The following is a 57671-nucleotide window of genomic DNA, read 5'->3' as shown; positions in this document are numbered from 1 at the left end:
CGCACAGAACATCAAGCTGGCGCAGGAGAAGCTGCCCGCGACGTTCGTGGTGGACGCGGACGACGACAACATCAAGAAGATGATGCGGGACGTCTTCAACCGGCCGCGCCCGAAGAAGCCGGGCCAGTACCTCGACGAGAAACTGCCCTGCGTCTCCTGCCGCACGTTCTTCGTGATCCGCGCCATCCTGTACGCCTTCCGCGAGCGCATCCCCTACATCGCCCTGTGCGCCGATCCGCAGCAGATCCTCACGATGGAGTCGAACGTCAGGGAAGTGGTGCGCGGCTTCTACAAGTCCTTCGGGCCCGAGCTGGCGAGCGAACTCTTCGACGGCGAGATCGAGGAGATCCTCTTCGCCGAGGACGACGAACTCCCCAAGATCGTGTTTCCGTTCATCGCCATGCGGCACGACTACGACCCCGACCGCATGGTGGCGGAACTGAAGGAGAAGGGCCTGTACGCCTCGTCGCCGATGGAGACGCACTGCACGCTGTTCCCCCTCCTGAACTACTACTCGTTCAAGAACTGGGACTGCATGTTCTACAAGCTCAACGCGTCCAGCTACACGCGCGCGGTGAGCCGCAACAAGGACTACGACCGTTCCACCTTCAGCATCAAGTTCCCGCGCTCCCTGAACCTGCCCGAGGTCGAGGAGAAGCTGAAGAAGGTGGTCCTGGAGATAGCCGCGGGCGAGGGGGACCGCGAGGAGCATCGCGCCGCGCTGGTGGAGCTGTTCAAGCAGATGGACACCACCGACGACGGCGCGCGGTTCATCGCGGAGACGTTCTTGGACATGCGCGCGGTCGCGGCGGACCTCGGTATCAAGGTGGGTTGAGGAGAAGACATGAACGACCAGCGGACAGAGCAGCAGGAATTCGAGGCCCGGGACTCCGACATCGCCGTCATCGGGTTGGCGTGCCGGTTCCCCGGCGCCGACACCCCCGACGCGTTCTGGCAGGTGCTGAGTGAAGGCAGGGAGACCCTCACCTACTTCACCGACGAGGAGCTGCGCGCGGCGGGCGTCGGCGAACACCTGCTGAACGACGACCGGTACGTCAAGGCCGGGCAGGTGCTCGCGGACGCCGACACGTTCGACGCCGGCTTCTTCGGCATCACCCGGGACGAGGCGGAGCTGATCGACCCGCAGCAGCGCCAGTTCCTGCAGTGCGCGCACGAGGCCCTGGAGACAGCGGGCTACGACCCGCGCCGCGACGAACAGCAGATCGGCGTCTACGCCGGAGTGGGCCTCAACACCTACCTGCTGCACAACCTCGGCGAGCGCTACCGCACCGCGTCCTCCGTGGACCGCTACCGCATGATGATCACCAACGACAAGGACTTCGTCGCCACCCGCACCTCCTACAAGCTGAACCTGCGCGGCCCGAGCGTCAGCACCAACACGGCGTGCTCGACCTCGCTGGTGGCCGTCCACCTGGCCTGCCTCAGCCTCCTCTCGGGGGACTGCGCGATGGCCGTCGCGGGCGCCGCCCACATCCAGGCCGACCAGGGCGAGGGCTACCTCCACCACGAGGGCATGATCTTCTCGCCGGACGGCCACTGCAGGGCTTTCGACGCCAAGGCGCAGGGCACCGTCATCGGCAACGGCGTGGGCGCCGTGGTCCTCAAGCGGCTGAGTGACGCGCTGGCCGACGGCGACACCGTGCACGCCGTCATCAAGGGCACCGCGATCAACAACGACGGCTCGGACAAGACCGGTTACACCGCGCCGAGCGTCCAGGGGCAGGCCGCCGTCATCGCCGAGGCCCAGCAGATCGCCGAGGTCGCCCCCGAGTCCATCTCGTACGTGGAGGCCCACGGCACGGCGACCCCGCTCGGCGACCCCGTGGAGATCGCCGCGCTCAACCAGGCCTTCGGCCGCGAGGGCGGCACCCTCGCCCCGCGCTCCTGCGCGATCGGCTCCGTCAAGACCAACGTCGGCCACCTCGACACGGCCGCGGGCATGGCGGGCCTGATCAAGACGGTCCTGATGCTGCGGCACCGCACGCTCGTCCCCAGCCTCCACTTCGAGTCCCCCAACCCGGAGATCGACTTCGCGGCGGGACCCTTCCACGTCGTCACCGAGACCCGGCAGTGGCCCGAGGGCACCACACCGCGCCGAGCGGGCGTGAGTTCCTTCGGCATCGGCGGCACCAACGCCCACGTCATCGTGGAGGAGCCGCCCGCCCTCCCCTCCGCCCCCGACGCCGAGGACGCCGGGCCCCGCCTCCTGGTGCTCTCCGCCAACACCCCGGCCGCCCTCGACACCGTTGCCGCCGAGCTGGCCCGCCGGCTCCGCAAGGACCGCGGCCTCGCCCTGTCCGCCGTGTCCCAGACCCTGGCGCTCGGCCGCCGCGCGCACCCCTACCGGCGCGCACTGGTCGCCACCGACGTACGGGACGCCGCGCTCGCCCTGGCCCTGGGCGACGCCGACCGGATCCTGACCGCCGATCCCACCGACGAGCGGCCCGTCCTGGACCTGGCCCCCGGCGGCGCCGAGCCGGGACACGCCTCGGCCCTCCACGAGGGGACCGCCGCCTTCCGCGAGCACTACGACCGCTGCGCCGCCGAGCTGGGGACATCCGCCGACGAACTGCTGGGCGCGCGGAGCCCGGAGGCGGACTTCGCCGTCCAGTACGCCACGGCGCGGACCCTGGCCGGCTGGGGGATCACCGCCCCCGTGGTCGCCGCCGACCGCACCGCGCTGCCCGATGCGGCGCTGCGCCTCCTCGAAGGGATCGGCGCGCAGCACACCGCCGGCGCCGGGCGGCCCGGCATCGCCCTGCTGCCGCAGGGGCCGGCGCCCGTCGGCGCCGAGTTCCTGCTCGCTCTCGTCGGGCGGCTGTGGACGGCGGGCGAGGACGTCGACTGGGCGGCGTTCCACGAGGGCGAGCGGATACGCCGGGTGCCGCTGCCCACCTACCCCTTCGAGCGCGTACGGCACTGGATCGAGCCGCACGGCGGCGCGGCACCGGCCGCAGAGCCGACCGCGCGGACGCTGCGGGACCGCTTCGCGGGGGCCACGGACACGCAGAAGAGCGCGCTGCTCACCGAGTTCATCCGCCAGGAGATCGCGGCCGTCCTGGGCGCGCCCGACCCGCGGACCGTGGACCTCGACACCAATCTGTTCGACATGGGCCTGGACTCGCTGATCCTGATCGAGGTCATCGCCAAGCTCAGCGAGGAACTGGCCCACCCCGTGCGCTCGTCGGCCTTCGTCGAGTACCCGACGGTGCGCTCCTTCGTCGCCGACCTCAGCGGCGAACTGGGCATCGCCCCGGACACGGCGGCCGCCGCCCCCGCCGCCTCCGAGGGCCGTGTCTCCCGCAGGGCCCAGCGGGCGGCCGCGCGCCGCCAGGGCGGCGCGCGGTAGCCGGTACGGCGACGCGCGGAAGGCGGTGCGGGGCGGCTGGGCCGGCGGGCTCAGCCGCCCCGCACGTCCGCGCCCCGCACCGCCGTGCCCGTCACCGCGCTCCCGGGGTGCGGGCGGTCAGCCGCAGGCGCAGGCGGCGCGGCTGGTACACGGTGGCGAGCGGGACGGGGCGCACGTCGACCCCCGGTTCGCAGGTGACCCGCCACTTGCTCAGGATGGTGGCGAGCGCCAGCGTCGCCTCGGTACGGGCGTAGAGGTCGCCGATGCACTTGCGGGCGCCGGTGCCGAACGCCATGAACGACTGGCGGGCCTGCGGCGTCACCCGCTCGGGCAGCCAGCGGTCGGGGTCGAACTGGCGCTCCTTGGGGAAGGAGGGCGCGTCGAGCGCGACCGCGGCCGGGCTGAAGACCACGGTGCTCTGGGCGGGCAGCCGCAGCCCGGCGACGTCGAGTTCGGTGGTGGTCAGCCGGGTGAAGAGCCAGGCGGGCGGGTACAGCCGCAGGGTCTCGGTGATGATGCGGTCGGTGAGCTGGAGCCGGGCGACGTCGTCGAACTCCGGTGCCCTGCCCGCGAGGACCTCGTCGATCTCCGCGTACAGCTCCCGCTCGATCCGGGGGTACTTCGAGAGCAGGTAGAAGATCCAGGTGAGGGTGGCCGCCACCGTCTCGGTGCCGGCCGCCATCACGGTGATGACCTGGTCGTGGATCTCCCGGTCGCCGAGCCTGCCGCCGTCCTCGTCGCGGGAGTCGAGGAGCGCGGAGAGCAGGTCGTCGTGGTCGACGCCGTCGCGGCGGTAGTCGTCGATGAGTGTCTGGGTGGTGCGGTGCAGGTAGTCCAGGTTGGCACGGTAGCGCCGGTTGCCCGGGCCGGGCAGCTTGCGGACGGCCGCGGGCAGGAACATCTGCCGGAACAGCCCCTTGAGCACGGCGTCGAAGGCGCGCTCCACGCTGTCGGCGAGTTCCTTGCTGACCGGCGTCGAGTACAGGGTGCGGCCCACGGTGCGCAGGGCCATGCCGTACATCTCGGGGAAGGCGTCGACCACCAGGCCGTCGCTCCAGCGTTCCGCGCTCGCCTCGATCTCGGCGTGCATCGCCGACGCGTACCGCTTGAGCTGGGGGCGGGTGAACGCCGACTGCATGAGCCTTCTCTGCCGCCGGTGGTCGGCGTAGGGGCAGGTCACCAGGCCGTTGCCCGCGATGTCACGGGCGCGGTCGTAGAAGATGCCGCCCTTGTCGTACTCGTTGTCGCTGGTCAGGACGTGGCGCAGGAGGGCGGGATGGGTCGGTACGTGGGCCTCGGTGGGGCCCAGGCGTATCTTCACCAGGTCGCCGTGCCTGGCCAGCGAGGACATGAACTGCAGCGGACGGCGCATCATCTGCCAGGCGTGACCGACCAGGGGCACGGCTCCCGGTGCGGTGCCCGCGACGAAGGTCTGCTGCTCGGTCCGGGTGGTCTGCTGGGCCATGGGGTTCTCCTCGGGAGGGTCGGGCTCGGATGGTGGTCTGTCAGCGGACGCTGCCGAGTTCTTCGAGGAACCCCTGGCGGCTCGCGGCCAGCGCGAACTCGGCGTCGTAGCGTCCCGATGAGCGGTGCCAGTCGTAGGAGCCGCGGATGACGGGCCGCACCGCGTCCAGGCGGTAGCGTTCGACGGCCTCGCGCTCGTCCGCGGAGAGGGAGAAGGCGTCGCAGACCTTGGGCAGGATGCTCTCCAGGAGCAGGAACTCCTCCAGGCGTACGCGCACCTCCTCCTGCATGTGGGCGATGCTGCGGCTCTTGGGCCAGCCGTGCTCGCGCATCAGGATGAGGACCATGTTGTTCAGCTCGCCGCGTGCCTCCTCCTTCTCCAGGGAGGCGATGTCGTTGAGCAGCAGGTTGACGTCGACGGCGATCCGCAGCATCGCCGACATCACGGCACTGTCGAAGACCCGGTGCGGCACCTCGAAGTGCCCGGTGGCCTCGGCGAGGTCGACGGTGGGCTGCACGCCGATCGTGTGGCGGCGCATGGCGAGGTAGCTGCTCGCGGAGTCGCAGGGGGTGGCGTCCCGGCGGCCGTGCGCCTCGTCGACGTAGCCCTGGAAGTAGTTGCGCCAGTGCCGGGCGCTGCGGGCACACCACTCCTTCGACATCCCCTGGCAGGTGCGCCGCCAGACGTCGGCGAAGCCGTGCGCGATCAGGGGCGCGGAAGCGGGCAGCGGTCCGTCCAGGGCGGCGGCCACGACATCGGTCAGCCGCTTGGTCTGCACCGGGTCCTCGCCGCGCGGCCCGTCGAAGAGGTCGTCGAAGAGGAAGAACCAGGACATCAGGTCGACGCCCAGGTCGAGGTCGGCGCCACTGGTCGAGGGGTAGAAGCGGGAGGCGAGATCGGCGTAGCCGCCCTTGCGGTGGCGCTCCGCGGCGGCCTCGCTGGTGATCAGGCCGAAGGAGCGGGGCCATTCGATGTGCTCGGCCTCCGCGCGGGCGTAGTCGGGGCTGCGGCGGCCGGGCAGCGGTATGGAGAAGTCGACGTCCTGGGGCATGGGGACTCCCTGGGCTGTGGAACAGGCACGCGGAGGTGCTCGGGGGATGAGGGGGCACCGGGGCGGCGCTGCCCCTGGTGTCGGGTGTGCGTACGGAGTGCGGCGGGGACGGACCGGGGGAGGGGGCGGGCGGAGTTCAGACCTTCCGGTCGACGACGAACCGGCCGAGCGCGACGAGTTCACCCCGCGCTCCGGCGTCGAGGTCGACGCCGCCCAGCGCGTCCTCGGCCAGCGCCATGCGCCGGGCGGCCTCGGCCAGCGCCCAGTCCCGGCCGCCCGCGCCCTCGATCAGGCCGGCCACCCGCCGCAGCTCCTCCTCGTCGGGGTCGCCGGAGGTGGCGAGCCAGGTCGCCAGCTCGTCGCCGAGCGGCCCGTCCTGGTTCAGGGCGTGGCTCACCGGCAGGGACTTCTTGCGGGAACGCAGATCGGAGTGGACCGGCTTGCCGGTGACCGCCGGATCGCCCCAGATGCCGAGCACGTCGTCGACGAGCTGGAAGGCGATGCCGAGATGGTCGCCGTAGAGCGCGAGGGCGTCCACCGCCGCCTCCGGCGCACCGGCCAGTACGGCGCCGATCGCGGCGCTCGCCGACAGCAGCGAGCCGGTCTTCCCGGCGGCCATGTCGAGGCACTCCTCGACCGTGACGTGCCTGCGCTGCTCGAAGCCGAGGTCCTGGACCTGACCGCGGATCAGGTGCCGGGTGGTGCGCGCGAGGAGCCGGGCGGCGGGCGCCGCGGCCGGCGAGCCGCTGTCGAGGAGCACCTCCTGGGCGAGCGCGAGCATGGCGTCACCGGTCAGGATGGCGCTGGAGGGGCCCCACAGCTTCCACACCGTGCGCCGGTGGCGACGCTCCTCGTCGCCGTCCATCAGATCGTCGTGCACGAGGGAGAAGTTGTGCACCAGCTCCACGGCGACGGCGCCGGGCAGGGCGACCTCCGGCGGTGCGCCGACCGCCTCGGCCGACAGGAGCGCGAGCGCCGGCCGTACGGCCTTACCCGGGTCGGCGCTGGTGGGCGCGCCCCCGGCGGTGATCCACCCGAAGTGGTAGGCGGCCTGGTGGCGTGAGCGGCGGTCGAGCCGGTCGACGGCGGCCCGCAGGGCCGGGGTGAGCGTGACCCGGCTGTGGCTGAGAAAGGCGGGAGGGGCGCTCATGCGGCGACCTGCGCGTGCCAGGGGGCCGTCGGGTCGTCGAAGATGCTGACGACCTGGCGCATGACGCGCCGTTCGGCCGGGTCGAACGCCTCCTTGGCGTGGATGGTGCCGAGCTGGTCCCACATGACGATGTCCCCCGGCTGCCAGGTGTGGGCGTAGGTGAACTCGGGTCTGCCCGCGTGCGCGAGGAGCCCGTCGAGCAGCTCGCGGCTGTCGTCGGGCGCGAGATCCACGATCCGCTTGGTGTTCAGGGTGCTGACGTAGACCGACTGGCGGCCGGTGCGCGGATTGCGGGCGATCAGCGGGTGGATGGTCGAGGTGCCGTCCTCGGGCTGGATCTCCTCGGTTCGCTCACCGAGGGACACCTCGCCCTGGAGCTGCTCCTCGATGGTCTCCTCGTACCCGGTGCGCAGGGCGTGGCGTACGCGGTAGGAGTGCAGGCGCCCGCGCTCTTCGAGCGACAGCGACTCGTACAGGGCGTACATGTCGGTGAAGAGGGTCCGTCCGCCACCGGAGGCCGGCACTTCCAGCGCTTCGAGGAAGCCGACCTGGGAGACGCGGGGACGGAAGGAGTAGTCGGTGTGCCAGTCCATCCACGCGGCGTCGCCGACGCCGATCTTGCGGCCGTCCTCCACCAGGTTGGACACGATCAGAATCTCGTTGTGGTCGGGGTGGGCACCGCTGGTCAGGCCGGTCTTCGGGATGTGCCCGAAGTGGCGGCCGAAGGCCAGGAACTCCTCGTCGGAGGGTCTTGGGTGGCCACGGAAGACGAGGACGAGGTGCGCGTCGAGCGCCGCCCGGATCTCCTCGGTCCGGGTCTTGTCCATGTCGCCGGTGACACGGACGCCGTCCACGACGGCGCCGAGTGCGGCGCCGGGTATCGGCGTGACGTCCATGGGCGTTGCCGCCTTTCGCAGAAGGGTCGGGTGGTCAGCGCAGTTCGAGGCCGGCGAGGTCGCCCGCCGCGCGCCAGCGCCTGAGGATGTTGACGAACTCCACCGAGCCGCCGCCGTAGCTGGAGTTGAGCCGGGGCATCGCGCTCGGGTCGCCCTCGTTGTTGTAGAGGCCGGGGGTGCAGTTCTCCAGGAAGTCGAGATCGTTGCTGGCGAGCCGGAGGATCTCCTCGACCCACTCCTTCTCGGCGGCCTCCGACGCCTCCACGACCCGGTGTCCGCGCTCCTCGACGCTCTTGACGATGTACGCGAGGTGCCGGGTCTGCTCGCCCAGCATGTAGGCGATGTTGACGTGCCGGCCCGCCTGGATCTTGGAGAGGATGAAGCAGTTGGGGAAGCCGTTCACCTGGAGTCCGTGCAGGGTGCGCGCCCCGTCCGCCCACTTCTGCGACAGCTTCACGCCGTCGCGGCCGACGATGTCGTACCCGGCGCGCTCGGTGTAGGGGACGGCGAACTCATGCTCATAGCCGGTGGCGAAGATCAGGCAGTCGACCGGGTACTCCCGGCCGTTCGCGACCACCCCGGCCTCGGTGAGCCGTTCCACGCCCCGCCCCTGGGTGTCGACGAGGGTGACGTTGGGCCGGTTGAAGGTGTGGAGGTAGCCGTCGTGGAAGCAGGGCCGCTTGCAGTACACGCGGTAGTACGGCTTGAGGGCGGCGGCGGTCGCGGGGTCGGTGACGACGCTGTCGATGCGGGCCCGCAACTCCTCCATCTTGAGGAAGTCCGCCCGCTCGGCCGCCAGCGCCCGCTCCTTCGGATCGCCCCCCGTGTCGCCGGTCGGCAGGATCGCGGCGGCCAGTTTGGCCGTGGTCTGGGTCCAGCGGTCCTGGACCAGGTCCTCGTCCTGTGGGATGCCGGAGGTCAGGGCGTGGAAGTTCTCCATCCGGTGCTGCTGCCAGCCCGGTTGGAGGCCGTCCGCCCAGTCGGGCGGGGTGGGCCGGTTGCCGCGCACGTCGACGGTGGCGGGGGTGCGCTGGAAGAGGACGAGCCGCTCGGCCCACTCGGCGAGGTGCGGGGCGAGCTGGATGGTCGTCGAGCCGGTGCCGATGACGCCGACCGTCTTGTCCTTCAGCCCGGTCAGGCCGCCGGTGCTGTCCCCGCCGGTGTAGTCGAAGTCCCAGCGGCTGGTGTGGAAGGAGTGCCCGGCGAACGTCTCGAGGCCGGGCACGGCGGGGAGCTTGGGGCGGTGCATCAGGCCGATCGACATGGCCACGTACCGCGCCCGGAACAGATCCCCGCGGTCGGTGCTCACCAGCCACCTCTCGGCGGCCTCGTCCCAGCGCAGTTCGGTGACGGCGGTCTGGAAGAGGGCGTCGCGGTAGAGGTCGTACTGGTGGGCGATCCGCTGGAGGTGGGCGAAGATCTCGGGCCCGGTGGAGTACTTCTCCGTGGGTATCGTGCCGGTCTCTTCGAGCAGCGGCATGTATATGTAGCTCTCGACGTCGCAGCGCACGCCGGGGAAGCGGTTCCAGTACCAGGTGCCGCCGACGTCGCCCGCCTCGTCGATCAGCCGGATGCGGTCGAGGCCGGTCTCCTGGCGCAGGCGGGCGCCGGTCAGCAGGCCGCCGATGCCGGCGCCGACGACGGCGACGTCCACCTCGTCGGTGACGGGCGGGCGCTCCCGCCGCTCGGTGTACGGGTCGCGCGCGTAGCCGCTGAAGTCGCCGCGCGCGAACTGGTAGCTGCGGCCGGTGCTGCGCTTGTCGCGTTCCTGGCGGTACTTCTCGCGCACCGCCTCCAGGTCGATGGTCAGGGTTTCATCGCTTCGGTCGTCGCTCTCGGCGTGTGGCACAGCTCCTCCTCGGGGGAAGGGGGCGGAAGGGAGACATGACGCCATACGTCGTCGAACTGATCACGCAGCCGCAGCGGGGCGTCGGAGTTGCTGAAGAGGTAGAAGCGGTCGGAGCCGAGGGCCTCCCACACGAGTGAGGCGACGTCCTCGGCGCTCACGGAGGTGTCACCGCCCGCGCCGCGCGGCGCGGTCAGGCCCTGGACCATGGGGGTGTCGACCCGTCCCGGGCACAGCACCGACACCCGGATCGGGGTGTCCCGCAGATCGGCGCGCAGGCTGCGGGCGACCGCGAGGTCGGCGTGCTTGGAGGCGGCGTAGGCGGCGCTGCCCGCGCCGACGGCGAAGGCGGACATCGAGGCGGTGTGGATCAGGTGGGCGGGCCTGCCACGCTCGAGGAGCGGCGGGATGAAGGCGCGGGACACCAGGACGTGCGCCCAGTGGTTCGCCTCGAAGACCTGCCGCATCCGCTCCAGCGGCACCTCCCACAGGGGCTGTCCCACGGGGCCGAGGACCCCGGCGTTGTTGCAGACCACGTCGATGTCGCCGAGCACGTCGAACGCGGTGCCCGCGAGGCGTGCGACGGCGTCCGGGTCGGTCAGGTCGGCGCTCACCGCGGTGACCTTCGCGCCGCGCGCCGTGAGTTCGCCGGCCCGCGCGCGCAGCGCGTCACCCGCGACGTCCGCCATGACCACGGCCATGCCGGCCCGGGCGAAACGGGCGCTGAGGGCGAGTCCGATGCCGCTGGCGGCGCCGGTCACCACGGCTGTGTCCGTCCGTAACTGCACTTGGCTGCCTCCACTCCTGTGCGCGGATACGCCGAAGGACGGCGCGCCGCTGCCTGCGAGAGGGTCTGGGTCAGTACGCGTCGTGCACGGGGTGCAGCATCACCTGGGGTCGGGGAGTTTCAGGCTGATCGCGAGGACGATCACCGAACAGCACGCGAGGAGGGCGAGGACGGCCACGGCCGCCGGCATCGTCGACTGCCAGTCGGCCATGGACAGATAGAGGGTTCCGCCCACGGTCGCGCCCAGCGCGGTCGCCATCTGCTGGCTGGTCACCAGCACACCGCTGCCCATCCCGGCCTGGGCCGTGGGTACGTCGGCGAGGATCATCCGGAACAGTGTCGGCCCGGTCAGCGCGGCGCCCACGCCGTAGAGGCCGATCCCGACGAGTACGAGCGCCAGGGAGGGGTGCGGCCAGCCGAACCGGATGACCAGCGCGAGGAGCAGCAGGCCCGCACTCTGGACGCAGGCGCCCAGGGTGACGATGCGGGCGCCCAGGGCCGCCGCGATCTTCGGGGTGAACAGGGTCACCGCGAAGAACGCCACGGCGAACGGCGCCAGGCCGCCGCCGGATTCGAGGCCGTCGAAGCCGAAGTGGCCCTGCGCGACCAGTGCGTAGACGAACAGGAAGGCGCCGAAGCCGGCCGAGAACGGCACCATGGCCGCCAGGCCCCTGCGCATCCCCGGGTGGGACAGGACCGTCGGGGACAGCAGCGGTGAGCCGCCTCGCGCCTCCAGGCCGCGTTCGGCCCGGGCCAGCGCCAGCGCACTCGCCGCGGCGACCAGGAGCAGTGACCACAGCCACAGCGGCCAGCCCAGGTCGGGGCCCGCCACGACCAGGGTGAGGACGCAGACCATGGTGAGGCCGAACAGGGCGGTGCCCTTGGGGTCGAAGCCGGGCTTGGCGTCCGCCTTGGTCGCGGGGACGCGCCGGACGGCGAGCAGCGCGGCCACCCCGATCGGCACGTTGATCGCGAAGACCGCTCGCCAGCCGATGCCCGCGACGTCCAGCGAGACGAGGAGTCCGCCCAGGATCTGTCCGACGACCATGCCGAGGGCGGCGGTCGCGCCGTACATGCCGATGGCGCGGGCGCGCGCCTGACCCTGGGTGGCCGCCTGGATCGTCGCGAGCACCTGCGGTACGAGCATGGCGGCGGCGGCGCCCTGGAGCAGCCGGGCGGCGACGAGGAACTCGATCGTCGGGGCGAGTCCGCAGAGCGCCGAGGTCAGGGTGAAGGCGGCGAGTCCGTAGGCGTACAGGCGGCGCCTGCCGAAGGCGTCGCCGAGCCGGCCGCCGAGCACGAGCCCGAGGGCGTAGGTGAGTCCGTAACCGGACACCACCAGCTCCAGTGCGGCGGGGCCGCCGTGGAGGTCGTCGCTGATCGGGTTCAGCGCCACGTTGACGATGGAGGCGTCCACGATGGACAGGGCGTAGCCGGTGAGCACCACCACGAGGGCGATGCCGGTGAGCCCCGCGGCGTCCGGCTCCGTACGGGCAGAGGGCTCCGGGGCCGCGTCGGACCCCTTGACGGAGGGCAGGCCCTCGCGGTTCGTCATGCGTTGTCTACCCGGGCTTTCGTGGGGGACGGTGGAAGCGCGTGCGGGGGTGAGTCGGTCATTCGGCGGTGGCGGGAGTGCCGGTGATCTTCGAAAGGATGCCCTTGGAGGCGTCCTTGGCGGACTCCGGCCAGGGGGTCATGGAATTGAACCCGCGGTGCGAGGTGGCGGGTTGGATGCGGGTGTCCATCGACATCCGCATGCCGGCCGGGGCCACGGAGACGTTCGGGATGGACTTGTGGCACATGAAGGCGTGGAAGAGGAGCACGTCACCCGGTTCCATGGGCGAGAACAGCAGCTGTTCGTCCGCGTCGAACTCCTCGGCGGGGATGCCGCGCACGGGGTGGCCGAAGCGGCGGAAGTTCTCGGTGACGACGTGCTCGCGGGGGCCCCTCTTGTGGCTGCCGTCGGCGAGGGCGACGCCGCCTATGGCGGGGCTCGTCGGGAGCAGCGGTATCCAGGCGGTGCGGAAGTCCTTGTTGGGGCCTATGTAGAAGCCGTCCTGGTGCAGCGGGGTCAGGAAGCTGGGCTCCGCGGAGCCCGCGGCGGAGGGGTAGTAGCGGATCGTCGTCGACTTGAAGACGAAGACGGGCTCGCCGAAGACCTGCTCCCACAGCTTGACGGTCGTGGGGTGGTTCCACAGCTCGTCGTACTTGACGTACTCGTGCATCGCCACCTCGTCGACCGCCTCGAAGGAGTCGATGGCAAGGGTGTCGAGCGTGGTGTCGGGGGCGGCGTGGCCGAGCGCGATCAGGCCCTGGAGCATCTGCTCGGCGGCGGTCCGCACCAGTGCGCGGTCCAGGGCGCCACGGAGATAGAGATAGCCGTGCTCTTCATAGAAGCGGTCGAGGGCCTCACGGTCGTCGAGAAGAGGCGCGCAGTCGACGTAGTCGCTGAAAGTGTCCGTCATGGTTCCTTGTCCTCGTGATAACTGGCGCGTGGGGAAAGGAGCGTCACACCTCCGGGCGGACCGACGGCTCGAATCGATGGACCAAGAGCCTATATAGCCCGGCGATGCATTTCCAACCCTCAAATTGCCTGAGGGGTCGTCAACTCACTTGCGGGATGCCGTGTTCGTTTCGTTCGACGGTTTCCGCTGGCGGGTGTGCGACGGTTCTGCCGAAACCGCTCAGAAGGTCACCGGGATTTCGTCGAACCCGCCGGTGATCCGGTGCTCCTGCCACCGCAGGGAATCCTCGGGGACCGCGAGCCGCAGGTCCGGCAGCCGTTGGAACAGCCTCGCGAACACGGCGGTCAGCTCGATCCGGGCCAGCGTGCGGCCTATGCAGTGGCGGGCGCCGTGCCCGAACGCCAGGTGCGACTTGGGCCTGTCCCGGTGCAGGTCCAGCACGTCGCCCGCGGGGTAGGCCCGCTCGTCTATGTTGGCCGCGCCGATGGCGAGCTTCACCGCGTCCCCGGCCCGGATCACCGTGTCGCCGACGGTGATGTCGCTGTGCGCGTAGCGGGGTATCAGCGCGTTGGACCCCTTGCCGCCGACGCTCAGGCGCAGAATCTCCTCGACCGCGGCCGGTGCGAGGCCGGGGTCCTCGACGAGCTGCGCGCGCTGGACGGGGTTGCGCAGCAACAGCAGTGTGCCCAGGTCGATGCGTACGATGGTGGTCTCGTAGCCGAACAGCAGCACGGCGCTGCCCAAGTCGACGATCTCCGTGTCGGACAGGGTGCCGCCCTTGGCGGTGATCAGCTCGGAGAGGATGTCGTCGCCCGGTTCGGCGCGCTTGCGCGCCACCAGCTCCATCATGTAGTCGACGACCTTCTTGAAGGTGTTCGCCGAGTGCTGGTCGTCGCTGTGGTCGAAGGTGCCTCTCGCCCACTGGCCGAACCGCTCCCGGTCGGCCAGCGGCACGCCGAGCAGATCGCAGACCACCATGGTCGGCAGCGGGAACGACAGCGCGCGGTGCAGGTCGATCGGCGGGGAAGAGGCGGCCAACTCCTCGAGCAGCTCGTCCACATGGTGCTCGATGCGGGTCTGCATGCGGCGCATGCGCTGCGTGGTGAACAGTGGGACGAGCAGCTCGCGCATCTGCCCGTGCCTGGCCGGTTCGGTGTCGCAGTCGTCCCCCGCCATCAGGGCGACCATGAAGCCTCTGGCCGCGCTCTGGGCCGACTGCTCGCGGTCGGGATTGCTGAGACGGAGCCGGCGGTCGGCGAGCAGGGTGCGCACCTCGTCGTAGCGGGTGACCAGCCAGGCGTCCTCACCGGCCGCCCGCACCTTGGTGATCGGCCCCTCCTGCTGCAGTGCGCGCATTTGGGGCGCGATGCCCATGACGGACGGATTGTCGAACGGTAGCGTCGGGAGTTCCTTCATGCGGGCATGCTCATTTCCCCGAGGGCCTCCCGCATTCTTCTGGAAGCACCCCGGATCGACAGCAAAGGCAATTTCCTGGACAGGCCGACGGCGCCGGCGACGCCGAGTCGCGGAAATGTCGGAGCAAGACGCGCCATTGCGCCATGGAAAGCTGGTGCGGACCGCGTACCCCTCGCGAGGCGCCGACCATCAATGCGTCAACGAGATTATATAAGTGTGCGCTATTTTTCTAGGGTGACCACGTGGCCGCCCGACAGCCCACTGGGCCACCTGGACGTGCGCACGCCCGGCTCAAGACCCCGCCGCGGCGGCGGCTCAAGCCGGGCGGACCGCCGACGGCCCCCCGGCCGTCGGCAGGACCTAGAGCGAGGTGCCGACCTTGAGCGCCAGGTCGATGAGGCGGTTGGAGTAGCCCCACTCGTTGTCGTACCAGCCGACGACCTTGACCTGCGGCCCCATGACCCGGGTGAGACCGGCGTCGTAGATGCAGGAGGCCGGGTCGGTGACGATGTCGGAGCTGACGATGGGCGCCTCGGTGTAGGAGAGCAGCCCCTTGTACGCGCCGGCGGCGGCCTTCGCGTACGCCTCGTTGATCTCCTCGACGGTGGTGCGGCGGCTCGTGGTGACCGTCAGGTCGGTGACGGACCCGGTGGGCACGGGGACGCGCAGCGCGAACGCATCGAGCCGGCCCTGGAGTTCGGGCAGGACCAGACCGATGGCCTTGGCCGCGCCGCTGGACGTCGGCACCACGTTGATCGCCGCCGAGCGGGCGCGGCGCAGGTCCTTGTGCGGGGCGTCCTGGAGGTTCTGGTCCTGGGTGTAGGCGTGGACGGTCGTCATCATCCCGTACTCGATGCCGACGCTCTCGTGCAGCACCTTGGCGAGGACGCCGAGGCAGTTGGTGGTGCAGGAGGCGTTGGAGATGATCGCGTGCCGCTCCGGGTCGTACGCGTCGTCGTTGACGCCGAGGACGAGGGTGACGTCCTCCCCGTCGGCCGGCGCGGCGATGATCACCTTCTTGGCGCCGCCGTCGAGGTGCGCGCGGGCCTTCTCGGCCTTGGTGAAGATGCCGGTGGACTCGATGACGACGTCCACGCCCAGGTCGCCCCAGGGCAGTTGGGCCGGGTCGCGCTCGGCGAGGACCTTGACCGTCTTGTCGCCGGCCCGGATCGCGCCGGGCTCGGCGGTGATCTCCTCCGGGAAGCGGCCGAGGACCGAGTCGTAGGCCAACAGGTGGGCCATGGTCGGTACGTCGCCCAGGTCGTTGACCGCGACGATCTCCACATCCGCACCCCGGGCGGCGACCGCCCGGAAGACGTTCCTCCCGATGCGGCCGAAGCCGTTGATACCTACACGAACAGTCATGCGTTCCTCTCACGACGGTTGGGGGGTTCCACGGTGAAGAGAGGGCAGCCGGGCATGTCGCGGCGCGCCGCGGCGGCGGCCACCCAGAACACCATAAGCAACTTCTGTAAGTTATCAATACATCGCCACTCCGCAAGCTATAGGCTCTCCGCGTGCGTGCCTCCGGGAACGATCTGAATATGACTCAGTTCATCGACGTCGTCGAGGAGTTCAACCGTTTCTACATCCGCCTGCCGCGTCGGCGAAACCACGCGTTCAGCACGCTGTCGGTGCTTGACGCCCTGGCCTGCGCCGACCGCCCGAAACGGCTGACCGAGCTGATCGCGAGCGAACAGCTCAGCCAGCCGGGGCTCACCCAGCTGGTCAAGCGCCTGGAACGCGACGGCCTGGTGGAACGCGGACGTGACCCGCGCGACGGCCGCGCCGTTCTGGTGCGCATCACCCAGAAGGGTCGGGAGGTCGGCGAGTCGCGGCGCGGGGAACGGACCGAGCAGCTGACGCCGCTGATCGCGCTGCTCACTCCGGAGGAGCGCCGCGCGATCGCCGGGGCACTGCCCGCGCTGCGGCGCCTGACGCGGCTGGGGCGGGACGGCGCCGGCGATGCGGTCGGCTCTGCCGGGGCGGAGGGGTGCTGGCGCCGCCCGGCGGGGTGAGCGCCGCGGCGGGCCCGCGAGGGCGGACGCCGTGGGTTTCCGAGCCGTGACTCCCGCGCTGGGTCAGGCCGGGTGACCTGCGCTGATGTCGCTCGCGTCGTACAGCGTGAGCACGGCCCGGCCGTCCCGCTCGTCCACGCTGGCCTTGGTGTGGGCGGCGATAGGGTCGAGCACGAAGGCCACGTGGTCGCCCCCGTCGTACCGGTCGTGGACGCGCCCGGTGAACCAGGCGAGAGCGTCGGTCAGGACGATCGCGCCCTCCGCCCCTTCGGACCACGCCAAGCCGTCGAACTTGTCGGTCTCGGCGCTGCATGCGGAGCCGAAGCGTTCGGCGAGGTCGAGCCGGTTCTTCGGCAGTTGGTGGACGGTGAGCGTGTCCGCCGCCAGGGCCAGACGGTAGGTGTGGTTGGCCTTGGAGAGCCACACGGAGAAGCGGACGGGACTCAGTGAGCACTGGCTCGCGAAGCCGACCAGACAGCCGGCTCGCTGTCCGTCAGCGGCCACCGTGACCACGTACACGGCGGGATCCGCGAGGGCGGTGAAGGCCGCGAGGTCCTTGTCGTTCATGTCCACCTGTTCACCTGTCTACCTGTCCGAGGGTGTGCCACCTACCCGCTGCCGGGCCGTTGCCCACCTTCGCACAGGCGGGTCGCCGCATGTCGGTCAAAACGACCTCTGAGCGCACAACGGACACGGCCGTCGGGGAGTTGGGCTACTCTCCCTCTTCGTGGATCAGCTGACCGCCGAAGACCCGCCCCACATAGGCCCTTACCGCCTCATCGCACGCTTGGGTGCCGGCGGCATGGGCCGGGTCTACCTCGCCCGATCCGAAGGCGGGCGCACGGTCGCGGTCAAGGTCGTGCAGACCGAGTTCGCCCAGCACCCCGAATTCCGCTCGCGGTTCGCACGCGAGGTCACCGCGGCGAAGCGGGTTGGGGGGACCTGGACCGCGGCCGTGCTCGACGCGGACACGGACGCGCAGACACCTTGGGTCGCGACGCAGTACGTCCCCGGGCCCGATCTGCACGCCGTAGTGGCGGAGCAGCACGGTCCGTTGCCCGAACAGTCGGTGCGGGTCCTGGCCAACCGGCTCGCGCGCGCCCTGCGGGCCATCCACGAGGCGGGCCTCGTCCACCGCGACCTCAAGCCGTCCAATGTCCTGGTCACCGTGGACGGGCCCCGGGTCATCGACTTCGGTATCGCACGCGCGATGGACAGCATCAGCGGGGACAGCCTGCAGACCCGCACCGGAATGCTGATCGGCTCGCCCGGCTTCATGTCCCCGGAACAGGTGCGGGGGCTCCACGTCACCCCCGCCTCGGATGTGTTCTGCCTGGGTTCGGTCCTCGCGTACGCCGCCACGGGACGCCAGCCCTTCGGGTCGACCGGCAACGGGCTGCACGCCCAGCTGTTCCGGGTCGCCGAGGAAGAGCCGGACCTGGACGGGCTGCCGCATGGGCTCCTCGGCCTCGTGCGGGACTGCCTGCGGAAGGACCCGGCACAGCGCCCCACGCCGGAGCAGGTGGCCGCCCGCACCACCACGGCAGAGGCCCACGAATGGCTGCCGGGCGCGCTGCTCGCTCAGCTGGGGCGGCACGCCGCGCAGTTGCTGGACTTCGACCCACTGCGCCCGCGCACGGTCCTCGCATCGGACCAGGGCCCCACTCCGCCGCTGCCTGCCAGGCCTGCGCCCTCACCCCGGGCCGCGCAACCGCCCACGGCCTCCCCGCCGGACGCGCTCGCGCCCACGGCCGGGCGGGACCACGACGGTCCGGCGCAGACCCTGAAGCGGCGAGGCCGCCCGGCCGTCGTCGCGGGGGCGGCAGTCACCGTGGCGCTCGTCGTCATCGGCGGATTGTTCGCGCTCCGCCCGTGGCAGAGCGGAACATCGCTGAGTGCTCCGAAAACGTTGCGGGGAAGCTGGGAGGGGGCTCTCGATCTGAAGGACAACCAGGGCGTCCCCATAGAGGGGGTGACCGCACGACTGGTCATCGGCGCGGAGGACACCGCCGAGTACTCCGTGTTGAACGAGGACCGGCTGTGCGTCTGGGACAGCACCATCACCGAATCCAAAAGCGACTCGATCAAGCTCGGCACGAGTCGATTGAAGAGCGCGAGCCCCAAGTCCGAGGCGGGCAAGTGCGAGCACGACACCGAGGACTACGGCTCCTCCGTCCTGGACGGTACGGGGGCGTTCGTGGCCACATGGGACGGGAACTACGAGTGGGAGGACGACACGGGCTACTACGATCACCGCAACGACGGGAAGACCAGCTACGAACCTGACACGTTCGAAAAGGCAACGCCCGCCAAGGGCGCGCTGCCGCAGAAATATCGGGGCTCGTGGAACGGCCGGGGACAGGACGGCACCTACCGCTTCGAAGTCACCATGGGGCGCGGGGCGACGAAACGCGACATCCGTCTTGTGTCCATCAGCGAAATGGGGGAGAAGTGCGTGTACAAGGCGCAGGTGTTCTCCCAGGAGCCGGCCCTGCTGCGCACCGCGCCCGCGGAACTCACCGACAGCAAGCAGCCATCGGGCTGCGCCAAGAGTGCCCCTTCATTGTCCTTCCAGGAGAGCGAGGAAAAGGAAAAGCGAAAGTTGTCGTTCGAGCCCATAGGCGGCGCCACCACCCCCCTCTTCGAACCCCGGCACTGGATGGGAAAGCTGACTTTTGTGTGAAGTCAGCAGGCGCAGGGTCTTGCCCGAGGTGAGCGAGTCGACGCCACCCTCGATGAATCAGGCGAGTGTCCGCCCCCGCCCGCTCCCGGCCGGCCCGGCTCAGGGCCCGATAGACTCGGTCGCCGTACCGCACGGACACGGGGGATGGCATGAGCCAGGCGCTCTACAAGGAACAGTCGTGGAATCCACTGGCGCGGACCGTCGAGCTGACGGAGGAATCCCTGCGTCGAGGTGGCAAGGTCACGCCGCTGAGCGAGCTGAACCTGCCGGCCATGGCGGACGCGTTCCAGCGCGGCCAGTGGCTCGGGGGTGGCGGCTCGGAACGTCCGCTGGACCAGCTGGCCGCCGACAGCGGCCTCGTCCCGGTCACCCGCGTCACCGGTACGGCCGTCCCCGTGAAAGTACGCCAGGCGGCCGAGTTCGCGCGGCAACTCGGATCGTTGGCGGTACAGCACTGCGGCGGGCCCGAGCGCGTGCGTGCCCTGGCGGAGCAGGCGCGGGCGGAGGACGTACCGCTGTGGATGGCCCGACGGTACGCGCATGGGCCCGCCGGCCAGGTGAGCGTGGCGGTGGACCGCCGACTGGTCCGCGTGGACGTCTGGGGGCCGGACGTTCCTCGCGTACGGATACGGGCGCCGCGCGGTTTGCTGAGCAGCACCGCCGACCAGGCGCAAGGGCTGCGGATGAACGTCGGGGACGTATCGGCCGTTCTCGTCCTGCGGAAGAAGCTGCGCAAGGCCAAGAGCCATGTGCGGGCGCGGCTGCCCCAGGGGGTCTGGGAGCTGCGACGGGCGGACTCCACGAGTTCCTGGCTGCTGCGCGACGAGCGGCGGGTCGCATCGATACGGCGACCACCGCGCCGCCCCGACCTGGAACCCGGCACGGTGCTGCTGCCCCTGGCCGCCGTGCACTACGAGAGCACGGACCCCCTCGACACCGTCATGGCCCAGGCCTTCGCGGTGACCTTCGGCCTCGGCGACAACACGGGCACGGCCCGCTTCCGGCTCCGACGCCCGCACACCGGCTCCGGCGAGCCGGTCGCCACCGACGACGCCTGGGACCGTCCCTGGTTCAGCAACCTGGGCAGTGGTGGTGATGACAACGAACCGGGCGGCGGCGACGGCTGGGGTTCCGACGGTGGCGACGGGGGAGACGGCGGGGACGGCGGGGACGGGGGCGGTGACGGAGGCGGGGGAGACTAGGGCCGGTCCGGCGGCTCGGGGCGGGCGGCCCGCCGTCGTTGTAGCTCTCCCCGGAGAAGGCTCTGGGCGGAACAGGCGGGGTTCATCGAAAACGCCTCGACAGCGGGCACGGTGATCGGGGACGCTCTGCGCGATGACCACAATCAACGACACGCCGCCCGCATGGGACGAGCGTACCCAGCTCACCACGTTCCTCGACTACGCACGGGACACCGCCCGCGCCAAGTGCGCCGGGGTCTCCGCGGAGAACGCCCGTAAGGCGCTCCTGCCGGGTTCACCGCTGATGACCATGAGCGGAGTGATCAACCATCTCCGCTGGGTCGAGTACTACTGGTTCCAGGTGATCTTCCTCGGCGAGGAGGACCAAGCTCCTATGACGGACGAGGATCCCGACCGCGAGATGCGTATCGCCGTCGACTTCCCGCTCACGCAGTTGCTCGACGAGTACGCGGAACAGAGCGCCCGCTACCGCGAACTGGTCGCCGCGAACGACCTGGACAGGCGGGCCGAGGGAACCATCCGCAACGGCCTCCACGTCGACCTGCGCTGGATCCTTCTCCACCTCACCGAGGAGACGGCCCGCCACAACGGCCACCTGGACATTCTGCGCGAGATGCTCGACGGCACGACCGGCTAGCAGGGGGCGGAGCCACAGTCGGGCCCGGCCCCCGCCCAGGCGGGGCCCGCCGGCGCCGGCCGGTTGTCGGTGGCGGCTGGGAAGCTGATCGGATGAACGGAGACGAGCAGCTGCTGAACGGCCGCGTCTACGGCGCGGAGCACGACGACCCCTGTCCCGGCCCGCTCCCGCACCGGACCTACGCCGTACTGGTCGGCGGTCCGCTGGACGGCCTCCTGCTGGACATCCACGGCTGGCGGACCGAGGACGTCGACGCCGGCGTCGCCCTGACCACCGAGCTCTCCCGCTGGCCCGGCGGCCGCGCCCTGTACGACCCGCGCCCCGGCGAGCCCCGCCGACCCGGGCCAGGCGTCAGTTGCCGTCTCCACTACTCGGGCGACACACCATGACGCCCGTCGACACGGATGTTCGCGCCGAGCGCGCGCAGGTCCTTCCGCAACCTCTCATGCCAGGCGCTCGCCGCCACACTGCCCTGGTGGCACGGCCGTTGGAAGGTGCCCGCGACGGTGTGCAAGGGGCCGTCAACCACGTGGCGGCCAGGAGGGCGATCCCCCTGTTCCGCTCCTCTTGGCGGAGGGCGGTCCGGCGGCGGAGAATGTGGGACCGGGGGTGGATGGCATGTGGGTGGGCTGTGCGCTTTTTGTCTGGTGCCTGGTGGGGTGGGCGGCCCTGGGCGTCGTATTCGCTCGCAGGCGGCTGCGGCTGCTGCCGGTGGCGGCGTCCCCGGGGCCGGTGGAGCTGCCTCTCTACGGGCTCGCGTTCCTGTGCGGAGGGCGTCGACGGGTGGCACAGGCCGCGCTCGCGGTTCTGTGGCGGGCTGGTCTGATCGGCGTCGAGAACGACCGGATCGTCCTGACCGGGACCGCCGCCACTGCCACGGAGACGTACGACCCTGTCGAGCAGGCCGCCCTCGCGGCTTGCCGACCGGGCCGGTCCGTGCGGCCGAGGAGGGTGGAGAAGCGGACGAAGAGGAGTGTGGCCGTCCGCAGGATCGGTGACGCCCTCGCCCGGAGAGGACTGATCGTTCACCCGGCACGGCGTGCCCGAGTCGAGACCTGGCTCAGCACCCTCATCCTCCTGGCCGAGGGGGCTGCCTTCTTCGCCATGGCCGCACTGGTGGTCTGGGAGTCGGGCCACAACGACCAGGCGGGCATGGCCTCTGCCGTCGCGGCCGGCGCCGTGCTCCCGGCCGTGCTCACCCTGGCCCGGTCCGGCGCACAACCGCTGCCCACCGGACCGACGGACGAGGGGCGGCGGGTCATCTCCGAGCAAGCGACTCCGGCCGGAGGGACTTCTGATCACCAAGGCCCGCAGACTTTGTCCGCCCTCCGCCGTGCGGCAGCTCTGCGCGCAGTGGCCATCCACGGTCCGTCCAGCCCCGGCATGCCGCTCGACCTCGCTCGGGTCCTTCGCCGAGCCGAACCCTCGACCTGGCGACCGGACGACCCGGCCGGACTGGGCGGCCTCTAGACCGCTGAGCCGGCCACAGCTGTAGGTCTGGGGCCAGGGCAGCTGGTCCCACCGGTTCCGGCCGGCTCCTGCCGGGCCGGACCGGTGGTGGCCCAGGGGCTGTGGTCAGGGGCTTGTCAGCATGGGCAGGGTGGCGAGGTGTTCCTCGGGGACGGAGAAGGCTTCGGTGAGGGCCGGCAGGCAGGGAGCGAGCCGGGCGGTGAGGGTGTGCCGGGTCCGGGGCAGTGCGCGGACCTGTTCGGCGCTGAGGGCGCCTTCGGCCAGGAGGAGTCCACTGTGGGTTTGCACCTGGCTGAGCAGGAACAGGACGTACAGGTCGTTCAGCGCCGCCCGGGCGTGGGGGTCGGTCTTGCGGGTGAGGGCTGCGGCGAAGGCGTCGGCGGCCTGGCCGACGGTGTAGGCGTCGGCCAGGCTCAGAGCGGCGGCGGAGGCGTTGTTCCAGCGCGCGAGCGCGTCGCCGGGCTCACCGCGTCGCAGATCGTGCCGGGCGCTCGTGTGCCAGTGGCGCTCGGCGGTGGTGAGGCCCCGGCGCAGGAAGTCGGGGTCCTCCAGGCTCTCATGGCCGGTTGCCTTCGGGGGCCGGGGAGCGAGAGTGTGCCCAAAGATCATCTCGGCTGCGGCCTTGCACCAGATCGCGAGGTTGTCTCCCTCCGCGGTGATCGCTCCGTCCGCGTTGGCGGAGTACTCCGCCAGCCCGTTCACCGGGAACAGGGCGCGGGCGCCGCAACGCTCCCGGCTCTCGATCATGATCTCCCGGGCCTGCCAGGTGATCCACCCTTTGGCCAGGGCCACGAGCCGCTCGCTGTCGGCCTGTTCCCCGGGTTCGTGGGTGATCCAGCGTGCGGTGACCGTGCGGTGGAGGAAGGTCATCGCGTAGGCGGTGGCCACCCGTTCCAGCAGGCGGGAGTGGTGACTGCGGTGCGCGGCCAGCGGAACACGCCGGCCCGCCACCGGGCCGGAGATGTGGCGGGTGTGGGCGTAGCGGACGGCGATCGCCAGTGCCGCCCGGCTACCGCCGACCGCGCTGGCGCTCATGCACAGCTTTCCGACCGTCACCCGGGCGATCGCGTGCAGGAACCGTTTGCGCGCGCTGCCCACGGTGCTGGTGAAGCTGCCGTCCGCCAACAGCCGTCCGTGCTCGCCCTGGAGAAGCGCGGAACGCGGCAGGCGTACCTGGTCGAAGCTGGTGGTGCAGTGGTCCACCGGACTGCCGACGCGTTCGGGCAGTACGGTCACGGTGATACCCGGCAGTGTTCCATGATCGTCGCTCAGCGGGACGAGGAACAGGAAGACGCCTCGATCCTTGCCGTCGGCCAACAGCCGGGCCGCCACCACCGCGCTCTTGGGCCCCCCGGCCCCGCTGGTGTTGGGCATGTACTTCTGCGCCCCCTCGTTCGGGGTGTTCAGCACGAACTCCTCGCGCTGACGGTCGTAGCGGGCCCAGGTCTCCAGCGCGGCCGCGTCGTTGCCATGGGCGCGTTCGGTGCACAGGAAAGTGCCGGTGCGGACCAGGCCGGTGAAGGCGCTGAGGTCACGCGGCGGTGAAAGGCGGTCGTCGAGCAGGCTTCCGAGGAAGAGGTTGTAGTGGATGCCGGCCACCGTCGCCGTCGCGCCGTCCACCACCGCGGTCCACTCGTGCAGAGCGGCCAGTGCCCGCGGATCCTGCACCAGGGCCTCGGGGCGAAGCAGTTCGTCGTTGAGCGCCCGCAGCCGCTCGTAGGAGAGCTGCCACCGCTCTTCGGTGCCGGCATCGGCGCGGTGACGGAACAGGTCGGCCGAGATGGCCTTGCGCCATATCTCGTGGACGTCGACACCCTCGGCAAAGAGAACGTCGCTGAGTCGTGCACTGTCGAGGTCCGGGTGGGAGTCGGCCGCAGAATGAGTGTGAGTCGTCATGTCCGGACCAACGACCCGGGCCGGTGAACGGACACCGCTTCGGACACAAGAAATGATCAAAAGCGAGGGCGGCAAGGGGCCGGGCGCCGGGCAGGCCCCCCGGAAGAGGGCCTGCCCGGCGCCCGGTGTGCACGGAGCCGCCGTCAGCGGGGCGTTACTCGAGCAGCTCCGCGTACGAACCCATGGCGAGCGCGATGTCCGCCTGGGCCCAGAACCGGTGGTACGTGAACGTCGGCGCCGCCCCGCCGGCCAAGTACGCCTCGACCTTGGACCAGTTGGGGTCGTCCTTGTAGAAGGAGCGCAGCGAGGAGAAGGTCGACGAAGAGTCGATCTTGTCACCGTTGGGCATCGTGCCCGTCCAGCCGCTCGGCACGTAGACCGGGTCATCGAACCGGCTGTAGTCGGCCCGGGTCTCGGGCACGGCGATGCCAAGGGCGTCCTGGTTGTGCTCCCACATGCCGTCGAGCAGCGCCTTCGCGGTCGTCTTCGCCCGTGTGTCACCGGACTTGGCGGCGTAGTACGTCAGGGTTTTCGCGTACGCCGCGGCGACACCGACGTCGTCGGTGTAGTCGGCGACAGTGACGTGCAGGTCCCTGTTGGCGCCGGGACTCGAGGCGTTCCAGGTGTCGGGCTTGCCCGACCACTGGAGCGTGGAGGGGATCCGGAACGTGCCGTCGGGGTTGATGGTCGTCTTGGACAGGGCCCAGTCGACCCACTTGTCCAGGACCGCCTTGGCGTCGGCGTCACCCGATTCCTTGTAGTACTCGGCGACCCGCTCCATCGACCACGCCTGGAAGCCGAACCACTGGTTCGACGGTGGGTCGTGGTAGACCGGCGCCTCGTCGTAGTACATGCCGTAGAACGTGGGCGTGCCCGACGGCGGGGTGCTGTAGCTGCCGCCCCAGCTGTTCGTCGCGCCACCCGCGATGGCGCCCTCGTCCGACTGCAGCCAGCGGTAGAACTCGAGCTGCCGGTCCAGCGACTTGGCCCAGTCCGCCTGCCCCGTCGCCGACTTGGGTTTCAGATCGGCGGTGGAGGACAGCGCGTACGCGGCGAGCGGGTTCTGGTAGCCGCCGTGCGTGTGGCTCGACCCGATGCGCCAGGACCAGCCCGCCGAGGTGTCCGTCGCACCGCCCCAGGCGTAGTACCAGGACATCAGGTAGTGCGAGGCGTCCTTGCCGGTGCCGGCCGGGCAGGTGGTGGGCCCGACACAGTTTCCAATCTTCTTGAAGTACTTGTCGTACATCGAGTACCGCAGGTAGTCGCCCATCTTGGCGGCCTTGCCGACGGTCGCCGAGACGTCGGAGGCCTTGCCCTGCTGCTTGGCCCACACGTTGGCCCAGTAGGCGGCCTGCACCGCGCGGGCGTCGGCATCCGGGGCGTTGGTGAACTTCCACTGCCTGGCGTAGGAGGCGTCCCCGGTGAACAGGTCCAAGTACCCGTTCTTGCCACCGTACTTGAAGGCGTCACAGGTCGGCTGCGGCACCGTCTCCCACACCGACTCCTGCGCGCCGCGCTGGAAGGTGTTGATGTAGGAGGGGCCGGTGGCAGTCGGGCCCGCCTCGCACTTACCGGGTTCGTTGCCGTAGCCGTAGACGTTGTCGACGTCCTGCAGCCAGTGCATGCCGTAGATGTCGTCCGTACCGTAGGCGCTCTTGAGCTCTGCCGCGATCGGGTCGCTGCCGGCGGAGACCGACGGGTCGAGCTTCGCCGGGTACTGGGACGGCAGGTCGTGTTCCGGCGCGTACGTCGCGGGCTTCGAGGCGTTGTACGAGGAGTTCGTCGGCTGGTCGGCGTGGGTGGGGATCATGTACTTCTCCATGAGGCCCCACGCCCCGTTGAACTTCGACCAGTCGCCGCTGACCTTGCCGTACATCGCCTGGAGCCACAGGAGGTAGCTGTAGGCCTCCGACGTCGTCTCGTGGCCGTGGTCCGGGGCCTCGACGATCAGCGTCTCGACCGAGTGGTAGGGGATGCCCTCCGGTGAGAAGTAGCCGTTCGCCGGGTTGGTGATCTTCCCGTAGAGATCGAGGAAGCGGGCATCGTACGTCTTGGACGCGGCGAGCTGCGTGACGGTGACCGTGGCCTTGGTGTGGCCCGGGGCCGTCACGCCGAAGGTGGCCGCGCCCGTGCCGGAGGCGTCGGCCGTGACGGTCACTTTCTGCGCCGTGTTCCAGTTCGACGGCGTGAAGGTCAGGCTCGCGCCCGAGGACACGGACAGTCCGGAGTTGCCTCCCGTGCGGGCCGTCGTGACCGTGACGTCGGCTGTCGGCTGCGTCGACAGCTTGACGTTGAAGGTGCCGGACTTGCCCTGCTGGACGCCGAGTTGTGAAGGAGTGGCGACCAGGGCGGGGCCGGCCGCGACGGTGATGCCGACCGGTGTCGACTCGCCGGAGGCGCCCTGGCTGTCGTACGCCTTCGCGTACAGGGAGTGCGTCCCGGCCTTCAGGTTGTCCGTTCTGAGTTCGTACGGTGCGGTGGTGTCCGTGCCGAGCAGGGTCGTGTCGTCGTAGAACTCGACCTTGTCGACGCTTGCTCCGTCGGCCGCCGCGGCAGTGGCGGCGAGCGGGACGGCGTCGCCGGCCGAGTAGACGGCGCCGGCCTTCGGGCTGGTGAGCACCGTGATCGGCGGTTGATGAGCGCCCGCACACGTGACGCCGTTGACCGCGAAATCGGTGGGCACCGCATTCGTGCCGCTGTAGGTGAATTGCGCGCCTGCCGTGGCAGCGGCACCGGGCGCGATCTTCGCGTTGTACGAAAGGCTTTTCGCGGTGATCGCTTTACCGGACTGCGACCAGGTCGCATTCCAGCCGCTGGTCAGTTTCTGGTTGCCGCTGTGGGTGTAGGTGAGGGTCCAGCCGTCGATCGCCGTGGTGCCGCGATTGGTGATCGTCAGATCGGCGGTGAAGCCGGAACCCCAGTCGTTGGTCTTGTAGTCGACGCTGCATCCGACCGCCGCCGCGTCGGCGGTGGCGGGAAGAGCGGCGAGGGTGGCGAACGGTAGTGCCAGGGTGGCCGCGACGGCGGTCCACAACCGCCGGGCCCGTCTTTGTGGCATGCCCTGGTTCCTCCTTGGGTTCCGGAGAGTGAGGGGTGGCGTGGTGCTGGGGGATACAACCTGTGAACCAGTGGGAGCGCTCCCAAGGATGGGGACGCGGGAATTAAGGGTCAAGAGGCTTGAAGAGTCGAATTGATTCGACAGCGGGAATTCCCGATCCCCCTATTGCTCAACAACAGTTGGTTCTCTACAGTCCACCAGCAACCAGTGGGAGCGGTTCCATCAGTCGACGCGCCGGCCATGTGCCGGTCGCGCCCGAGCTGCGAGGAGTCGCTCATGCGCCACCCCCCGCGTCACGCGTTACACGCAACTCTGCTCGCGTGCGTCGTCTCGACGGCCACGCTCGTCCCCATGACCGACGCCGCGTCCGCGGCCGCCCCCGCGTGCTCGGTGGAGTACTCGATCACCAGCCAGTGGGACAGCGGCTTCCAGGCCGCCGTGAAGGTCACCAACAACGCTGCGGCCAAGGACGGGTGGAGCCTTTCCTTCGCCTTCGCCGACGGGCAGAAGGTCACTCAGGGATGGTCCGCGAAGTGGTCCCAGTCCCAGGCGACCGTGACCGCCACCAACGAGTCCTGGAACGGTGCGCTTCCCTCCGGCGCAAGCGTCTCGGTCGGGTTCATAGGGTCGCGGTCGGGTGCCAACACCGCCCCGACAGTCTTCAAGCTGAACGGCACGACCTGCGACATCGACGGCACGGACCCCACCGACCCGGGCGGCGAGGGGAAGGCCCCCGCCCTGAAGGTCTCCGGGAACAAACTCGTCGACACCTCCGGTGCCACCCGGCGGATCCTCGGTGTGAACCGCTCCGGCGCCGAGTTCATGTGCGTACAGGGCTACGGAATCTTCGACGGCCCGGTCGACGACGCATCCGTCGCGGCCATCGCCGACTGGAAGGCCAACGCCGTCCGGATCCCGCTCAACGAGGAGTGCTGGCTCGGCCTCGACAACATCAAACCCGAATACGGCGGCGACAACTACCGCGCCGCCATCAAGGAGTTGGTCACCAAGGTCAAGGCCCACGGCATGACGCCCATCCTGGAGATGCACTGGTCCTACGGCCGGTACACCGGGAACTCGGCCGGCTGCGCCGACGTCCACGCCACCTGCCAGAAGCCGATGCCGGACGCCCGATACGCTCCCGACTTCTGGGCGTCGGTCGCGAGCACCTACAAGGACGATCCGACGGTCGTCTTCGATCTCTTCAACGAACCCTATCCGGACCGAGCCACTTCCAACACAGCTCAGGCGTGGGCCTGTTGGAAGGACGGCGGCACCTGCCCCGGCATCGACTACGAAGTCGCCGGCATGCAGGACCTCGTCGACTCCGTCCGCGCCACGGGCGCCAAGAACGTGATCCTCGCGGGCGGCCTCGCCTACTCCAACGACCTCGGCCAATGGCTCGCCCACCGGCCATCCGACCCGGCCGGCAATCTCGCCGCGGCCTGGCACGTCTACAACTTCAACACCTGCTCCACCGAGAGCTGCTGGGACTCCACGCTGGGGCCCGTCGCCGCCCAAGTGCCGCTGGTGGCGGGGGAGATCGGCGAGAACACCTGCTCGCACGGGTTCATCGACCGCGTCATGAAGTGGTTCGACGACCGCGAGCAGTCCTACCTCGGCTGGACGTGGAACACCTGGGACTGTTCCTCCGGCCCGTCCCTGATCAGCTCCTACGACGGCACACCGACAGCCTTCGGGACCGGCCTGCGCGATCACCTGCGCACCGTGAACGGATGACCGCCTCACACCGCACAACCACCTCACACCGCACGACTCTCCTCATCTCGGAAGGGACACCGCACACCATGAGCCGCATCACATCGAGAGCCGGCACCGCCGCGCTCACCGTACTCGCCCTCACCGGCGCCGCCGGCGCGGGCACCGCCGTCGCGCAGCCCGACGCCGTGTCGGCGGCGCCGGCCTGCAGCGTCGACTACAAGGTGCAGAACCAGTGGGACAGCGGCTTCACCACCGCCGTCACCGTCACCAACAACGGCGCCGCGGTCAACGGCTGGAACCTCACCTGGTCCTACGCGGGCAACCAGAAGGTCACCAACGGCTGGAACGCCGACATCAGCCAGGCCGGGGCCGCCGTCACCGCCAAGAACGCCTCCTACAACGGCTCCCTGTCCACCGGCGCCTCCGCCTCCTTCGGCTTCAACGCCTCCTACAGCGGCAGCAACGCCCTGCCCACCACCTTCAAGCTGAACGGCGTCACCTGCAACACGGACACCGATCCCACGGATCCCACGGATCCCACCGATCCCCCCGGACCCGGGGGCCGCGTCGACAACCCGTACGCCGGAGCGAAGGTGTACGTGAACCCGGAGTGGGCCGCGCACGCCAAGGCCGAACCCGGCGGCGCCCGCATCGCGAACCAGCCCACCGGTGTCTGGCTCGACCGCATCGCGGCCATCAACGGTGTCGGCGGCGGCATGGGCCTGCGCGACCACCTCGACGCGGCGCTCGCCCAGAAGGGCAGCGGCGAAGAAGTCGTCCAGCTCGTCGTCTACAACCTGCCGGGCCGCGACTGCTCCGCCCTGTCCTCCAACGGCGAACTGGGCCCCACAGAGATCGACAAGTACAAGAGGGACTTCATCGACCCCATCGTCACGATCCTCGCCGACCCCAAGTACAAGGATCTGCGCATCGTCACCTCGATCGAGATCGACTCGCTGCCCAACCTGGTCACCAACGTCTCCGGCCGCCCCACGGCCACGCCCAACTGCGACGTGATGAAGACCAACGGCAACTACCAGAAGGGCGTCGGCTACGCCCTCGACAAGCTCGGTGACATCGGCAACGTCTACAACTACATCGACGCGGGCCACCACGGCTGGCTCGGCTGGGACGACAACTTCGGCCCCTCCGCCGAGCTGTTCAAGGCGACCGCCTCCGCCAACGGCGCGAAGCTGTCCGACGTCCACGGCTTCATCGTGAACACGGCCAACTACAGCGCACTCAAGGAGGACCACTTCGCCATCGGCGACACGGTCGCGGGCAAGTCGGTGCGCGAGTCCAAGTGGGTCGACTGGAACCGCTACACCGATGAGCTGTCGTACGCCCAGGCCATGCGCACCAAGCTGGTGTCGCTCGGCTTCGACCAGAACCTCGGCATGCTGATCGACACGTCCCGCAACGGCTGGGGCGGCACGGCACGGCCCACTGGCCCCGGGGCCACCACGAGCGTCGACACGTACGTGGACGGCGGGCGCTACGACCGCCGCATCCACCTCGGCAACTGGTGCAACCAGTCCGGCGCCGGCCTCGGCGAACGGCCGCAGGCCAACCCGGCCACCGGCATCGACGCCTACGTGTGGATGAAGCCCCCGGGCGAGTCCGACGGCTCGAGCAAGGCCATCGACAACGACGAGGGCAAGGGTTTCGACCGCATGTGCGACCCCACGTACACCGGTAACCCGCGCAACAACTACCACATGTCCGGAGCGCTGCCCAACGCACCAGTGGCCGGCCACTGGTTCTCCGCCCAGTTCCAGGAGCTCATGAAGAACGCCTACCCCGCGCTGTAGGCACCCTGGAATCCGCCGGGGCCTGGGAGGGAACGCTCCCCAGGCCCCGGCGGCCCGCCGCGGGCCCACGAAGCGGGTACCAGGTAGACAAAGAACAAGCTCAGCGGACACCCCCGCCAACATGCCCCGCGTCCGGAGGACCCGCCGCATGGGGACGGGACGAGACTGTCCCCATGGATCTTCTCTCACTGCGCTGCTTCCAAGCCGTGGCCCGCCATCAGCACATCAGCCGCGCCGCACAGGAACTGCGCGTCGCCCAGCCGTCGGTGAGCCGCACGATCAGTCGGCTGGAATCGGACCTCGGGGTCCTGCTGTTCGATCGACAGGGCCGCCGGATACGGCTCAACGAGCACGGCGCGGCGTTCCTGCGGCGGGTCGACCGGGCCATGGCCGAACTGGACGACGCGCGGCGCGAGATGGCGGATGCCGCCGGCGCCGGCCCGGGACGGGTCGCCATCGCCGCGGAGACGTTGATGCAACTGGCTGAGGTGCTGGCCGCCTTCCGGGCGCACAGCCCCGGCGTGAAGGTGCGCCTGCTCCAGGCCTCGGCGCAGTCGATGCGGCGCCATCTTGCCGCTGCGGAGGTGGACTTCGCCCTCGCGTCGCAGCCGCTGGCCGGTCCGGGCCTGGACGCGGTGACGCTGCTGCGGGAGGAGGTGTTCCTCGCCGTGCCGTACGGTCACCGCCTGGCGGATCGGGAGCACGTCACGGTGTCCGAGCTGGCCGAGGAGGAGTTCGTCAGTACACGCGCCGGCCATTGGCAACGCGTGCTCCTGGAGGCCCTGTTCGCCCGTGAGGGCCTGCAACCACGGGTGATATGTGAGGGCGACGAAGCCGCGGCCACGCCGCGGCTCATCGGGACCGGCCTCGGCATCGGCCTGATGCCCGCCGTCGCACGACGTGCGATGGGCGAACACGAGCTCGTGGCCTGGGCGCGCCTCGACACCCCGGACGCCCACCGCACCCTCAGCCTCGTGTGGCGTCGGGACGCCTACCTCTCGCCGGTGGCCAAGACGTTCCGTCGACTGGCCGTCGACCACTTCATGCCTCACTCGTCATGAACACATGACACAACTGGTCGTGGAAGGCATGAACGGAAGTCTCTAGCGTCGGGTTCACCCACCGGACCCTGATCCCCTCGAACGGGAGCGCTGAAATGTCACGGCATCACGGAGCACCGACCCCCTTCACCAGTTACGTCGAGGCCGTCCTCGACACCTTGTCCACCGCCCCGCAGCGCACCGTCCTCACGAACGCAGAGGGGCGCACGACCAATGGCGGCGACTTCCGCGACCAGGTGTACAGGCTGGCGGCGGAACTGCGACAGCGCGGAGCGGTCGTCGGCACCACGGTCGCCCTGCTCACCGGCAACACCGTGGAAGCCCTGATCGCCCGCTACGCGGCCAACCTCGCCGGCGCGCGAGTGGTCTGCCTGTACGACGGCATGAGCGCACCGACCATGGCGAGCATCGTGACCAGCGCCGACTGCCACATGCTCCTGGCGGACACGCGACAGCGGCATCTCGCGGAGGAACTGCGGCAGGAGCCGCTGCCATCGGCGCAAGGATTCCCCATGCTGTTCCTGGGGCCGAGCACGGACGGCGAGGACGTCCTGGCCCAGGCCCTCCGGCACCCGGCGAGACCACTGCCGTCGCCGGTGGGTCCGGACGACGACTGGCGCATCGGCTACACCGGAGGCACCACCGGAGTGCCCAAGGGCATCCGCATGACGCACGGCCCCCACCGCAGCGGGATCGAGGCCCGGCTCACGGACGCCGGTGACCCGCCGCGCTTCCTGGCCTGCACCCCCCTGGCCCATCTGGCGGGGCTCCTGGTCGACGGCACCCTCCGTCAGGGCGGATCGGTGGTACTGCGCCACGGTTTCGAGCCCGCCGACGTACTGGCCACCATCGAGCGCGAACGCATCACCCACACCTGGCTGTTGCCACCGCTGCTGTACCAACTCCTCGACCACCCGGCACTGAGCGCCACCGACCTGTCGAGCCTGGGGCGCATCACCTACGGTGGCACCGCTGCCTCCCCGGCCCGGTTGCGCCAGGCGGCAGCGGCTCTGGGCCCCGTGCTGTACGGCTGGTACGGGCAGGCCGAGGCCCAGCTCATCACCGAAACGGGCCCCGACGAACAGGAGATGACCGGAGCTGACGGACACCTGACCGTCGGCAGAGCCCTGCCGGGCGTACACATCGATGTCCGCGACGCCGACGGCGTCTCACTCCCCACCGGGAGCCGCGGTGAGGTACTCGTCCGCTCCCCCTACGCGATGCAGGGCTACTGGAAACAGCCCGAACTCACCGCCCAGGTGCTGCGCGACGGCTGGGTGCACACCGGTGACGTCGGCTATCTGGACGACAAGGGCTATCTCTACATCGTGGACCGGCTCAAGGAGATGATCGTGGTCGTCGGCGGCCACGTCTACCCCGCCGAGTTGGAGGAGTTGCTGCTGAGCCACCCCGCCGTCGCCCAGTGCACGGTCTTCGGCGACCGGGACGACGAAGCAGTTGAGCACGTCCACGCCGCCGTGGTGCCCGCTGCCGGACACGAGCCCGACCTGGCGGAGATCCGCGAGTTCGTCACCACCCGCAAAGGTCGGCTCTACGCCCCCGAAACACTCCACGTGCTGCCCGCCCTCCCTCTGACCGCGGTGGGCAAACCCGACCGCCAGCGTCTGCGTGCGCAACTGAAAACCCGTCCTTGAACCCCGGCGGAGGGAACAGGCGATGCAACAGAAGGCCGCACTGGAGGAGCCTGTCGTGGTTGTGCTCGGAAAGCTTCCGGTGACGGGGGGAGCCGACCGCGGCGAGAACCGTTTCGCGAAACGCAATGCCACCCACCTGCGGCTCGACACGACCAAGCAGTCCTTGCCCCCGATGGTGCATCCCGAGATCACCATCGTCTGGACCGACTCGGCCGACGCGGGCAAGGTTGCGGGTGGCCGGATCAGATCCGAAGCTGTGGCGGCATGACGACGAGGTGAAGACGTCACTGTCATTGAGATCCGTCATCCTGGTCACGTACGGAATGATCGGAAGGGGAAAGACATGAAGTGGACTCCTCGCCGGGCGGCAGGCCTGCTGACCGTGGGAAGCGTGGCCATGGCACTCCTCGTCGGCCCGACCGCCGCCGAGGCGACCGAACTCACCCCCCAGTGCACCGGCGGCTGCGCCCAGTCCACCCCGGACGGCTTCCAGGTGTCTTCCACCCCAGAGATCCTGAGCACCGACGGCAACTGGGAACCCCACTAGGCTCACCCGTCACGTCACCACCCGAGGCGCCCTGCCGAACTCTCTCTGCCGAACTCTCTCTGGTAGGGCGCCTCTGCCCTTAAGTGGGAAGGTCCCCGCTCCGGTCACTGGCTGCGAGTCGACGCCTGCCGCGATACCCCGGTACCCCAGGGCTCGGTGACTCGCTGCTCCCGTTCGCGACTGAAAACATCGACGCGGTTACGTACAGCGGGCAGACCTGGTGGTGCGGGCGTCGGCCAAGGTGCCGGTGATACTGCCGGAGGTCGACCGCCGCCCCGAAGCCGCGCACGACCTGGTCCCGGTGACGTTCGTGTTCGCGGACACCACCGAGGTACAGGAGGGCGACCGCCGCTACTGGGGACCGCACCGGTACGACCCCCTCCACCTGAGCGGCAGGTCAGCGGCTCAGCGTCCTTTGGTGCGCTGAGTCGCTAACCTGCACGTATGCGCAATTCCTCGTAGACGTGCAGGTCAGAGGCTTGCGATCGTCATGCAGGCTGCTCGACTTGTGGGGACGGGGGTCAGGAAGGCTTGACCGCCGAGACCGGGGTGACGGTCACCTTGTCGTCGCACTCGGCCCACACCCCGTCGTTCAGGGCGACCTGGTGCTTCCCGGAGAGCGGCAGCCCGATGACCATCGTCGGATACGCCTTCGGGGCCTTGCCCGACTTGCAGTAGCCGTCGCCCTCGCCCTGGACCTGGACGAAGGTCAGCTTCACCCACGCCTTGCCGTGCGGCCGGACCTTCACGGTGGTCGCCCTGCCGGTGGGGGTGACCTTGAGCGGGGTGTTGTGGGAGGGGGAGCCGTTGCCGGCGCCCGCGACCGTCGGGTGGCCCTTCAGGACGCACGTCTTCCCGGAGAGGTTGGTGAACCGCACGACCGCCGCGCCGGTCCCGGTCCCGACGGGCGGGTGGGCGGCCTGCCAGGCGCTGACCTGGAGAGCGGAGGCCCGGCAGGCGGGCGGCGGGGTGGAGGTGGTGGTGCTCGCTGCCATGGCGGTGCCGGGCAGGATGCCGGTGACCGCCGCCGCGACGGCGGTGACCGCCGTCGTCGCCAGAGCCGCCCTGCGAATGCCGTTGCTGTGACGCATGCTGTCGTCCCCCTGAGTCGTCTCGTCCGCGGGTTTCGGTCGTTGATTGTTGACCCGCGGTACGAGTGGTACGTGAGTGCAGATAGGGCAGGAGAGCGGCAGGGTTCCGAGCGGCGATCACCTGTGACAGAACGGTGACGACAGGCTGCACCCGTGCAGATGGCCCTCAGGGGAAGACAGAAGCACCTCCAGCGCGCTACAGCTTTTACGCTCGTTGAGCTCTGCCTGGTCGTAAAGGTCGGCGTCGACATCGCCCGCGACGCCTCCGGCCGCCGCTGACGCCATCTGGCCCGCTGACACCACGCTCGACCCGAGCTTTCTCCCACCGACGTTCCCAGGGGGAGCGCCGAGGCTGGGACCGTTACCGCGTCCGGACGTTGTAGGTCAGGTGCGTCACCTTTGGGGAGGACTCCGTACGGACCGCCTCCAGGGCCACGCGACCCGCGTCCACGCCGTCGAACAGGCGGATTCCGGAGCCGAACAGCACCGGTGACAGCGCGATCGAGAACTCGTCTACCAGGCCCGCGTTCACGTACTCCAGGATCGTCGCGCCGCCGCCCGCGATGCGGACGTCGCGGTCGCCGGCGGCCTCGCGGGCCTGGTCGAGCGCGGCCTCGATGCCATCGTTGACGAAGTGGAAGGTGGTCCCGCCCGACCGCTTCCAGGGGTCACGCTTCTCATGCGTCACGACGAAGACCGAGGTGTGGAACGGCGCCTCTTCCGGCCACATCTGCTCGCCGGCGTCGAACATGCGCTTGCCCATCACGCTCGCGCCGGTGCGCTCGAATGTCTCCCGCACGATGTCGTTGTCGCGCCCCTCCTCTTTCGCAGACAGGAACATTTGTCATGAGCACTCTCAGACTCGCCGGAAAGTCATCCGTCGCCGTCGCACTGGCCTGCGCAGCCACGCTGATGATGCCAGCCACTCCGGCCGCCGCCTCGGACTGGGACCGCAACTGCTACAGCATCTCGGCCCCCTACAAGGGCATCAGCGAGATCATCGGCAAGGCCGGCAAGACCCGCAGCGGCTGTACGGATGCCACCATCTCCCTGCAGCGTCACCGCTGGTACGGCTGGGAGGAAGTGGACTGGACCCCGCTTGAGAGCGGCACCAAGATGGCGTGGTGGACCTGCACGGGTTCTGGCACGTACACCTACAAGACCGTCGTTGGCGTCGACTCCAACCTCGCCACCTACGAAAGCGCTGAACGCCGGCTGACCTGCTAAGAAGCCATTTCATTTGGCCATTCAGCGGTGGCATATGAGGGCGGCTGCGATGGCGGTGAGTGCGCCTGATTCTAAAGCTCTGGCCGCCATCGGCTCGGTACCCTCGCCATGACCAGGGAGACGATCGTGACTGTCGAGTCCATCGCGAACCCGCGGGCCGCTCCAACAGACCGTAGCTGAGCTGAGCTTCGAGGCGGGGGCGGCAGACGGCCACCGACCCGGAGCGCGCGGAGCACCTGATGGCTGCCACCGCCGCCATGGAGGAAACCTTGCAGCGCACCGCCTCCGCCCGGCCGTAGCCACTGCTTTAGTAGCCGCGCGCGGTGACCGAGAAGAGCAGCGTCGCGCCTTCTGGGCCTTCCTAGTGGGCCGGGACGACGGCGGCCTGGCGGGCGGCACCGCTGTGGACCCACCTCCCCCGGGTGAAGCGGACCTGATCGGCCGCCCAGTTGCCCGCCCGCTGTCTCGGGCGCAGTCGACCGAGCAGATAGTCGGCCGTGAGCGCGGCGGCTGCAATATCGATGCCGCCTACGTCCATCGCATCCCGATCGCGGGCACTGCTCTACCCGTTCTAGGGACAGCGTCGAAGCCCCGGTATGGGCGGCGGCAGCGTCTCCTACACCTACAACCCCGCCACCCCCACCTGCGGCGGCTTCGAGGGCCAGCGGTGTGCGGCCGAGACGAAGATGTCGTCGACGAAGACGGTCAAGACGTCCTTCGCCTACGACGCCAAGGGCAACCTCACCAAGGTCACACCCCCCAAGCCGCTGGGCGAGACCACCTACACCTACGACAGCCTCGGGCGCACGGAGACCCTCACCGATGGCCGGGGCATCAAGAAGGTCTTCGTCTACGACAACCTCGACCGGGTCAAGACCGTCTCGACCACCAACGACACGGTCCGCTACTACTACGACGGCGACGGCAACCTCGCCCAGCGCACCGACTCCACCGGCACCATCAAGTACGCCTTCGACCCGCTCCAGCGCGAGACCGTCCGCACCTCCAGGACGGCTCCCAGACCCTGCTCGCCTACACCCCCGCGGGCAACGTCGACTTCTACCAGGACCCGGCCGGCAAGGTCGACTACACCTGGAACGAGGTCAACAAGCTCAAGGAGTTCAAAGACCCGCAGGGCCGGGTGACGACGTACAAGTACAACCGCAACGATGTACGCACCGAGACCGCCTACCCGGGCGGCACCGTGCAGGCCGTCGACGTCGACAACTCCAGCAGCCCGGAGAAGATCACGGCGAAGTCCTGCAAGGGCACCCTGGTCGACCTGGCCGACATCTACGGCTACGGCGCCGACGCCAAGACCGACGGCGACAAGATCCGCACCAAGACCGACACCGTCGCCGGCAGGAAGACCAAGCGCACCGTACGGGCGGCCCCGTTCCGCCGCCAGGGCCCACGACACGCTCCCGGCGCCGCCGGCCTCGTGACGCAGCAGGGCCCGGCCGTCCCGCCGGATCACCGTGATCCGGCGGGACGGCGCTCGGCGGCGGTGACGACATCAGTGAGCGCGTGGAAGCAGATCTGATGCCTCGACCGCGTGGTGAACGTAGGGGTGGTGAGGCCGATCTGCAGGGACCGGGCGTAGCGCAGCGCGGTGGCCTGACGGCTGTCGGCCTCACGGACGGCCAGGACCACGAGCTCGACCGGGGACCCGCCGATCGCACGGCAGTGGCTGGCGAAATGTCTTTCCTGGGGCGTGACCGAGGTGGCTGAACTTCAGGCCTGAGTGCCGGTGGCCCAACACCGTGAGTGATCACGTTGTGGCAGCGCTTCTCGGGGGTGGCCAATTTCTGGTTGGTACAGACCAAGTGCTCAGGGTGTCTCATCGGCAAGCTTGTGCCCCGGAATAGCAAGGATCAGTCGACGCGTTCGCCACGCACCTCTCGGGCAAGGTTGCCGGTCGTCTTAAGAGCTGAGCTTGGCGCGTTCAGCATGGACCCCTCATTTGACCGGTTACCGTGCGTAGCGCACATCAGACTTCGCGTGAGAAGGTGCAAGTTCGTCAAATGCTGCTATTTCGGCTGCCAGTATCCATGCAGGTGGTAGGAATTGTGTTCTAGTTCACATTGACGCCGGGAGCCTTGGGGCGTTGACTCGCACGGTCTGTGCAGGACCTGTGACTCTGGGGTGGGGACTATGAGGTGGGAGCGGGGGCACCGGGATGCCGGTGCACGAAGACGAACACGCGCTGTGATCGGCGCTGCGACAGGAGCTCTGCTGCTGTCGCTGCTGCCACCAGCGACTCACGCGGCGGCTGACGATGCGCCCGCAAAGGCCCCGGCGACTGGGCTGAACGAACAGTCCGCCTCCGAGCGGGCGGTGGCGTCGGGGGAGCCGGTGGAGGTGACCTCGGAGCGCTCTGAGTACACGACGACGCTGGCGAACCCCGATGGCACGTTCGTCATCACCCAGGCCACCGAGCCTCAGCGTGCCCGAACCGCGGAGGGAGGTTGGCGGGGCATCGACGTAACGCTGGAGAAGCGGTCCGATGGCCGGATCGGTCCGAAGGCGGCTGTGGTGGACTTGTCCTTCTCCGGTGGTGGCAGTGGTGCACAGATGCTGCGGCTGGGCCATGAGGGACAGGGCCTGCGGTTGGGCTGGCCCACCGCTTTGCCCGCACCCTCACTTGACGGTGCGACCGCCACGTACGCGGACGTGCCGATCAAAGGTGTGGATCTGCAGCTGACGGCGACGGCCGAGGGCTACCGCGAGGTGCTGGCCGTCAAGACCGCTGAGGCCGCGGGTAGTCCCGAACTGGAGAAGATCAGACTCACCGCCCAGGGGGAGGGACTAAGCCTGACCCCCGGCGAGGGCGGCGGCCTGCGCGCCGTGGATGGCGATGGCAACGCCGTTTTCCGAGGCCCGGCCGGCCAGATGTGGGACTCCGCTGGCGGCACTGTCCAGCCCCCGCCGGTGCAATTGCGGTCGGCCAAGAAGACTGCGGCTGCCCGGTCGGAACAGGTTCCTGCTCCGCAGCCCGAACAAGAGACCACGCAGAGTCCGGTCCAGCCCGGCGAGGGCGATGCCAGCGCTGAGCTTCCCGTCACAGTCGGCGCCGGCGCGCTCTCCGTCACCCCGGACCTGGATCTGCTGCGCGGCAAGGAGACGGTTTACCCGGTCTACATCGACCCCGCGGTGGGGCTGGGCAAGTCGGAGTGGACGAAGCTGTCCTCGGACGGTGACAAGTTCTGGAAGTTCAGCGAGCCCAAGGGAGTGGGCCGCTGCGGCATCGCGGACGGCTACTACTGCAGCACCAGCGGCTACACGGACCGCATGTACTTCGAGTTTGGCGCTTCCAAACTGTCCGGCAAGCAGGTCCTGGATGCCACGTTCCGTGCCTATGAGACGTGGTCGTTCAACTGCACCCCGCACTGGGTCGACCTGGAGCGTACCGACAACATCTCCGAGGGCACCCGCTGGCCCGGCCCCAGACAACTGAACCAGATGGGTGACCGCTACGTCTCCGCGGGCCGCGGAGATCTGTGCAGCCCTGATCAGCCGAATTCCTGGGTCGAGTTCAACGACAACCCGGACGAGAAGGACGAGGACCTCACCTCTACCGTGCGGGCGCTCGCGGACGGCAAATTCCCGCGACTGACGCTGATGCTGCGCGCCAAGGACGAGGGTGAGCCGCGGGCGTGGAAGCGGTTCGACTCCAATGCCGAACTCAAGGTCTGGTACGTCCACAAGCCCGGTGTGCCCACCTCGGTCGGAGCTATCCCGGGCACGGGCACCAAGGCGTACTGCCGGCCCTCCTCGTCGCCGCTGACGGTGACGACGGAGACGCCAACCGTTCAGGCCCGGGTGCAGACCAAGGTCGAGCAGCACCAGGGCGAGGAAGAGGGCTACCTGCAGGCCGAATTCGTCATGCAGCGCTCCAGCACCGACACGACCTCCGGCAGTTGGTCGCAGGTATGGACCGATTATAAGCCGGACTCAGGCTGGCACCCGGACGGCACACTGGAGAAGACGACCACATCCAAGCGCGCAGACGGCGGTCTGTACCGCTTTAAGACCAGAACCCAGTCGCACTGGAACTACAACGGCAGAGACGGCGACCTGTTCTCGCCGTACTCGTCCTGGTGCTACCTGCGCATCGACTCCACCGCCCCCAAGCCACCGACCATCGTCACCGGCACTCCCTACACCGAGTGCACGACCAACGACTGCGCGCCGCACGGCGGACCGGGCCAGCCGGGCAGCTTCACCTTCAAGCCGAACACGGCCGACAAGGACGTGAAGGCCTACCGTTGGCGGCTGCTGACCTCGGACGCCGATGCCACGAAGACGGTCAATGCGGCCTCGACCAACGCCTCGGTGACGGTCAAGGACGTCAAACCCGGGCTGCCGGGCGCCCAGACTCTCGTGGTGGAAGCCAGTGACCTGAAGCTGGACAGGGACGGGAGGGTGCGCTGGGGCCCGCCGACCGAATTCGCTTTCAAGACCGGCCTTGCCGCCGGGGCGACCGGCCGCTGGCGCTTCGACGACGGCACCCCAGGTTCCACCCTCATGACCGCCAAGGACACCGGCGAGAGCGGCACCCGCCACGATGTGGTCCTGCGTGACGAGCCGGGCACCGGCTGGTCAACCATGGGCCGACGTGGCGCAGGCGACTACGCGCTGCGCCTGAACGACAACATCAGCGCTCCTGACCAGCAGGTCGGCTACGCCTCGACCGATGGGGTACCGGTCAACTCGCAGGACTCCTTCACCGTGTCGGCCTGGGCCTACCTCACCGACAACTCCGCCAACCGCACCGTGTTGGCAGCCCCGGGAGAGCACGGCTCGGCCTTCACCCTCTACTACTCGGCCACGCACAAGAGGTGGGTGTTCAACCGCACCGACCAGGACAAAAATGGGCCCGCTTACATCCGTTCCGTTGCCGATACGGCCAACCCGCCGCTGAGGGTGTGGACCCACCTGGCCGCGGTGTTCGATACCCAGGACGACGGTGACAAGAGCAACGACACCATCCAGCTCTACGTCAACGGCCGGCCCCAGGGCGCCCCGGTCGTGCTGGCGAAGGAGACGGCGACCTACGAGCCATGGACAGCGGACCGCAATTTGATGATCGGCCGTTCAAAGGTCGGCGGCAGCTATGGCGAGTACTTCCTGGGCCGTGTGGACGAGATCGCGACCTGGCAGCAGCCGCTGACGCCCGAGGAGATCCGCGAGGAGAACCGGGCGGAGAAGGGGGAAGTGCCGACCAACGAGCTGGTCGCTCACTGGGATGCCACCATTTCCTCCGGCACCCAGGTCGCCGAGAGCCCGGAAGACCCCGATGACCCGGCCAGCACCTCCTTCCCCTACCGCCGCGGCGGTCTGGCCCTGTCGGGCTCGGGGGCCAGTTTGAGCGGCGAGGACGCCACGGCTCTGGTGCTGAACGGCACCTCCGGATACGCCTCAGGCGATGGCCCGGTGGTCGATGAGACCGGTTCGTTCACGGTTTCCGCGCGGGTGCGGTTGAAGAAGGCGCTGCTGGCGGCCAAACCGGTCGGCTACCGTGGCCTGATCGCTGGACAGTCCACCCCGGCGGGCAAGGAGTCGTCGTGGGCGCTGTGGGTGGAGAAAACGGCTGCCGACGTCTACCAGTGGAAGTTCGGCCGCACCGCTGTTGATGCGAACGGCAAGGTGGTGGACTCCGCGCTCGCTCCGGCCCAGGAGCCGATCGGCGCACAGGAGTGGGACACCTGGGTGGATGTATCCGGCGTCTTCAACGCCGGACAGGACTTCACCGACGACCAAGGCGAGCAGCAGTTCGGCGTCGCCCAGCTGTACGTCGGCCCGTTCGTCCAGCAAGGCGAGGACGACCCGGGACTCGGCACACCGCAGCAAGGCGGCGTGACCCTCTCGGCGGGCCGCGGCTCAGCCAAGGGCGTCACGGGTCACTACCTGCCGGGCGACCTGGCGAAGCTTCGCGTATGGACCGGGGCGATGACGCCGGGACAGGTGAGCAGCCAGATCACTGAGTTCTCACCCTAGGCACTCGCCCGGCTTTCTCCCCCTGTCTTCTTGCTGACTTTCCTTCGACGGCGTGCGGCCACCGGACCACGGGTGGCCGCACGCAAGGAGATGCGTGATGAACCTTCCTGCCTTCGGCCTGCCCTGGACGCGCGACCCCCACAGACTCTCCGCGCGCCCCCGGACCCCGGCTGCGCTCCGGACGCGCCGGATCGCGGCGGTGACCGGCTTCGCGCTCCTGCCGGGCCTGCTGAGCCCGGTCGCGTCCGCCGACGGCACCGACCCGCTGGGCAAGCCCAAGCTGGACGCACCACGCGCATCCAAGGTCACACCGTTCACCGCGAAGGTGAACAAGAAGACGGCCAAGGCAGTGGCGAATGCCGCTGCGGCAGACAAAGCCGCAGCCGACCGTGCCCACGCCGAACAACGCCGCACCGTCACCTGGCCCAAGAGCGGCAAAGCCACCCTGACGCTGTCCAGAAAAGGGAAGGCGACAGCGAGACCAGGGACCCTGCCGCTCACCCTCACCACACCACACCAAGCCAAGAATAGAAAACGGATACCTAGCCTCGACCGGGTCCAGGTCCGTGTCCTGGACCAGCAGGAGACCAAGAAGCTCGGTATCAAGGGCATCGCACTCGCCGCCACAGGCCCCAAAAACGGCGGCGCGGCCCAACTCGGGCTGAGCTATAAGGCCTTCGCCTCCGCCTACGGCGGTGACTGGGCCGGCCGCCTGCAGCTACTGCGTCTGCCGGCCTGCGCCCTCAACGCCCCTGCCAAGACGGCCTGCCGCACCCGCACTCCACTGAAATTCACCAACCACCGCAAGGAGGAGCAGCTCACCGCACCGCTCACCTTCCCCACCGCAGCCAAGAGCGGCACAGCCGAAAGCCGAACCATGGTGCTGGCCCTGGCGGCAGGCACTAAGTCCGGTTCCGGTGACTACAAGGCCACCCCACTGGCCTCCTCCTCTACCTGGGAGGCCGGCGGCTCCTCGGGAACCTTCACCTGGTCCTACCCGCTGCGCACCCCGCCCGCCGCGGCGGGCCCTAAGCCTGACCTGTCGATCTCCTACGACTCCGGCAGCGTGGACGGCCGTACCGCCAACACCAACAATCAGGGCACCGCGATCGGCGAGGGTTTTGACCTCACCTCCTCCTACATCGAGCGCAAGTACGGCTCTTGCGACGATGACGGCCAGGACAAGAAGTACGACCTGTGCTGGAAGTACGACAACGCCTCTCTGGTCCTGAACGGCCAGGCCACCGAGCTGGTCAAGGACGACACAAGCGGCACGTGGCGCCTGAAGAACGACGACGCGTCCACGGTCACCCGCCACACCGGCGCCGACAACGGTGACGACGACGGTGAGTACTGGACCGTCACTACCGGGGAGGGCACCACCTACACCTTCGGCCTGAACAAGCTGGAAGGCGCAGGCGCCGATGAGCGCACCGAATCGGTGTGGACCGTGCCGGTGTTCGGTGACGACGAGGACGAGCCTGGCTACAAGGACGGCTCATCCTTCTCCGGCCGGGACAAGAAGCAGGCCTGGCGGTGGAATCTCGACCTGGTCCAGGACACCCACGCCAATGCCATGACGTACTGGTACCGGGCCGAACACAATAACTACGACAAACTCGGCGACGACACCATCGGTACCGATTACACCCGGGGCGGCTACCTCAAGGAAATGCGCTACGGCCAGCGCGCGGGCGCCCTGTTCTCCGGCAAGCCAGCCGCCTCCAACAAGGTCACCTTCACCTATGCCGAGCGCTGTGATGCTTCAGGGACCGGCTGCGACGAGCTGACAAAGGACACACGCAACAACTGGCCCGATGTGCCCTTCGATACCGTCTGCAAGGACGGCGACAAGTGCACAGGTAACGTCGGCCCTGCCTTCTTCACCCGCAAACGCATGACGGGCATCACCACCTATGCCTGGGACGTAGCCGCTGCCACCCCCGGCTTCGCTGCCGTCGATTCATGGTCACTCCAACAGAGATACCTCGACCCCGGTGACACTGGTGACTCGCATGATCAGGCGCTGTGGCTGGAGGAAATCAAGCACACCGGCAAGCGCGGCACCGACCTCAACCTGGATCCGGTCAGCTTCAGCCATGTGTCCTTGCCCAACCGGGTCGACGGATCAACTGACGACATCATTTCGCTCGACAAACCCCGCCTGTACACCATCACCTCTGAGGCCGGCGCACAGACGATCGTCTCCTACGCCACAGCGGACTGCGTGGCCGGGCAGGCCAAGCCCAAGGTGGACGAGAACACCCGGCGCTGTTACCCGGTGTACTGGTCGCCCAACGGCGAGAAGACACCGATGCTGGACTGGTTCCACAAGTACCCGGTCACCGCAGTCTCCACCACCGACCCACGGGGTGGCTCGGAAGCCGTCCAGCACACGTATCAATACTCCGGGGGTGGCGCCTGGCACTACAACGACGACCCCATGACCCCCGCCAAGGAACGCACCTGGTCGATCTGGCGCGGCTTCGGCAAGGTCACCCACCTCACCGGTGACAAGGACAGCGCTCAGCTCAAAGAGGTCAGCGTCTACCTGCGCGGCATGAACGGCGACCGTGTCCTCGGCACGGACAACAAGACGCCCGACCCGGACAAACGCAAGAGCGTCAAGATGACCGGCATCAAGGCCGCGGACATCACCGACTCCGACCAGTACGCCGGCTTCACCCGCGAAAGCGTCACCTACAACGGCGACACCGAGGTGTCCGGCACCATCAACGACCCCTGGTCGAAGCAGACGGCCACCCAGCACAAGTCGTATGCGGACACCGAGGCCTACTACGTCCGCACCGCTGCCAGCCAGGCCCGCACCAACATCACCAGCACTGCGACGCCCCGCGACCGCATCCGCACCACCAAGACCACCTACGACGACTTCGGCATGGCCGAAACCGTCGAGGACAACGGCGACGACGCCATCCCGGGCGACGAGACCTGCACCCGCACCTGGTACGCGCGCAACAACGACAAAGACGTCAGCATCAACTCCCTGGTCGCCCGCACCCGCACCGTCGCCAAGACGTGCGCAGTCACCGGCCCGGACCTGGACCTGCCGGCCGACTCCGGCAAACCCGGTGACGTGATCGCCGACACGGCCACCGTGTATGACAATCCACAGGCCACCACCTGGTCGCCCTCCCAGGTACCGACGAAGGGCGAGGCCACCTGGACCGGGCGCGCCAAGGCCTACACCACCAACAACAATCCCATCTGGCAGAAGACGGCGACTACGAGCTACGACGCCCTGGGCCGCCCGCTGGTGATCAAGGACACCAACGACCTGACCACAGCAACCACCACCTACACCCCGACCGCTGCCGGCCCACTGACCTCCAGCACCGTCACGAACTCCAAGCAGCACAAGGTCACCACCACCCTCGATTTCGCGACCGGTGCGCCGGTGAAGGTCACCGACCCGAACGAGAAGGTCACCGAGACCGAGTACGACAGCCTGGGCCGGGTCACCAAGGTCTGGCTGCCCAACCGCTCCAGGACGCTGAACAAGACACCCAACTACGTCTACGACTACAAGGTCACCAGCAAGGACCTCTCCTGGGTGTCCACCGGCACACTCCAGGGTGACGGCTCCGGCTACAACACCACCTACGAGTTCTACGACTCCTTGCTGCGCACCCGTCAGACTCAGACCCCGACCCCAGTCGGCGGCCGGCTCGTCTCGCTGACGCTCTACGACGACCGCGGACTGGCCGTCAGCGCGCAAGGTGACATCTGGGACAACACCTCCCCGCCGTCCGCCTCTGTCGCACAGACCGAGGGCAGCCAGGCCCCCGTCCAGACCGACACGACCTACGACGGAGCAGGCCGCGCCACCAAGGCAGTCACCAAGAACTACGGCGTCACCCGCTGGACCACCCACAGCACCTACACCGGCGACACGGTGACCACCAGCGCCCCCACCGGCGGCCAGGCCACCGCGGAAGTCACCAACGCCCTGGGCCAGCTGACACAGCGCCGCGAATACGGTGGCCCGCAGCCCACCGGTACCGACTTCACCACCACCGACTACACCTATACCTCCGCAGGCGAGCAGAAGACCGTCACAGGCCCTGACGAGGCCAAGTGGTCTTACAACTATGACCTGTTCGGCCGCCTGGTCGCTGCCGACGACCCGGACAAGGGCACGACCCGCACCACCTACGACTCCCTCGACAGGCCCGTCACCACCACGGACGAGGAAGACAACAAGCTCCTCACCGAGTACGACGACCTGAACCGCAAGACGGGTCTGTGGCAGACCGACAAGACCGATGCCAACAAGCTCGCCGCCTGGACCTTCGACACCCTCGCCAAGGGACAGCAGGACACGGCCGTCCGCTATGACGGCGGCACGAGCGGCAAGGTGTACACACAGAAGGTCACCCAGTACGACAGTCTCTACCAGGCCATGGGCAACCAGCTGACACTGCCCGACGACGACCCGCTCGTAAAGGCGGGTGTACCCAAGTCGTTCGCCTTCACTACCGGTTACCGCCTGGACGGCACCATCAGCCAGGCCTCCCAGCCCGCGGTCGCAGGCCTGGCAGCGGAAACGGTCAGCTACACCTACAACGCCACCGGCCACCAGACCAAATCGGTGGGCACCAACGGCTACCTCCTGAACGCCGTGCACTCCCCACAAGGCGACCTGCGCCAGCAGACATTGGGCACGAGTGATGCCAGTTCAGCCAAGAAGGCTTACCTGAACTATGACTACGAACCGGGCACCCGCCGTCTGACCCGCTCCTACGTCACCGACGACGTCCACGGCTTCATGCCGCAGGAGCTGAAGTACGCCCAGGACGACGCCGGCAACGTCACCTCCATCTTCGACGCCACCATCCAGGGCGGCACCGCCAAGCCCGACCACCAGTGCTTCACCTACGACGGCCACCGCCGCCTCACGGAGGCCTGGACCCCCAAAACCGCCGACTGCGCCACCACGGGCCGCACCACCTCCAACATCGACGGCGCAGCCCCGTACTGGACCAGCTACACCTACAACGAGTCCGGCCAGCGCAAAAAGGAAACCCAGCACGCCGGCACGGGTGACAAGACCACCGACTACACCTACCGCACCGACCTGAACCAGCCCCACCCGCTGGTCAAGACCGAAACAGTCGGCAAGACCCAGACTTACACCTACGACAAGACCGGCAACACCACCTCCCGCCCCGACGGCAGCGCCCAGCAGACCCTCACCTGGAACACCGAGGGCAAACTCGCCCGGACGACAGAGGGCCCGGCGCAGACGGACTACTTGTACGACGCAGACGGCGAACTCCTCATCCGCCGCGCCAAGGGTGACGGCGACACGGTTCTCTACCTCGGCGCAACCGAGGTCCGCCTCACGGCAAAGGGCACCGCCAAGACCCTCTCCGGCAGCCGCTACTACACGGCCAACGGCCAGACCATCGCCGTTCGCACGGCCACAGCCGGCACATCAGGAACGAAGCTCAACTTCCTGGCCGCCGACCACCACGGAACAGCCAGCCTCGCTCTGGACGCCACCACCTACGCCACCACCTACGCCACCACCAAGCGCTACACCACGCCCTTCGGCGCCCCCCGTGGCGAGAAGACCACCAACTGGCCCGACGACAAGGCATTCCTGGGTAAGCCGGCAGACACTGCGACCGGCCTGACCCACGTGGGCGCCCGCGAATATGACCCGAGCACCGGGCAGTTCCTCAGCGTCGACCCGCTCCTCCAAACCGAGGTCCACCAGACCCTCAACGGCTACAGCTACGGAGCGCAAAATCCGCTGAGCAACGCTGATCCCAGCGGCCTCGGCTTGAAGTGTGGCGGAAGCGATCCGGCCTGCCCCAAGCATGGGAACGACGGCCACGAAGCTAATGGCGGAAGCGGCTATGGCGGTGGCGGCGGTGGGGGTGGCGGTCGCGGTGGTACTGCGCCCACCACTTCCTCCGGACACACTAGTGGCAACGGGCGAAGCCTGAACCTGGGGCAATGCTTTCCTACGCTGGGATGCGGGACCATGGATGCCTACCGCCCTGGTCCTGCAGACTCCAAAGCAGGAGGTGAATTCTTCCTCGGGCTGATCAGTCCCCTCGTGCATACGTCCGAATATATTGGTGCAATCGTCGACCGTGAATGTCGCGACGTAGACAACTGTACATACGGTGAAGATTATGATAAATGGGTCGCCGGTAAGGGTTACGACATTGAAAGCGACTCGTATCTAGTACCCAGTGCGCTAGCTGCGTTCTTTGGGTCCAGAGTGGGTAGTGCGAGTAAGCCAAGCGCAAGACGCTTTCGTGGATTCCCCAAAACCGGAAAACCCATTTCTGGGCGTCTTCCTGACCGGGGTCAAACCTCACTCTATGCTCTTGTGCAACCTCGTACAGGTAAGCTCCTTAAGTGGGGCATATCGAAGGATCCTGTCGGTAGATACAAGAACAGTGAGTATGAGAATGGTACTCGTATGCAAATAGTTAAAAATTACGACTCCTGGAAGGATGCATATGATGCCGAGTGGTATATGACCTCGCGGCATCCCGGGCCGCTGAATCTGGAGCCTCATAGAGGGTCGGTTAAGTCGGAGCAGTCATGGCAGAAGGATCTGCAGTACGTGACTGGCGGCAGATTTTTTGCCGATCGCGACGGCGGGTAAAATTAGAAATGGCGGGTAAGGTGAGACCTGTTATGTCTATTGGGAGAAGCGATGTTGGCTAATGAGGCCTCATATTTCGTCCAGTCTGAGGACGGGGTGACCTTCGATGGAATGTCTGAGGATCTGCTATTTGACATGATTGCCGATCTTCATATTCCGGATAATTCATTCATTACGGTGCAGTCTCGCGATCCGCATAATGACTGGTATGTGGTGATTGCTTTGATAGAAGAAGGCGGGCTAGAGGTGGAATATCGACATCCGGGTAGGGAAGAGCATCGAGTGGTTCAGGGGCTGGCGCCTTCCCGCGTTGCATTGGACGTGACCGTGTGGGTTTCGGCCACTGTGGGAAACTGAGCCCCCGAGCTCACCTGCGTGAAGGTCCGATTCGCGCGTGAAAGTGGCCGAAGATCCCAGGGGCAGGGGCAGGGGCAGGGGCAGGGGCAGGGGCAGGGGCAGGGGCAGGGGCAGGGGCAGGTGAGGATGTCGTGGGGTGTCGATACGGCACGACCGGCAGGCGACGCCGCTTCGCCCGCCACCGCGCCAGCCGCCTGCCACAAGGCCTGCGCGAGGGCGGCCTCCCGGCCGGTGCTGATCTTGGGGTCGTCCACGGTTAACGCGGGCAGCGCGTGCGCCAGCACCGCCGGCTGAATCCCGCACAGTTCGGCGAGCACAGCCCGTCCGGCCTCGTTGAGGACGACCTCGGCGCCGGCCTGCACGCCGCCGGCGTCGTTGCCGGCGGCGGAGTTGCGGCACGCCCACAGCCGCAGCACCCGGGAGCCGGCAGGCCGTAGCGGTCCGCGGCCCGGCTGATCAGCGACGAGGTCAGTTCCCTGGCTAGCGGCACGGTCCGTAAGGCTCCTGCTGCCACAGCTCTCCCCGATGCCCTTTCTGCTCGACATGGATGAGAACCTGCACGTCGTCGCCGTGACATCCGTGCCGGGCGGCTACGTGGTCACCCAGCCCCCTGGGGATACGCGACGGAGAGGACGGGCGTGCTGACCCGATTGTCCGCCAACACCCTCTGCTACGGCTCTACGCCAATCCCAAGAGCGGCAACCAGGGCAGCATCACCCGCAACGGAATCATCGAGGGCTCAGACCTGCCCCCGGCGGAGGACTCGACGAGAACGACACCTTCGCGCAAGTGCTGGCCTCCTACCTCTACCGGCACAACGCCGTCGCCTATGCCTGCGCCTCCACAGGCCTGCGCTCGACCGACAGGCGCACCGTGACCGGACCGCCCGATGCGTAGGTCGAACTGCCCCGCCGCGACTACTGGGCCACTGACTCGAAAGAAGAGCTGACATGACTGTGGTGGAACTGCCGCGCCTCGGCCGCCGCTCTGAGCCCGCGCGGCTCTTTCCCGACCAGGCCGAGGCGGTCGAGCGGCTGGCACGGCACCTGCGGCGCGCCGGAACGCGGGCGCTGTTCGTGTCGGCGACGGGCACCGGCAAGACGCTGGTGTCGATCCGCATCGCAGACGAACTCGACGCGCGGCTGGGGCTGTTCGTGATCCCCACCCTGGACCTGGCGGCGCAGACGAAGCTGGCCTGGCGCCGCGACGGTCACCTGGAGCACATGGTGATCATCTCCTTCCTGGACACCGCGGGCCGCGACTGGGGGAGGGGAGGATGACATCCCCGCTTTGACGGTGATCTGCACCTACGACTCCCTGAACAAGATCCAGGAAACCCAGCGCACGGGGTACGCGGTGCCGCCGTTCGACCTCGCGGTCATGGACGAGGCACACCGGATCGCGGGGCGGGCCGACAAGAAGTGGGCAAACGTCAACGACGCCCAGCGCATCCTCGCCGACCGACGCCTCTACACGACCGCCACCCCTCGCATCTTCGCCGCCCCCGAACTGGCCGAGTCCGCCGACCACCCGCCCCCGCCGCCGTGCCGAACCAGGAGCTGAAGGTGGACGTGTTCGCCAATTCCCAAGACAACGAGCCCATCGAGCGAAGGTCGAAGGGGCGACGCGTGCTGCTGCGGACCTGGTGCCGTCACAGCTGAGGAACCAGAATTGCTACGTCCGAGGGCGAACGCGACGTTCTCGGACTGGCTCTCGTATAGCAGGCCGGCCTTCCCCACGGTGTCGACCAGGCCCTCGTGCCGGGCGTAGTGAGGGGCGTCGGTCAGCCCGGCCTCCAGGCAGCCCAGTCGGCGCAGGAAGCGTTCCATGTCGACCGGCCCGCCCTCACAATGTGGCTGGCTCGATGGCCGATCGGCCGAGGCGCACGTGGCAGCGCTCGACCCGGGTTCGAGAACAGTCTCTGACCTTGTCGTCTAACAACCGGTGTCGAACGCGGCTCGAACTTGGTCGGCGTTTTCGTAGTTCGGCGGACGTGTAGGTGGCCTTCGTCTGATCCTTTGCTCCGTCACAGAGTGGATCAGCGCGAAGGCCGTGGTCGTGAGTTTGGTGCATCAGGGCGTCCTGCGGGATGCGTTCGCGGAAATGTCACACTTCCGGTCGGAGCTGTACGCGTGTCTGACTGCGCGGGGCGACGGTTGTTCGAGTTGTGCGACGCGCTGCTGTGCACGGAGGGGCCGGTGCGGACGCTGGTCGATCTGGCTCTCGCGCCTGAACACCGCCGTGGGCACGGGGCTCTGTACGGCGGACTCAACCAGGGCCGGATCGACGTCGCCCGGTTGCGCCGGGCCCTGGCCGGGGTGCCGTTGCCGAGGGCGGCTGACGGCCGGCTCGTGCTGGCTGTGGATGTCTCGCCGTGGTTGCGGCCGGACGCCAACACATGTGCTGACCGGGCCTTTTGCCACACCTTCGGCCGGGGTGAGGGCAAGCATCAGATGGTGCCCGGATGGCCGTACTCGGTGGTGGCCGCGCTGGAGAGCGGTCGCACGTCCTGGACGGCGGTGCTGGACGCGGTCCGCCTGGAGCCCGGCGCCGACGTCGCCGCGGTCACCACGGTGCAGATCCGCGAGGTCGTCGAGCGGCTCGTTGCCGCCGGCCAGTGGCGGCCGGGTAACCCGGAGGTCCTGGTCGTGCTCGACGCCGGATACGACGCCCCGCGCATCGCCCACCTGCTGGGCGACCTGCCCGTCGAGATCCTCGGCCGGCTCCGTTCAGACCGGGTGATGCGGCGTCTGACGCCTTCCCGCAAGGAGTTCCACCTGGCCAACCCAAAGGGCGGCCGGCCACCCAAGCGCGGCGGCGAGTTCGTCTTCGGAGACTCCACGACCTGGGGCGTCGAGCAGGCCGTGACGGTCACGGACACCCGGCTCTACGGGAAGGCGACCGCGCAGGCGTGGGACCGGCTGCACCCGCGGCTGACCCGCCGGGCCGCATGGCTCGACCACGACGGGCCGCTGCCCGTCATCGAGGGCACGGTCATCCGCCTGGTCGTTCAGACGCTGCCCAGCGGCGGGGTCAACAAGCCGGTCTGGCTGTGGTGGTCGGGCACCGGCGCCGCCGAAGCGGATGTTGACCGCTGCTGGCAGTCCTTCCTCCGCCGTTTCGACATCGAGCACACATTTCGCCTGTTCAAGCAGACCCTCCGGTGGACCAAGCCCCGGCTCCGCAGCTCGGAAGCGGCCGACCGGTGGACCTGACTGGTGATCGCCGCCTATACCCAGCTCCGGCTCGCCCGACCGCTCGCCGCCGACCTCCGCAGGCCCTGGGAGAGGCCGCCAGAGGCGAACAGGCTGACGCCCGCTCGCGTCCGCAAAGGGTTCAGAAACCTGCACGCGAAGACCGGGTCTCCGGCAGGTGCACCGAAACCTTCCCGGCCGGGGCCAGGCAGGCCGCCGGGCTCGAAGAACCGCCGCCCGGCCGCCCGGCACGACGTGGGCAGAGTTTTCGCTACCGGCGAGGCATGCAGTCGTCCCGCTCACCACAAAGTCGGTACGAAACCGCGTCGAACTGGATAAATGACAAGCTTAGTGGTGCTTGTTGGTGTCGTTTGGGGCGTGAGGTGAGGGCTGCCGGAGAGCGATGACATTCGCTTCCGGCCTGGGGCCGCTTCCCGCCCGGCGGGCGCCGAAGAAGAAAAGTCCAGCCGCTGCTCCCGCCTGGCGGGACGTGCTGTTGATCGGCTCTTCTGGCAGGTCAGGGCCGTGTGGCGTGGTCTGCATAACAGTTGATATCAGGGTGATCCGGGCCGGTCAGATGTACCGCTACTACCTGCGCGAGACCGTCGTCGGCGACGGCCGCCGCCCGGCCTGCACGCCGCTGCGCGCCGTGCAGGAGCAGACCGGTGTCCCGGCCGGGCGCTGGATGGGCCGCGGCCTTGCCGCGCTCGGACTCGCGCCGGTGAGGAGGTCACCGAGGCGCAGCTGCGGAACCTGTTCGGCGAGCGGGGCCGCCATCCGTACGCGGACCGGATCGAGGCCGACCGGCTCGCCGCGGGCGACTCCCCGAAGAAGGCGTATCGGGCCGGCGCTCTCGGACGCCGGGTGACGGTGACCGGGGTCGACTTCGTGTTCCGGCCACAGCCGACGATCTACCTCCTGTGGGCGTTCGGGGATGAGGAGACGCGGCGGGTGATCGAGGCCGCGCACGAGCGGGCGATCGTACGGGTGCTGGAGTGGATCGAGGACGAGGTGGCGGTGATCCGGTACGGCAAGGACGGCATCTACCGGGTGAGGCCGCCCGGCGGTCTGGTTGCCGCCCGCTTCCGCCACTACGAGGCGAGGTCGGGTCGGCCCTTGCTCCATGACCATCTGCTGCTGTCGGTGAAGGGGCAGCGCCTGGACGGGAAGTGGGGCTCGATCCACACCACGGCCCTGCATGAGAACACGGTCGCGGCCTCCGCGCTCTACAACGAGCTGGTCGCCTCCGAGGTCTGCGAGGCGCTGGGGCTGGCGACCGAGCCGCGCACCGTCACCCCGGGACGCCGCCCCGTGATGGAGATCGCCGGGGTGCCGCACGAGCTGATCCGCTGGACCTCCCGGCGCAGCGACCAGATCGCCGCCTGCCTGACCGAGCTGGAGCACGAGTACGTCACCGCCGTCGACGACGACGGCGAGCCGCTGTTCCTGCCCGTGGTCTCCGAGCGGGCCCGCGCCAAGCTGAATGCCATCGCTGCCCGCAAGACCCACCCGCCCAAGCAGTGGGCCCGGCCGCTCGCGCAGCTGCGCGCGTGGTGGAAGGCGAGCGCGAACCTCACCTCCGGTGTCGCCGCCGCCGTCATCACCTCCCTCCTCGAGTACGCCCGCGCCGCAGCCGCCGCGATCCGGGCCCGGGTCGCCGCCGTGGTCGACGTCGCCCTGGCGGCCGTCGACGTCACCGCGACCGTGTTCGTGATGAACGACGGCGCCCGATTCCACCGCCGCCACCTCCTCGCCGAAGCCCGCCGCCACCTCGCCCTCGTCCTGCGCGGCCGCCGCCGCGATCCCGGCCTGGACGACCAGGTCGTGGCCGCCACCATCTCCGCTCACTGCCTGGACATCAGCGAGCCGAAGACCGTACGCGGCCTGGAGGCCGGCTATCGCCTCTACACCGCCCGGTGGGCCCTGTCCGACCTCCTCGCCCGGCGCCGATCTCCGACCGCCGCGCCCGACCCGGACCGGCACCCCCCGGCCGACCCGGGCGAGCCGGCTGCGCCCCGGCCGCCGGGCCAGGACGTGGACGTGGACGTGGGGGAGTGGGAGATCCCCCGCATCCCGCTCCAGTACGACCGGGCCGTCCTCGCCGGTGCGGTAGTGCGGGAGAAGTTGCACACCACCACGGCCGCCGCCGTGCGGGGCCGGGCGTACGACGTCGTCGCCCACCAGCAGGCGGCGATGCCCGAGCAGCTGCTCGCGCCCGAGCCGGCCGACCCCGAGCACGACGACCAGGAGCAGAAGCCAGGCCGCCGCGAGGCGCTGGACATGACGGCGCTGCGGGCCCTGCGGGAATCGCGCACGGACGTCGAAGCCCTTGATGTCACCGCCGAACGCCTGCGCCACCTCCAGGACGCGTTCAGCGAGGCGGCCGACCGGGCCCACTCCACGATGAATCGCTACACGCGCCGCGACGACACCGAGACGCCGCACCCGGTGCGCCGGGACGATCAGCAGGCGCACCACCCGCAGGATCCGGGACCGCACCGCGGCCGGGAGGCCGGCCACTGAGTGGACCCGATGGTGCGCACCCGGTGTGGTGGTGCGCACCGACGCTGCCCGGCTCCACTCCACTGAGTGGAGTCCATCATCCGGGAGTGGACGCCACCGTGCTCGTCATCCACTTCACCGAGTGGAGCCCACCGGGTGGGAGCGGAAGCCATCGACGGGAGTGGGGCCGCGCATCCACCCGGTGCGTTTCTCCTTGACCTCGGCTCAGGTCAAGGAGAAACGCACCGCCTTCACCCGGGCCCACTCCACCCAGGCCCACTCCACCGCACCGCGTCGTCGGTGCGCACCACTCCCGCGCGCCGGCCGCACCGGTGCGCACCGCCTACCGAGTGGAGGCCCACCGGACGGACGGTGGTGCGCACCGGATGGGCTCGGTGCGCACTAGATGGGCGTACCACCGCTTGAGAAGATCCTCGATCTCGATGGTCGCCTCGGATGTCCTTCAGTAAGGGGCCGTGGCTCGTCGGCGGTAGAGATCGAAGGCGTGATCCACCATGTCGAGCGTGAACCGGGTGATGACGAGCAGGGCTTGGACGGACCCGGTGAGCCTGACCCAGCCAACCTGCCCATCGGTGGCTGTGACCACTCGGTCCAGGACGGCGAGCGTGCCGGACAGGTCCCCGTGTGCGAGGGAGCTGCACGCACTCCAGTAGAGCTCGGCCTGTTCGCCGCCGAGCGAAGTGCGTGAGCCGGCGTCGTTGACGATGGCTCCGTAGCCGGGCAGTCTCAGCTTGCCCTTCGACAGCTGGTCTTCGGGGAACCCTGCGGCGCCTAGAAGCAGCAGGATTCGCTGCCGCGTTGGCTCGCCGTCCAATGGCGCTCCCATCAGTTCACCTTTGGCTTCGTTGCTCTTCGTATCGGCGAGCTGCATCACCAACCGGCGCCAGACCCTCTCGCTACGGCGAGGGGCGCCGAGGAGCCATACAGCTCTGGCTGTGTTCTCCAAGGCAGCACGCAAGAGGGCGAAGGGGGCATGAGTATGGATCGTCAGTTCCCTCACGCGGCCACTCCCAGGGCCCTTCACCAGGGTCACCAGGGCCTGAAGATGGTCGACGGCAACGACGAGGGCCAGGTGGGCGCTGTGCGAGAGCTGGTACGGATCCGTCTGCTTGTCGTCGCCAGCCAGCGGACTACGCGGTTGCACATGCCATCCGCTCCAGTTTGTGCTGGTTCGCTCGCCAAGCGAAGGCACCCTTTCGAAGTGCCGCAGCAGGGCCCTCAGAAGGGCTTGCTCATCAGGTGTCACCGGCATGGAGAAAGGCTAGGGTTCGACCCCTTTACCCGTCAGGGCATATGCGAAAGCGCTCCCGCACTTCGGGTCCGATGACCTCGGGCTTCCCTCCCCCAACGCTGCCTGTCACCGTCGAGCCTGAACCGTTCCCGTCCGCAGGGCGTCCATACGGGCACCCTGACCCGTGGAGCCGCTGCACCATGAGCACATCCGAACCGCCGCCTTGGCCGCACTGCGCACGCGGTGCAGACCCTGAGCCCGCGCTGCGGACCGCCACCCGGGTCTTCCCGGACCCGGTCGCCATGATCACTTGTGTCCGCAGTCCTCGTTCCGGTACAAGTGATCGTGCGGGCAACTCCAGGGCGCCCACGACCGCATCAGTGGCTTCTCGCTGGGCTGCCTCGCGCGGGTCAGTGTGGCTTGTGGTCGGCATTGTTTGAGCCTTCTCCTGGATGCCGTCCGGTCGATGAATGGAAACCCATAGTCTTGCAGTCGATTCTCAGGTGGTGAACTCTGAGTCCAGAGTCTATCTCCCCTACGAGAATGAAGCACGCTAGTGCAGCTCACTTCCAGCTTCGCCGGGTACCTGCTGCTCCCTGTCGGTTCTTCAAGACTCGGTCATCCCTCTTGTCTTTCTGTTGGGGTGGGGGGTGTGGTTGGGGGTAGGGGGTTGGTATGGCACCGAAGATGGAATACCTCATGTCCCTGCGGGCCGTACGCCAGCTGCGCCGGACTCGCCTCTTCTATTCGGGAGGTGTCCTGTTGTGGGCGGCTACCGCTTTGTGGACGGGTTGGACTCATCCCGGGAGCCGTCAGATGTGGGTCTCGCTGCTCTTCCTGGTGGTTTTCACTGGCCTGCTCGCTGCTACTTCTGTGTGGCTGCACCGTCTCCAGGCGGCCTCTGGGCGCAAGCCGGCGCATCATTCCGCACCCCGGCGGGCGACCGCTTGACCGCACCTCCCTATGGCTAGCCCTGGCCCGCATCAGCGGGCCAGGGACTGGAGGCGTAGCCGGAAGGTCCGTGCCGGGGGAGCGCAGCGGACCCGGGCATAGCCGCCTGGAGCGCAGCGGAAGGCGGGCCGCGGGATGAAGTCCCGCGAGCTCCGGGAGCGCAGCGAACGGAGCCTCAACCCGATTGCGCAGCAATCAGGTTGAGGTGGGACGCGCAGCGTCCCACAGTGTTCCCGCGGAGC

41 protein-coding genes and 1 pseudogene (1 of these 42 running past the window's edge) are annotated in these 57671 nt (G+C 68.8%); 25 read left to right on the top strand and 17 right to left on the bottom strand.

The genetic code is table 11. The features are described from left to right. On the top strand, window positions 1–835 hold the 3' portion of the coding sequence (locus ABZ385_RS16045) for an OzmP (protein ID WP_230904478.1). 314 nt of this gene lie to the left of the window's left edge; only the last 835 of its 1149 coding nucleotides appear in the window; the start codon falls outside the window, past its left edge; the stop codon is at window positions 833–835. A 9-nt stretch (window positions 836–844) separates the two neighbouring features. After that, window positions 845–3370 (top strand): beta-ketoacyl synthase N-terminal-like domain-containing protein, encoded by a 2526-nt coding sequence (locus ABZ385_RS16040; protein WP_358911805.1) that lies wholly within the window; start codon window positions 845–847, stop codon window positions 3368–3370. Window positions 3371–3461: 91 nt separating this feature from the next. Here the strand turns inward: ABZ385_RS16040 and ptlI are convergent, their stop codons facing one another. From ptlI to gap, 10 genes are all read right to left on the bottom strand, one after another. Further along, window positions 3462–4835 carry a pentalenene oxygenase gene (ptlI, locus tag ABZ385_RS16035; RefSeq protein WP_358911803.1) on the bottom strand — a complete coding sequence of 458 codons (1374 nt, stop codon included), beginning with the start codon at window positions 4833–4835 and terminating at the stop codon, window positions 3462–3464. A gap of 40 nt (window positions 4836–4875) precedes the next feature. Continuing rightward, window positions 4876–5886: a pentalenene synthase gene (ptlA, locus tag ABZ385_RS16030; protein WP_358697223.1), complete on the bottom strand. Its 1011-nt coding sequence runs from the start codon at window positions 5884–5886 to the stop codon at window positions 4876–4878. A gap of 136 nt (window positions 5887–6022) precedes the next feature. Continuing rightward, a complete protein-coding gene (locus ABZ385_RS16025; RefSeq protein ID WP_358588875.1) occupies window positions 6023–7036 on the bottom strand; it encodes a polyprenyl synthetase family protein in 1014 nt (337 codons plus the stop codon). Then, window positions 7033–7932: a neopentalenolactone/pentalenolactone F synthase gene (gene ptlD / locus ABZ385_RS16020; RefSeq protein WP_358911801.1), complete on the bottom strand. Its 900-nt coding sequence runs from the start codon at window positions 7930–7932 to the stop codon at window positions 7033–7035. The genes ABZ385_RS16025 and ptlD overlap by 4 nt, the downstream gene beginning before the upstream one ends. A gap of 34 nt (window positions 7933–7966) precedes the next feature. Continuing rightward, window positions 7967–9721 carry a neopentalenolactone/pentalenolactone D synthase gene (ptlE, locus tag ABZ385_RS16015; RefSeq protein WP_358911944.1) on the bottom strand — a complete coding sequence of 585 codons (1755 nt, stop codon included), beginning with the start codon at window positions 9719–9721 and terminating at the stop codon, window positions 7967–7969. Window positions 9722–9738: 17 nt separating this feature from the next. Then, window positions 9739–10539, bottom strand: a complete 801-nt coding sequence (gene ptlF / locus ABZ385_RS16010; RefSeq protein ID WP_358911800.1) for a 1-deoxy-11-beta-hydroxypentalenate dehydrogenase — start codon at window positions 10537–10539, stop codon at window positions 9739–9741. Window positions 10540–10665: 126 nt separating this feature from the next. Continuing rightward, entirely contained in the window at window positions 10666–12120 is a 1455-nt protein-coding gene (locus tag ABZ385_RS16005) for an MFS transporter (RefSeq protein WP_358911798.1), read from the bottom strand. A gap of 58 nt (window positions 12121–12178) precedes the next feature. Further along, complete coding sequence (ptlH, locus tag ABZ385_RS16000) at window positions 12179–13030, bottom strand: 1-deoxypentalenic acid 11-beta-hydroxylase (protein ID WP_358911796.1); 852 nt, start codon at window positions 13028–13030, stop codon at window positions 12179–12181. Between the two features lie 219 nt (window positions 13031–13249). After that, window positions 13250–14446, bottom strand: coding sequence for a pentalenolactone synthase (penM, locus tag ABZ385_RS15995; protein ID WP_358588887.1), 1197 nt, complete (start codon window positions 14444–14446; stop codon window positions 13250–13252). Between the two features lie 360 nt (window positions 14447–14806). Next, complete coding sequence (gap, locus tag ABZ385_RS15990) at window positions 14807–15811, bottom strand: type I glyceraldehyde-3-phosphate dehydrogenase (RefSeq protein WP_358588889.1); 1005 nt, start codon at window positions 15809–15811, stop codon at window positions 14807–14809. A 179-nt stretch (window positions 15812–15990) separates the two neighbouring features. Here gap and ABZ385_RS15985 point away from each other — a divergent pair, with 179 nt between their 5' ends. Then, on the top strand, window positions 15991–16464 hold the full coding sequence (locus ABZ385_RS15985; protein ID WP_358911795.1) for a MarR family transcriptional regulator: 474 nt from the start codon (window positions 15991–15993) through the stop codon (window positions 16462–16464). A 63-nt stretch (window positions 16465–16527) separates the two neighbouring features. On the opposite strand, the gene ABZ385_RS15980 is transcribed toward ABZ385_RS15985, so the two are convergent. Beyond that, a complete protein-coding gene (locus ABZ385_RS15980) occupies window positions 16528–17031 on the bottom strand; it encodes a flavin reductase family protein (RefSeq protein WP_358911793.1) in 504 nt (167 codons plus the stop codon). 160 nt (window positions 17032–17191) lie between these two features. Here ABZ385_RS15980 and ABZ385_RS15975 point away from each other — a divergent pair, with 160 nt between their 5' ends. From ABZ385_RS15975 to ABZ385_RS15955, 5 genes are all read left to right on the top strand, one after another. Then, window positions 17192–19147: a protein kinase gene (locus tag ABZ385_RS15975; RefSeq protein ID WP_358911791.1), complete on the top strand. Its 1956-nt coding sequence runs from the start codon at window positions 17192–17194 to the stop codon at window positions 19145–19147. Window positions 19148–19296: 149 nt separating this feature from the next. After that, window positions 19297–20349: a hypothetical protein gene (locus tag ABZ385_RS15970; protein WP_358911789.1), complete on the top strand. Its 1053-nt coding sequence runs from the start codon at window positions 19297–19299 to the stop codon at window positions 20347–20349. Window positions 20350–20482: 133 nt separating this feature from the next. Next, window positions 20483–20986 (top strand): DinB family protein, encoded by a 504-nt coding sequence (locus tag ABZ385_RS15965; protein ID WP_358911787.1) that lies wholly within the window; start codon window positions 20483–20485, stop codon window positions 20984–20986. 92 nt (window positions 20987–21078) lie between these two features. Then, window positions 21079–21375, top strand: a complete 297-nt coding sequence (locus ABZ385_RS15960) for a hypothetical protein (RefSeq protein ID WP_358586458.1) — start codon at window positions 21079–21081, stop codon at window positions 21373–21375. A 229-nt stretch (window positions 21376–21604) separates the two neighbouring features. Next, on the top strand, window positions 21605–22456 hold the full coding sequence (locus ABZ385_RS15955; RefSeq protein ID WP_358911785.1) for a TIGR04222 domain-containing membrane protein: 852 nt from the start codon (window positions 21605–21607) through the stop codon (window positions 22454–22456). Window positions 22457–22561: 105 nt separating this feature from the next. On the opposite strand, the gene ABZ385_RS15950 is transcribed toward ABZ385_RS15955, so the two are convergent. Both ABZ385_RS15950 and ABZ385_RS15945 read right to left on the bottom strand, forming a co-directional pair. Further along, window positions 22562–24352 (bottom strand): acyl-CoA dehydrogenase, encoded by a 1791-nt coding sequence (locus tag ABZ385_RS15950; protein WP_358911783.1) that lies wholly within the window; start codon window positions 24350–24352, stop codon window positions 22562–22564. Window positions 24353–24506: 154 nt separating this feature from the next. Next, window positions 24507–27410 carry a glycoside hydrolase family 48 protein gene (locus tag ABZ385_RS15945; protein ID WP_358911781.1) on the bottom strand — a complete coding sequence of 968 codons (2904 nt, stop codon included), beginning with the start codon at window positions 27408–27410 and terminating at the stop codon, window positions 24507–24509. Between the two features lie 351 nt (window positions 27411–27761). Between ABZ385_RS15945 and ABZ385_RS15940 the strand changes: the two genes are divergently transcribed. The 7 genes from ABZ385_RS15940 (at window position 27762) to ABZ385_RS15910 (ending at window position 34633) form a co-directional block, all read left to right on the top strand. Further along, window positions 27762–29150 (top strand): cellulose binding domain-containing protein, encoded by a 1389-nt coding sequence (locus ABZ385_RS15940; protein WP_358911779.1) that lies wholly within the window; start codon window positions 27762–27764, stop codon window positions 29148–29150. Window positions 29151–29218: 68 nt separating this feature from the next. Continuing rightward, window positions 29219–30943 (top strand): glycoside hydrolase family 6 protein, encoded by a 1725-nt coding sequence (locus ABZ385_RS15935; protein WP_358911777.1) that lies wholly within the window; start codon window positions 29219–29221, stop codon window positions 30941–30943. A gap of 173 nt (window positions 30944–31116) precedes the next feature. Then, window positions 31117–32004, top strand: a complete 888-nt coding sequence (locus tag ABZ385_RS15930; RefSeq protein ID WP_358911775.1) for a LysR family transcriptional regulator — start codon at window positions 31117–31119, stop codon at window positions 32002–32004. A 95-nt stretch (window positions 32005–32099) separates the two neighbouring features. Beyond that, window positions 32100–33659 (top strand): AMP-binding protein, encoded by a 1560-nt coding sequence (locus ABZ385_RS15925; protein WP_358911773.1) that lies wholly within the window; start codon window positions 32100–32102, stop codon window positions 33657–33659. 22 nt (window positions 33660–33681) lie between these two features. Continuing rightward, complete coding sequence (locus ABZ385_RS15920) at window positions 33682–33927, top strand: hypothetical protein (RefSeq protein ID WP_358911771.1); 246 nt, start codon at window positions 33682–33684, stop codon at window positions 33925–33927. Window positions 33928–34002: 75 nt separating this feature from the next. After that, complete coding sequence (locus ABZ385_RS15915) at window positions 34003–34206, top strand: hypothetical protein (RefSeq protein WP_358911769.1); 204 nt, start codon at window positions 34003–34005, stop codon at window positions 34204–34206. Window positions 34207–34453: 247 nt separating this feature from the next. Beyond that, entirely contained in the window at window positions 34454–34633 is a 180-nt protein-coding gene (locus tag ABZ385_RS15910) for a hypothetical protein (RefSeq protein ID WP_358911767.1), read from the top strand. 94 nt (window positions 34634–34727) lie between these two features. Here the strand turns inward: ABZ385_RS15910 and ABZ385_RS15905 are convergent, their stop codons facing one another. Both ABZ385_RS15905 and ABZ385_RS15900 read right to left on the bottom strand, forming a co-directional pair. Continuing rightward, on the bottom strand, window positions 34728–35297 hold the full coding sequence (locus tag ABZ385_RS15905; protein WP_358911765.1) for a DUF4232 domain-containing protein: 570 nt from the start codon (window positions 35295–35297) through the stop codon (window positions 34728–34730). Between the two features lie 361 nt (window positions 35298–35658). Then, the gene (locus ABZ385_RS15900) at window positions 35659–36138 is read right to left on the bottom strand and encodes a dihydrofolate reductase family protein (protein WP_358911764.1); all 480 of its coding nucleotides are present in this window, start codon (window positions 36136–36138) and stop codon (window positions 35659–35661) included. A gap of 5 nt (window positions 36139–36143) precedes the next feature. Here ABZ385_RS15900 and ABZ385_RS15895 point away from each other — a divergent pair, with 5 nt between their 5' ends. Further along, a complete protein-coding gene (locus tag ABZ385_RS15895; RefSeq protein WP_358911762.1) occupies window positions 36144–36524 on the top strand; it encodes a hypothetical protein in 381 nt (126 codons plus the stop codon). A gap of 361 nt (window positions 36525–36885) precedes the next feature. Here the strand turns inward: ABZ385_RS15895 and ABZ385_RS15890 are convergent, their stop codons facing one another. Continuing rightward, window positions 36886–37062, bottom strand: coding sequence for a hypothetical protein (locus tag ABZ385_RS15890; protein ID WP_358911760.1), 177 nt, complete (start codon window positions 37060–37062; stop codon window positions 36886–36888). A 58-nt stretch (window positions 37063–37120) separates the two neighbouring features. Here ABZ385_RS15890 and ABZ385_RS15885 point away from each other — a divergent pair, with 58 nt between their 5' ends. From ABZ385_RS15885 to mobF, 9 genes and pseudogenes are all read left to right on the top strand, one after another. Then, a complete protein-coding gene (locus tag ABZ385_RS15885) occupies window positions 37121–37669 on the top strand; it encodes an RHS repeat domain-containing protein (protein ID WP_358911758.1) in 549 nt (182 codons plus the stop codon). After that, the gene (locus tag ABZ385_RS15880) at window positions 37666–38067 is read left to right on the top strand and encodes a hypothetical protein (protein WP_358911756.1); all 402 of its coding nucleotides are present in this window, start codon (window positions 37666–37668) and stop codon (window positions 38065–38067) included. The genes ABZ385_RS15885 and ABZ385_RS15880 overlap by 4 nt, the downstream gene beginning before the upstream one ends. Before the next feature lie 665 nt (window positions 38068–38732). Next, the gene (locus ABZ385_RS15875) at window positions 38733–42524 is read left to right on the top strand and encodes a LamG-like jellyroll fold domain-containing protein (protein ID WP_358911754.1); all 3792 of its coding nucleotides are present in this window, start codon (window positions 38733–38735) and stop codon (window positions 42522–42524) included. Between the two features lie 97 nt (window positions 42525–42621). Next, window positions 42622–49173, top strand: coding sequence for an RHS repeat-associated core domain-containing protein (locus tag ABZ385_RS15870; protein WP_358911752.1), 6552 nt, complete (start codon window positions 42622–42624; stop codon window positions 49171–49173). 111 nt (window positions 49174–49284) lie between these two features. Then, window positions 49285–49530, top strand: a complete 246-nt coding sequence (locus ABZ385_RS15865; RefSeq protein ID WP_358911750.1) for a hypothetical protein — start codon at window positions 49285–49287, stop codon at window positions 49528–49530. A gap of 950 nt (window positions 49531–50480) precedes the next feature. Then, entirely contained in the window at window positions 50481–50810 is a 330-nt protein-coding gene (locus ABZ385_RS15860; RefSeq protein ID WP_358911748.1) for a DEAD/DEAH box helicase family protein, read from the top strand. A 16-nt stretch (window positions 50811–50826) separates the two neighbouring features. Further along, window positions 50827–51093, top strand: coding sequence for a DEAD/DEAH box helicase family protein (locus tag ABZ385_RS15855; protein WP_358911942.1), 267 nt, complete (start codon window positions 50827–50829; stop codon window positions 51091–51093). Window positions 51094–51633: 540 nt separating this feature from the next. Then, window positions 51634–53063: pseudogene (locus ABZ385_RS15850) on the top strand (NF041680 family putative transposase). Between the two features lie 291 nt (window positions 53064–53354). Next, window positions 53355–55247 (top strand): MobF family relaxase, encoded by a 1893-nt coding sequence (mobF, locus tag ABZ385_RS15845; RefSeq protein WP_358911940.1) that lies wholly within the window; start codon window positions 53355–53357, stop codon window positions 55245–55247. Window positions 55248–55689: 442 nt separating this feature from the next. Here mobF and ABZ385_RS15840 read toward each other — a convergent pair whose 3' ends face one another. Continuing rightward, entirely contained in the window at window positions 55690–56499 is an 810-nt protein-coding gene (locus tag ABZ385_RS15840) for a hypothetical protein (protein WP_358911746.1), read from the bottom strand. Window positions 56500–57671: the final 1172 nt, after the last annotated feature.

Origin of the sequence: Streptomyces sp. NPDC005898 (genome assembly GCF_040629635.1) — a bacterium.
GTDB lineage: Bacteria > Actinomycetota > Actinomycetes > Streptomycetales > Streptomycetaceae > Streptomyces.
Note: the sequence above shows the minus strand (reverse complement) of the source record. Positions and strands in the feature narration are given on the sequence as shown.

Bases quoted from the DNA above. Each gene is read 5' to 3' on its own strand.
- ABZ385_RS16040 (WP_358911805.1), top strand. From the start codon at position 845: ATGAACGACCAGCGGACAGAGCAGCAGGAATTCGAGGCCCGGGACTCC.
- ptlI (WP_358911803.1), bottom strand. From the start codon at position 4,835: ATGGCCCAGCAGACCACCCGGACCGAGCAGCAGACCTTCGTCGCGGGC.
- ptlA (WP_358697223.1), bottom strand. From the start codon at position 5,886: ATGCCCCAGGACGTCGACTTCTCCATACCGCTGCCCGGCCGCCGCAGC.
- ABZ385_RS16025 (WP_358588875.1), bottom strand. From the start codon at position 7,036: ATGAGCGCCCCTCCCGCCTTTCTCAGCCACAGCCGGGTCACGCTCACC.
- ptlD (WP_358911801.1), bottom strand. From the start codon at position 7,932: ATGGACGTCACGCCGATACCCGGCGCCGCACTCGGCGCCGTCGTGGAC.
- ABZ385_RS16005 (WP_358911798.1), bottom strand. From the start codon at position 12,120: ATGACGAACCGCGAGGGCCTGCCCTCCGTCAAGGGGTCCGACGCGGCC.
- ptlH (WP_358911796.1), bottom strand. From the start codon at position 13,030: ATGACGGACACTTTCAGCGACTACGTCGACTGCGCGCCTCTTCTCGAC.
- penM (WP_358588887.1), bottom strand. From the start codon at position 14,446: ATGAAGGAACTCCCGACGCTACCGTTCGACAATCCGTCCGTCATGGGC.
- gap (WP_358588889.1), bottom strand. From the start codon at position 15,811: ATGACTGTTCGTGTAGGTATCAACGGCTTCGGCCGCATCGGGAGGAAC.
- ABZ385_RS15985 (WP_358911795.1), top strand. From the start codon at position 15,991: ATGACTCAGTTCATCGACGTCGTCGAGGAGTTCAACCGTTTCTACATC.
- ABZ385_RS15980 (WP_358911793.1), bottom strand. From the start codon at position 17,031: ATGAACGACAAGGACCTCGCGGCCTTCACCGCCCTCGCGGATCCCGCC.
- ABZ385_RS15970 (WP_358911789.1), top strand. From the start codon at position 19,297: ATGAGCCAGGCGCTCTACAAGGAACAGTCGTGGAATCCACTGGCGCGG.
- ABZ385_RS15965 (WP_358911787.1), top strand. From the start codon at position 20,483: ATGACCACAATCAACGACACGCCGCCCGCATGGGACGAGCGTACCCAG.
- ABZ385_RS15960 (WP_358586458.1), top strand. From the start codon at position 21,079: ATGAACGGAGACGAGCAGCTGCTGAACGGCCGCGTCTACGGCGCGGAG.
- ABZ385_RS15955 (WP_358911785.1), top strand. From the start codon at position 21,605: ATGTGGGTGGGCTGTGCGCTTTTTGTCTGGTGCCTGGTGGGGTGGGCG.
- ABZ385_RS15950 (WP_358911783.1), bottom strand. From the start codon at position 24,352: ATGACGACTCACACTCATTCTGCGGCCGACTCCCACCCGGACCTCGAC.
- ABZ385_RS15945 (WP_358911781.1), bottom strand. From the start codon at position 27,410: ATGCCACAAAGACGGGCCCGGCGGTTGTGGACCGCCGTCGCGGCCACC.
- ABZ385_RS15940 (WP_358911779.1), top strand. From the start codon at position 27,762: ATGACCGACGCCGCGTCCGCGGCCGCCCCCGCGTGCTCGGTGGAGTAC.
- ABZ385_RS15935 (WP_358911777.1), top strand. From the start codon at position 29,219: ATGAGCCGCATCACATCGAGAGCCGGCACCGCCGCGCTCACCGTACTC.
- ABZ385_RS15930 (WP_358911775.1), top strand. From the start codon at position 31,117: ATGGATCTTCTCTCACTGCGCTGCTTCCAAGCCGTGGCCCGCCATCAG.
- ABZ385_RS15925 (WP_358911773.1), top strand. From the start codon at position 32,100: ATGTCACGGCATCACGGAGCACCGACCCCCTTCACCAGTTACGTCGAG.
- ABZ385_RS15920 (WP_358911771.1), top strand. From the start codon at position 33,682: ATGCAACAGAAGGCCGCACTGGAGGAGCCTGTCGTGGTTGTGCTCGGA.
- ABZ385_RS15915 (WP_358911769.1), top strand. From the start codon at position 34,003: ATGAAGTGGACTCCTCGCCGGGCGGCAGGCCTGCTGACCGTGGGAAGC.
- ABZ385_RS15905 (WP_358911765.1), bottom strand. From the start codon at position 35,297: ATGCGTCACAGCAACGGCATTCGCAGGGCGGCTCTGGCGACGACGGCG.
- ABZ385_RS15900 (WP_358911764.1), bottom strand. From the start codon at position 36,138: ATGTTCCTGTCTGCGAAAGAGGAGGGGCGCGACAACGACATCGTGCGG.
- ABZ385_RS15895 (WP_358911762.1), top strand. From the start codon at position 36,144: ATGAGCACTCTCAGACTCGCCGGAAAGTCATCCGTCGCCGTCGCACTG.
- ABZ385_RS15890 (WP_358911760.1), bottom strand. From the start codon at position 37,062: ATGGACGTAGGCGGCATCGATATTGCAGCCGCCGCGCTCACGGCCGAC.
- ABZ385_RS15885 (WP_358911758.1), top strand. From the start codon at position 37,121: ATGGGCGGCGGCAGCGTCTCCTACACCTACAACCCCGCCACCCCCACC.
- ABZ385_RS15870 (WP_358911752.1), top strand. From the start codon at position 42,622: ATGAACCTTCCTGCCTTCGGCCTGCCCTGGACGCGCGACCCCCACAGA.
- ABZ385_RS15865 (WP_358911750.1), top strand. From the start codon at position 49,285: ATGTCTGAGGATCTGCTATTTGACATGATTGCCGATCTTCATATTCCG.
- ABZ385_RS15860 (WP_358911748.1), top strand. From the start codon at position 50,481: ATGACTGTGGTGGAACTGCCGCGCCTCGGCCGCCGCTCTGAGCCCGCG.
- ABZ385_RS15840 (WP_358911746.1), bottom strand. From the start codon at position 56,499: ATGCCGGTGACACCTGATGAGCAAGCCCTTCTGAGGGCCCTGCTGCGG.